A 52,653-nucleotide genomic window follows, 5' to 3' on the forward strand; every position below is an offset into this window, starting at 1 on the left:
ATCGCACCCACGAACCAAGAACGTCCCGATCACCGTCATGCAACACCAACGCCGCAGCAGGAGGATGAGCCATACCAGCATCCTCCCAGGAACAACCGTCCAATCATTAACGCCACGCCGTACTAGGCGCACACGGATCGCCCCACCCCATTTCGCCACCTCACGAATCCGTTCACATCCGCGACAAGGAATCAGCCATGCCCAGATACATCCTCACTGGCACGCCGGGCGCAGGAAAAACCGCGCTACTGCGCGGGCTGGAGGTCAACGGACAGGCCGTAGTCGAAGAAGCGGCAACGGACGTCATGGCCCTACGGCAGTCACTCGGCGACGACGAGCCATCGAAGGACCCAAGCTTCATCGATGCGATCGTTGGCCTGCAACGCCAAAGGGAAAGCCGTGCGCGAGCCGCGGAAGCGGACGTCATCTACTTTGACCGCTCACCCATCTGCACGCTGGCGCTGAGCCGTTACCTACGGTTCCCGACGTCGCCCCTTCTGGCTGCTGAGATCGACCGGATTGTTCAACACGCCGTCTATTCAGCAACCGTCTTCTTCGTCCGGAACCAGGGCAGCATCCAGGCGACAGCAGCCAGACGGATCACCTTCGAGGACTCCTTGACCTTCGAGCAGCTGCATGAGGACACCTATCGCCAGTGGGGGTTCGAACTCGTCGAGGTACCTGCCGGCCCGTTGGTCCAGCGCATCGCACTCGTTCAGCAAACCGTGGAGCAACTCCAACGCAATAGCTCCAGCGCACAAGCAGGACTCCGTGAGGCCAGTGGAGAAGGCAGCTGACCCGGCATGCGCGTCATGGCCGTGGCACCGCTGTCAGCGTCGGCTCGTGACCCGCCAGCGTGCTCCGATGCTGTGGTCACGCCGCTCTTGGCGGGCAGGATGCGGCCGGAACCGAGCGAGGTGCAGCTGGTGGGGTGCCGCCGCGGCGCTGGCCGCGCATCGCAGAAGGTGCTCAGGTCCTGCGACTACGAAGGCGGGCACACCGTCACCGTCTATCAGGGCCGCTGCCAGGTCGACGTCTACGTCGTACGTACCGGTCGCTTGGTGGCCTCGTTGACCATCAACGGTGGTCCTGATGCGGGCTCCTGCTCGGACTGGATTCTCGTCGACTCCGACGAGCCCACGGGCAGGAGTTACGAGACTGGTCTCGACCAGGAGGACTAGGTGCAGGTCGGCTTGGTGTTCGATGTCTGGGTGGGTCATGGACCTTTGGAGCTTCTGCGTGCTGCCGTGGAGCGTGCCCGAGCGCTGACCTGTGCTCGGCCGGCCACGGGACGGACCCACGACGACGCGGACGAGATCCTGGGCACCTTTGCTACGGACAGTGCGCTCGGTTTCGACCCCTTTCCCCTCCTGCGAGCACTGAACCGGGCCGGGGCACGGACCGTGATGATCGGACAGGTCGCGGGGATTCTGCACGGGTCGGTCGAGCTGACCGGAGATCTCGACCTGTTGTGGGACGGGGATCCGTCGCAGGCTGAAGCTCTGTCGGCTGCCTTTGACGCCGCGGGCTGCCACCTGCTTGACGATGACGGAGTGCCTATCGCGCTCGGGCCGGAAGCCTTCCTCCAACCCAAGGTCCAGTTCGAGTCGCCGCAGGCGAGCGGTGACTGCTGCACTCCGGCTCTGCCCTGGGGTGCGCTGCCGGTCAGGGACTTCCTCGGCCGTGCGTTGACCGCGTCCGGCCCGGACGGCCTCGAGGTCTGCTACCTGCGCCGGGAGGATCTCGTTCTCATGCGCCGGGCCGTCGGACGTCCGAAGGACATGCGCCGGGCGGACGAACTCGAGCGCCTGCGAGACAGGTAGGGCTCGAAGCATGAGTACGCGTGGAACGCCGTCACCGGTCGCGGCCGTTCGCGGAAGACCCGCTGGCGCGTACGTCACGCCTGGGGGATCGTGACTGAGCGGCCGTGCCTCCCGGCCGGTACACCTGCAGTGAACGGAGCATCGAACACATGTTGAATCCCGAGGTCGCACCAGGGCCGTTCACCGACCTTGATCGGTTTGTGTTCGAGTCGTGGGGATACCTGGTGATCCCCGACGTACTGTCCGCCGACGAGGCCGCAGAGTGCTACGACGCCTCACAGCGGCTTCACGCCGCACGGGACCGGGAGTTCGGGCAGATCGGGCGCGGATACGAGACCGAGTCGTGTCTGGAGCGGCTGATCGACCATCCGGCGGTCCTGCCGAAGGTCCGCGGGCTGTTCGGCGACCGGTTCATCCTGCAGGCCAGCTGGAACACGATGCAGCCGGCACACGGTGGAGTGGGTGGCTGGCACCAGGACGGGTCGAGTGCGTACAACTTCAATCAGGTCGGATACCCGGTACCGCTGATCCAGTTGCGGGCATCGTTCCTGCTGACCGACCAGACCGAGCCGGGCACCGGCAACATGGAGCTGATCCCGGGCAGCCACCGCAGCCAGGTGCCGTTGCCGCCCGACATCCGGACGAACCGGGGTGACGTCCCGATCGGCCACGTGATCTGCGCGCCGATCGGTTCGGTGCTGTTGTTCCACAACGGGGTGTGGCACCGCACCTACCGCCACGACGGTGAGCGCGACCGCTACACGGCGCACTACGTCTACAGCCCGCCGTGGGTCCGGCCCGCCGACCGGTTCACCAACTCCGAGGCGTTCCTGGAACGTACGACCCCGATGTGCCGCGCCCTGATGGGCGAGTTCGATCGACCGGATGCCCCCTACGGCGCCAGCTACGAACCACTCCCGTTCGAATAGTTCGTACGAGGCGGCCGACGCCGCCCGCCGTCGCCGAGGCGAAATACCTCGGCACCTGACTCATCGCAGCGCCTCCGCTGCCAGGTGAGCCGATGTTGTCCAGCCGGCGGGATCCTCCATTCCGGGACGAACGAATCCCAGGGTGCCCGACAGCACGAGTGCGCCCAGCCAGGCTTCCTCGGTTTCGGAGAGTCGGCGTCGGGACTGGTAGCCAGCAATGAATGCCTGGTGGGTCTCCGGCGACACCGGGCCCCAGTTCCTGAACCGGGTGCCGAGCATGACGGCGCCATGAGCGAGGTCGACGACGGGATGGTCGAGCGTGACCTCCTCGAAGTCGAGCACCGCCCTGATCGTCGATCCCGCGCACAGGATGTTGGCGGACCGGATGTCGTTGTGAACGAGGTGAACGGGGAGATCGTGGTCGGGTGGCGCGGTGTCGAGCCAGTCGCGAAGCGCGTCCGTGGCCGGGACGGCTCGACCGCAACTCTCGATCGTACGACTCATCAGTACCCGAAGGGGCTGCCGTTCACGCCGGGCGCTCACCGCGACGACAGGTGTGACATCGGGATAGTGGGCGAGCGCCAGGTGGAGATCTGCCAGGACGCCGCCGGCTGCATACACCTGGTCCTGGTCGGTCACGTCGAGATGGGCACCGTCCACCACTTCCTGGAGTCCGAGCGATACACCGTCGATCTTGACCTGGTGGCTTCCGTCCAGCGCCGGAACGGGCCCGGACACCGGGAGACCTCGGCGTGCCAGCCAGTCGGTGAGCCGAGCCAGTTCGGCCAGTCGAGGAAAGAGGCTCGCCACGACCGACCACTTCGCGACCAGCCGGTGCGCGTCCGTCGTCAGCCACGCCAACGCGTTGCCCGCGCTGATCACGAGACGCTCGCAGGAGTTCACCTGGAAACCCCAGTGTTTCGCCAGTACGACGCCAAGCCACTGGCAGGCCTCTTCCGCATCGGTGAACCCGAAGCGCTGGCGAAGGGCATCGTGAGGATCGCTGGCTTCCCACAGCATCGCCAGCTCTGGCGGTTTCGTCGCGGACATGCCCAAGAGTCCACCACAGGTCGGTGGCGATCCGCAGTGGAGGTCGCGTGCCGCGCGGGCCGCGCTGCCGAGTTCTGCTGTCCGCCAACGGTCAGAGCGTTGCGTGGATGGGCACAGCCATGGCGGGACTCTCAGGGAGTCATTCGTTCGGCCGGTTGTCGGCTCGAGGGTCGGTGTGGGGCTTGTCGTGGCTCTCTTCTGGGCTCTTGGCTGGGTGCTTGCCTCCGCTCGCCTGCTCCCAGGCTGACAGTAACGCCGAGTAGGCGATCGGCACGAGAAACATCCACCAGCCGACGTCAGTCATCACGAACACCGCGATGCAGACGCACCACACGAGCGGCGTCAGCCCGGCGGCGAACGTGCGCATTGCTGCGGCTTTGCGAGAACGAACGGCCAGCCTGGCATCCGCCGGGCTCGGCTGGCCGGATGCGACGCCGCGACCGGTGCCCGGGGCCGGCGAGCGGCCGAGAAGGGGATGCGGCTCGGGGAGATCGACGAACACCTTCCTGATCTCACCCCTGGTGCGTGCCGAGATGATCTGTGAGGAGCGCTCGCTGTGCTCGTCGATGTCGAGGCGCCCGGCTGCCAGATGCTCGGCGAGCATGCGCAGCGCGTCGTCACGCTCGGCATCGCCGACACGCAACTCGTCCATCGACACCAATTGAGTGTGCCAGATGGTACGCCGAATCGTGGACCTGTTGACCAGGACGCTTCTCGGTGCGCGGTCACGCCAGGTCCGGAAAGGCACCGGGGTGGTTCACCGCGGTGCCTCCCCGATGCCCCGAGTGCGGTTTCGCGCCCGTACACGAGTACGGCAGTGCACGATTCCACCGGATGTCCCATCCAGTGGGGCGTGTGGCTGGGATGGGGCCAGAGGATCTGGACAGGAGTCGGCCGCCGCTGTCACTCTCCGTCCATGACCGTGCTGTGGGTGTCTGCGGGGATTCTGGTCGTCCTGGCTGTGCTGGGCTATCTCAACATGCGCCAGCGCAGGAAGCGCGAAATGCTGACCTGGGACTCCGGCAGCGAGCGGCTGCAGTCCAGGGGAGATTCGGAGTCGCGGTATCCCCGGCCGCAGTACGGGTCATTCCCTTACTCCGGCGGTGGCGGCGGAGGCGACGGCGGTGGCGGAGGTGGGGGAGGTGGCGGAGGCGACGGCTGAGCGCCGAAGCCCCGGCCTGGCTATCCCGCGTCGCGCCGTGGGTCTTCACGGGCAAGTGTTCTGACCCACTCGGCGAGAGATGCTGCCGATCCTGTCAGTAGCGGTCCGGCATAGCCTCCCGACCTTCATCGCCTCGCTGCCTGCTCATCACGACGGTCGCGACGATGGCGATGATGCCCGCCACCATGAGAATCGCGCCCATCGCGTAGTCCTCGATGTAGGGCAGGTCGACGTGAACCGCCCAGGCAAGGACGGCGCCGACGGCGAAGAGCAGGATTCCAGTTCCCACGCCAGCTTCCGGACGTTCCGCTTTGAGAATCACCGACACGACGACAGAGGCGATTCCAGCGAGTACGAGGACGAGCCCGAGCGCGTCATCGCTGACGTACGGAAGGTCGATGTTGACCGCCCATGTCAAAGCGGCGCCGACAGCGATCAAGAAGATGCCTGTCCCGATTCCCATGGATCTCCTCCTGGTTGAATGGGTGAACCGATGCGAACTCCCCGTCACGCTGTAATTGCCGGAGTCGCCTTCCTACCGACCTTTTCGATGCCTGCCGCGTCCCGCGCGCACGACGGCGGGCTGTGCTTCCTCGGCCTGCATCTCCAGCCTGGCACGTCGTACGAACTCATCCTCGGTACAGGCTTCCACCTCCGTGATGTGGCCGCCGAGTTGGTGCCGTGCCAAGTGCGTCGTGACCGTTTCGGCCGCTGCCATGACAGCACCCGGGAGACTGTTCGCATCCATGTGGACACTGACGGAGAGGTCCCCGGGCGGAGTGGTGTTCCCCACTGTCGCTCCGTATCCGATCTCCTTCTGCAACTGCTGGCAGATCTCGGGTGGAACGATCGGGTGACCGGTTTGAATGCTCAGGTCAATCCACCATGTGGTCACTGGTTTCCCTCCCCTGGAAAACAGCAAAAAGGGGCCCCACCTTCGGGACCCCGTTCGCGCGTGACGCACCATTGCGCCCGGTCGCTCACCGCGACGCTCCGCTTTGTGGTTTCGCGGTCGCACGGCGTACATCGCTTGTTGTGCTGGTGCTCTGTGCAGCAGGTAAGCGACCCTAGGTGAAGTAACGCACGACGATAGAGCAGGTTACGCGATCCGGCCGCATTCAACGCGTGATTGACGAAGTCGCGACGAAGGGCGTCCAGTGCCTCCACGCGGTCACGCGACTGCGGCGGGTCGTCGATCCAGCCGTAAGCTCTCGTCGGCGTCCAAGGCGGCCCCTGGCGACAGTCAGTCGTTCCTAGCCGTCGGTCAGAGGGCTGGTGGCAGCCCAATCGTTCCCGTCAAGGTCGGCCACCACTCAACGCCCGCGCGGCAGCGCCTGGCCGAGCTCTGCGAGGAGAAGCTCGAGGGCCTGCCGTTCCCGGTCGGACGTACGACGTCGATCGTGGGTTACGGTCGAGCAATGTGGGCGTACCAGCTTGACGGGCCAGGCAGGATACGTGACGTCGACGTCGACCCGCCGCGACCGGCGGACCTGCGGCCGGGTGACCTCCTGCTCCGCTTCCTCGTCGGCGGCATCTGCGGCAGCGACGTACCCAAGTTCACCGGCGCGGCCCCGGCGGACGGCCACGACCAGCCGGGCCCGGGCTATCCGCTCCACGAGATCGTCGCGGAGGTGGTCGCGAGCGCGAGCGCGCGGTTTCGAGCCGGCGATCGCGTGGTGGGCGTCGCGCGGGGAGTACAGGGCCTGCGGGAGTACTCCGTCACGTCGGACTTCCTGGTGTGCGCCGTACCTGACCAGTTGCCCGGTCAGTTGCCCGACCGGTTGCCTGACCTGCAGGCGATCGCGGCACAGCCCCTCGCCACGGTCCTCAGCGCGGTCGACCGGGCACCCGACGTCGCCGGTCGTACCGTCGCGGTGCTCGGCCTCGGGCCGATCGGCCTGCTGTTCGCCCACGTACTGAAGGCCCGGGGGGCGCGGTCCGTCGTCGGCGTCGACCCGGTTGACCGGACCGAGGTGGCGGCCGACTACGGCCTGGACGAGTCGGTCGCGTCCACCGCGTCGGCATGGGTTGGCGGGCTCGCCGACGACGACCGGGTGGATCTGTGTGTGGAGGCGGTCGGCCACCAGACCGCGACCCTCGCCGACGCCGTGCGCGCGGCGGCACCCGGCGGGCACGTGCTGGCGTTCGGGGTGGTCGACACCGAGGACCACGTGGTGCCGTTCAGGACGTTCTTCCGCAAGAACCTCTCGATGACAGCGGGTACGACGCCGCACGATCATTGGGTGCCCTACCTCGGCCGGGCGCTCGAGCTGCTCGCCGCGCGACCGCTGCCGGCGTACGTGACGCATGCCCTGCCGGTCACCGAGGCGCAGAAGGCGTACGACCTCGCCGCCACGCCGGCTCCCGGGCGGCTCAAGGTCGCCATGACCGCATGAGCCCACCATCCTCGGTGCTCATGGCGGCCAGTCTCACAGACATCTCGGGACCGAAGGGTGGTCAGGCTTCCGGCGGGATGATCCACACGTCGTCGGGGATCCGCTTCTCGAGCGCCTTGACCCGGGTGCCCAGCGCGCGGTCCTTGCCATCCCACACGACCAGCGCGCAGTCGGCCTGGGCGACGAGCCAGTCGTTGCGGCGGGCGATGACGCGGGCCGCCACCTGCGTGGACGTCGGCTTGTCCGGGGAGAAGGTCAGGCTGGCCGACGCCGCGTCCACCAGCTTCCGGAAGCTCGCCCGGCGGGCCTGCGGCCACACCTCGTCGGGGTTGGGAAACGCGAGCACCGGGACGTACGGCACCTTCGCCCGCGCCGCCGCCTGCGCTCCGAGCTGCTCCGCGCCGAGACCGAGACCGGTGAGCACCACGAGGTCGGGATGTACGGCACGGAGCCCCGCGAGGATTTCGGTCAGCTTGCGGCAGACCTGGGCGGCGACGGGATTGTCGTCGTACCCACCGAGTTGTGGCGGCCGAGGCCCGAAGACGACCACCCGGTAGCCGGCCGGTGCGGCGAGACCGCTGACCGCCTTACCGGACGCGGCGGTGCTGCGCTTGCGTTCGGGCTTGTCGGGCGGTCCCAGCTCCGCCGGCGGGCGTGAACCCGACCGTCCCGTCTGGGTACGTGCCGCCTCGGCGGCGAGCCGGTCGACGAGGTCGTTCATCGCATCGCCGCTGTGGCCTCGTACCCACTGGAATGTGAGTTTCCCGTTGCGGGCATGGAACAGCTCGACCAGTGGCCGCCACAGGTCCTGGTTCGCGACCGGCTGGCGGGCGGCGTTCGTCCAGCCCTTGCGTTCCCAGGAGGCGTACCAGCGCTTGTTGAAGCAGTTCACGACGTACAGCGAGTCACTGACAACGGTCAGCGGGCCGTCCAGCGCGCGTACCGCCGACAACGCGGCCATGAGTTCCATCCGCTGGTTGGTGGTCTTCGGGTCGGCACCGCTCGCATGTGCGCCGCCGGGCACGGCCCATGCCCAACCACCCGGGCCGTCCGGGTTCTGGAGACAGGCGCCATCTGTGTAGACGGTCGTGGGCATCCACCCAGCATCTCGTACCGCCGCCGACACAGATCAGCGGGTACGCGTGTCGGTGGGATGAGCCACCGGGTCGCCGAGGGGTTGGGTGGGCCGGCGCAGTGGGTGCCGTGTTGGGGGTCAGAACGTGGGTTTCGCCAACAGGATAAGGGATTTCGACTTCCACGCGTGCGGATCCGCTGGTTGCCGCAATGATCATTCTGGGCTATAGTCGAACGCATGAGCGACACGGGGGTGCGCGTCTCACCACTGCCGGAGGGGTTCACCGAGATGGTGCCCGGTCCCGGCTTGGCGGCTGCGTCGGCGCGGGTTGATCGTGATGCGTGTAACGGCTACGAGCTGGAGGAGCTGATCCGCGCGCGGCGGAAGCTGATCTCCTCCCTGGAGGCGGCCTGTCTGGCCGACGCGGCCGCACTCGCCTATTGTCCGGCCGGTCTGGTCGATGGTCCGGCGGACCGATCAGCGGTGCCGGAGCCCCATGGTTCGGCCTTGTTGGAGCAGTTGTTGGGGTGGTCGGCCTATCACGCCGACTGGTACCCCGACCTCGCCCTGCTCCTGAGAACCATGCCCCGGACCCGTGCGGCTCTGGCTGCCGGTCAGCTCGAGCTCGCCGACGCTCGCGCGATCGCCGAACGGATCCGCGTTCTGGAAACCGCGCAGGAGCGGCGTGCGGTGGAGGACGCCCTGTTCCCGGACGTGTTGGGGCTGCGGGCGGGATTGTTGCGAATCCGGGTCGAAGCCGAAGTGCTCAAGATCAACCCGGAAGCAGCCGTACTCAGGCACAAGCGGGCTCGGGCCAACCGTGGTGTCGACGTGTATCCATCGATCGACGGGGTGGCCGACCTGCGGCTGCACGGGATACCTGCGGACCAGGCGGTCGAGGCGCACACCTACCTGGACGCCATGGCACGATCGATGAAGTCTGCCGGCGACGAACGCACCCTGCCCCAGCTTCGCGCCGACATCGCCGCCAGCCTGCTGTCCGGCCGCGCCGACATCACCACCTGCGGCAGTGGCGACGCCAGCCGGGCGGCCGCTGACGGTTCGAGTCCCGCCGGGCGCGACGCCACCGACACCGATCCGGGCTGCTCGCACACCGGCTGCGACCACGAGCATCACGACCGGTACTGCCCTTGCCCCGACTGCAAACCCGCCACGTACCGTCCCGATCCAGCCGGTTCGAGCGGCCCAGCCGGTTCGAGCGGCGCAGCCGGTTCGAGCGGCCCGCCCGGCCGCGACGACCAGGAAGATGGCGGCGATGCCTGTTCCGGGCGTGACGAGGGCGTCTCCGACGGCCAGCCGGATGGGCAGGAACACGCGGACCGGCAGTCTGCGGGGTTCCAGCGGCCGCTGGTGCGGACCAGGGCGAAGATTCAACTCGCCATCCCGCTCCTCGCCCTGCTCAACCTGTCCAGGCAGCCCGCCGTGCTCGGCGGCTACGGGCCGATCCTGCTCGAAACCGCCCGCCGGATCATGGCCAACCACCTGGACAACCCTGATGCCCTGTTCACCGTGGGCGTGACGCATCCGGTCACCGGGCGATTACTGTCCCTGCACCCCATCCCACGCAGGTTCCTCCGCGGACTCGCCGCAGAGTTGGTCGAAGCGCTCAATCAACGCTGCGTCTGGTCAACGTGTCGCCGTCCGGCGAACACGTGCCAGCTCGATCACACCACCGACCATGCCGACGGCGGCGAGACCTCCGTCGACAACAGCGGCCCGCTCTGCCCGCGCCACCACACCCTCAAGAGCGAAGCCGAGTGGAAGCTCCAGCAGCCGACACCGGGGCATTTCACCTTCACCGACCCACACGGACGCACCTACCGGACCGAACCACCACGCCTCACCGACCCCGACCCCCTCGCCGACGGCGACCCGCCACCGTTCTGACGAGCCGACCCAGCTGAGAGTCGGCTCGGACGATCGACGGACGCCGGTGCGAGCTCCGCGAGCGCACCGGGCCAGGTCGGCGCGGTCTCCGGGCACCTGCCGCGACGTACGCCGAGTGCGGCGGTCCGCGGGTTACTCCTCAGGGCCGGCCAGCAGGAACCTGGCAAGTACGAACACCAGCCAGAGCACCAGCGCGACCGCGGGCGTGGCCTGCACGGGCCCCGGCCAGCCGCGCGCTCCCATCCTCCGGATGAGGACGATGACACCCCAGCTCAGCACGAGGACGACGACCGCGGCCGGGACGATGATCAGAAGGGAGATCGCGAAATACCAGCCACCGGCGCGGACCGGGTCGGTTCCAGGGACCGAGAAGAATCCCCACGCCACCAGGCCCAGGACTCCGGCAAGGACAACGCCGACCAGGCCCGCCGCCCACAGGTAGCCGCGTCCACCCGGAGCGGGATCGGGCAGGGGATTCAGGACTGTCGCATCGGATGTGGACGTCGACGTGGTTTCTCCGGCCATCGCGACCTCCTCGTCGGGCGGGTCTCGACCGACAGGTGTACCTGGTGCGCGGACGATAACCCCGGAACGGCCTGGCCGCCATAAGGCTGACCGCTGTTGGCATCCGAAGTGCAAGCGGGGGCCATGGTGCGTCCCGTGGCGGGTTGTCTCTTGTGCATGTGGAGGTCGAGTACCAATGCCAATGCCGCGTCGCAGTCGCCGCCCACCCAGAAGGCGTCGCGGTTCCTCCTGCAGATGGCGGGCAAGAGCGACGCCGGCAAGAGCACCATCGCTGGACCGCTGGCCCGCACATCCGGCGCGGTCACGCTCGACATCGACGTACTCAAGTCGACGGCGTTGGATATCGGGCTCGCATGGCACGACGCCGGAAGGATCGGGTACGAAGGCACCTGGTCACTCGCGGAATCCCTGCTCTGTCAGGGGATCAGCGTCATCATCGACAGCCCGTGCCGGTTCGAACGCATCGTGACCGAGGGCATGGCAATCTCACGCGCGTTCTCGGTGAACCCGCGGCGGGCGAAGGGTAGCCTCGCAGGCATGGCCACGGCGCTTGTCAGCGGCGATGGCCAGGTGTTGCCGCTCGCTGGCTGGGCGACCGCCGGGTCGGATACGTTGAAAAATCGAATGAGGTAAGGGGAACCGGCTGCCGCTGTCGTCTCGCGCGTCGGCTCGGTGTGCCTGCAGCCAGGCGGGTACGGTGAGAGGAGCAGGCTCGTGAAGATCACCGACGTGTCGGCATATCCGATCGCGGGAGAGCGCCGGTCGTCCCTGATCGTCGTCGTCGACACCGACGAGGGGATCTACGGCGTCGGTGAGGCTGGCGTGTCGGGCCACGAGGCGGCAGAGGCCGCGGCCTGCGTAGCCTTCCGGGACCTGATCGTCGGACAGGATCCGTTCCGGATCGAGCACCTGTGGCAGGTCATGTCGCGCGGACGGTTCTTTCCAGCCCGCGGCGCCATCGCGGCAGCGCTCTCCGCGGTCGACATCGCGTTGTGGGACATCAAAGGCAAGGCGCTCGACCAACCGGTCTACAACCTCCTCGGGGGTCGGGTCCGCGACTCCGTACCCTGCTACACCCACCTGCGGGCCACTCGTGGCGGTGACAGCGGGCTCGGCGATGCGAGTGACTGGTTGGCCCCGGCGCGCGCGGCTGTCGATGCCGGCTGGAAACACCTGCGCTACAGCCCCAATGACGAGAACGGAATACTCGAACCACGGCGTTCCGCGCGTCAGGCGGTGGAATTCACCCGTGCCCTGCGGGAGGAGTTCGGGCCGGACATCGAACTGTTGATCGACATCCATACCAGGTTGGGACTTCCCGAGGCACAGTACTTCTGCGACGCCGTCACCGAACTGCACCCGTTCTTCGTCGAGGACCCGTTGAGGTCGGAGTACGTCGAGGGTTACCGGCAGTTGAGGCGTTCGATCAGGGTGCCCCTCGCCGCCGGCGAACAGCTGGATTCGAAGGTCGCGTTCCGGCCGCTGATCGAAGAGGACCTGATTGACTACGCACGGATCGATCTGTGCATCGTCGGTGGCCTCACCGAGGCGGTGAAAGTCGCCGCGAGCTGTGAGACGCACGGAATTCGTACTGCGGTCCACAATCCGTTGGGCGTGGTGAGCACCGCCGCGTGCCTGCACTTCAACCTCGCGATGACGCCGTTCGGTATCCAGGAGCAGGCGTACCCACCGGGCATCGACACCGAGATCTTCCCCGTCCAGGCGTTCGAGCTCAGGCGTGGTTCACTGTTTCCTCATGACGCACCGGGTCTTGGCGTGGAGTTCGACCGGGAGGCGGCGCGGGCGCGGGAGTTCCGCGGCAGCGCCAAACTGCCGTTGCTGCGGCGGGCCGACGGTTCGTTCACGAACTGGTAGGCCGCCTGGCCGCGGAGCGTCACGTGCGTCGCATCACTTGGAGGAACGTTGACAGATCCGGTACGCATCGGCGTGGTCGGCGCGGGAACCCTTGCCCAGCGAGGGATTCTGCCCCACCTCAGCCAGGACGACGTGCAGGGCCGCGTACGTGTTCAGGCCGTCTGTGACCCGGCCGAAGGCCGGGCAGCCGAGGTGGCCGCCCGGTTCGGGATTCCCCAGGCGTTCACCGACTATTCCGATCTCCTCGAACGCGGCGAGGTCGACGCGCTGACCATTGCCTCACCTATCGGGCTGCACTACGAGCAGTGTCGGGAGGCGCTCGACGCGGGCAAGCACCTCCACGTCAACAAGTCCTTGACGACGACCGTGGCCGAGGCGACCGACCTCATCGACCGCGCCCACGCCGGCGGGCTGAGAATCGTCGCTTCGCCCGGAGAGATCCTCCGGCCCCAGCATGCTCACGTGCGGGAACTGATCGCCGGCGGCGCGATCGGGACTCTGTGCTGGGCGACGTGCGGTGCCGCTTTCGGCACCTACCATGAACAGGAGCCTGAGCGCACCAAACCCAGTGGTGCCTCGACGATCGATCCGTCGTGGTACTTCCGCCGGCCAGGAGGTGGCCCGCTCTATGACATGACGGTGTACTCCCTGCACGCGCTGACGTCCGTCCTCGGGCCGGCGCGTCGGATCACCGCGATGTCGGCCACCCGGATTCCGGAGCGGATGTTCCAGGGCAGGGCGGTCCAGTGCGACGCCCACGACAACACCGTGATGCTGCTCGACTTCGGCGACGGACTGTTCGCGATGGCCTACGGCACGGCGGCCGGTTCGATCAACAAGGGCTTCTACGGCAGCTTTTTCGGCACCGAGGGCTCGATCATCGGTATGGAGCGCAACGGCGAGGCGCTGGAGTTCCCCGGCAAGGAGATCGTCGACCAGGCCTCGGCGGAATGGATCGGTCGGCAGTGGGTGCTTCCGCACGTGGTGGGCCCGCATCGCGAACTCGACGAGGCACATGTCTTCGAGGACATCATGCAGCTCGTCGACTGGGTACGCGACGACCGGCCGTCCCCGGTCTCGGCCGAGCATGCCCGGCACGTCATCGACATCATCTCCTCGGCATACCGCTCCGCCGAGACGGGTCAGGCCTGCGACCTCACGACGACGTTCTGAGGCTCGTAGGACGGAACGCTGGTCACACGATCGGAGGCCGGCCGAGCCTGGTCATGTGCCACACCGTGCGCCAGCGGATCGGCCGGCGCCGGCCACAGCGCGACGTCCACCCCTCGACGAACCCACCCCACCAGGCACGCAGGCCGGCGAGCGGCGGGCGGCGGATGACCGTGATCACGATCCACATGCTGAGGTAGATCGGCACCAGGATCGCCGGCAGGTGGCGGCGGGCGAGCCAGACCCGGTTGCGGGCGTTGAACCGGTAGTAGATCGCGTGCCGGCTCGGGTGCGTACGCGGATGTCGGAGCTCGATGTCAGGTCGGTACTCGATCCGCCACCCAGCATCGAGTGCGCGCCAGGCGAGGTCGGTCTCCTCGTGGGCGTAGAAGTACTCGGTCGGCCAGTCACCGATCTGGTCGAGCACCGCCATGCGTACGGCGGCGCCTCCGCCGAGGAACGTCGTGACCTGGGAGGCCCGGAACGGATCGTTGGCTCGCAGGCGGGGAATGTGGCGCCGCTGCGTGACGCCTTGTTCGTCAGCGATGCGGAAGCTGACGATGCCGAGGCTCGGATCGGTGGCGAACGCGGTACGCACCCGAGAGGCCGAGGTCGGATCGGGCAGCAGCCCGTCGTCGTCGAGGTACATCACGACGTCGACACCGCCACGGGACCGCAGCGCCGACAGCGCGGCGTTGCGCCCACCCGACACGCCCAGGTTTCGCGGTAGGTCGATGCCCTCGACGCCGGGGGGAAGGGCGGGGAGGACAGTGCCATTGCCGATGACGACGATCCGCATCGGTGGTCCGGCCTGAGCTGCGACAGAACGCAACAGGGCAGCGAGTTCGGCGGGCCGGTCGCCGAGCGTGAGAATGACCACGCCGAGCCGGACTGCCGTGGCGGCGTCCGCCGTCCGCGCGGTCTGAAGCTGGCCGGATGTCCTCACGATCCCCCCGCCGGCGCAAGCCGACAACAATGACATGCGGGTGAAATACCCAGCAACGGATCGTAACGAACCCATAGGAGAACTCGCTGGGCCATTCCGGCATGAGAGCTGAATCGTTAGCTTCTCCGTCGCGCGGACACGAGTGCCTGCGGGGGTGCGCGATCTGGCCCGTTTTCGATGGGGTACGAGTACGGGCTGTCAACGACGGATTGACAACGTCGTGAACGAAAGAAGGGGCTGCGCGGAGGTGCGCAGCGATGGGTAGCTCCACACCCCCGCGTAGAGGCTGTTTCCCCGTCGCAGGTCCCGCCAATCTTCCCGATTTCTCGTGCGTACTGGTCCAGGCCGGACCGCGTTGGTGATCTCGCGAACCGATCTACGCCGATGCTGATTTGTGCAGGGCGCCGGCGTGATCGGCCAGGCCCTGGGCGCATGCCCTGACAAAGCCGCCGAGGATCCGGCGATAGAACCAGCCGGTTCCCGGCACCTTGGCATCGAAAGTCGAATGCCAACGAATGGTCGTACCGTCGTCGCTCTGTTCGAGATCGACATCCGCGCGGTAGTCGCGGACCGGTATCCCGCTCAGCAGGGTGTAGGAGAGCCGGCGATCCGGCCGTAGTTCCACGACTCGTTCCCGCGAAACTGCCCACCTGCTGCGGAAGACCCGGATGGCGCCCACCTCCTCGCCGCCGCCGTCGCCGGGCTGTTCCAGTCCGAACGTCACCATGGGCGACCAGTGTGGCCAACTCGCACCGTCGGTGAGGAGTGCGTAGACCACGGCGGGCGGGGCGGTGGAGTGCGCGCGAACGTCGATCTCATGACGACCCATGTACCAAATGGTACATGTACCGTCTGGCTCAGCTGCCGCTCTTGCGGCGGAACGAGCGGCGCCCGGTCGTCGGACCGAAACCGTCGTGCACCTTCGAGCCGCCCTTGCCACTGCCGTCGGCGGAGCGGTGTTCGCCCTGCTGCTTCTGCTTGCGCTGCAGGCTCTCGCGGAACTTGCGGCGTACGTCGTCGCTCGGGTCCGCGGACCCCGCGTCCGCGGACCCCGCGTCGCCCGCGCCAGCAGCCGAAGCCTCCGCCGCGGAGTCGGGATCGGACTCGGCGACTGGCTCCGGGGTTGCGGAGTCCTTGGGCGCCTGCGCAGCTGCCTTGGAGGCGCTGCCACGCTTCTGATCTTGGCCGGCCATACGTACAGCCTGGCATGCTTCGGCCCGGGATGCGAACCCGATACCCCCGACCGCGTGCCCGCGCCGGGCTGTGCCTACGCCAGGGGGACTGAACCCGCTCGGTCACCTTCGCGGCCGGCTTCTCGGGGCACACTGGAAATCGTTACTTCACCCGCGTTTGGTTTTTTGCCCTGCGGGCAAGCATTCCCCCGTAATCGAAGGGCGGGGGATCTTCGGTGGCGACAGTTCGATCGCCAGCGCACGAGGCGCCAGTAACGCCTTCGGGGCGTTCGTTGGGCGCGATCGTCGTCAGCTGGATCACCTCCACCGACCACAAGGTCATCGGAAAGCTCTATCTCGCGACGTCGTTCTCGTTCTTTCTCGTCGCCGGCCTGATGGCGATGTTGATGCGGGCGGAGCTCGCGGTGCCCGGTATGCAGGTTCTCGGCACGGTCAAGGGCCCGGAGATCTACAACCAGCTCTTCACCATGCACGGCACGATCATGCTGTTGCTGTTCGCCACACCGCTGTTCGTCGGGTTCGCCAACGTCATCATGCCGCTGCAGATCGGCGCACCCGATGTGGCGTTCCCGCGACTGAACATGCTCAGCTACTGGATGTTCCTGTTCGGTGGGCTGATCGTCCTGGCAGGATTCATCACCCCGAACGGCGCAGCGAGTTTCGGGTGGACCGGCTACGCCACCCTCAACAGTGTCGTCCATTCGCCGACCATCGGCGCGGACCTGTGGGTGATGGGTCTCTATCTCGCCGGGCTCGGCACGATCCTTGGTGGCGTCAACTTCATCACGACGATCATGTGCCTGCGTGCGCCCGGCATGACGATGTTCCGAATGCCGATCTTCACCTGGAACACGTTGATCACCAGCGTGATGGTCATCATGGCGTTCCCGATCCTCGCTGGAGCGCTGCTCGAACTCGAGGCTGACCGGCGACTCGGCGCCCACGTCTTCGATGCCGCGACCGGCGGGCCGATCCTGTGGCAGCACCTGTTCTGGTTCTTCGGCCATCCCGAGGTCTACATCATCGCGTTGCCGTTCTTCGGCATCGTGACCGAAGTGATTCCGGTGTTCAGTCGCAAACCCCTCTTCGGGTACTCCGGCATGGTCGCGGCGACGATCGCCATCGCGTTGCTGTCGATGACCGTGTGGGCACATCACATGTTCGCCACGGGCAGCGTCTACCTGCCGTTCTTCTCGCTGTTGAGCTTCCTCATCGCCGTTCCGACCGGAATCAAGTTCTTCAACTGGATCGGCACGATGTGGCGTGGGTCGATGACCTTCGAGACCCCCATGCTCTGGTCGGTCGGCTTCCTGGTGACGTTCCTGTTCGGCGGGATGACCGGAGTGATCCTGGCGTCGCCGCCGATGGACTTCACCGTCACCGACACCTACTTCGTGGTCGGTCACTTCCACTATGTCGTGTTTGGCACTGTCGTGTTCGCTATGTTCGCGGGCTTCTACTTCTGGTGGCCCAAGATGACCGGCCGGATGCTCGACGAAACGCTCGGCAAGGTGCATTTCTGGACATTGTTCGTTGGCTTTCATACGACATTCCTGGTCCAGCACTGGCTGGGCGCGGAGGGAATGCCGAGAAGGTACGTCGACTACCTGCCGGGGGACGGTTTCACGACGCTCAACATCATCTCGTCGGTGGGTGCGTTCCTGCTCGGCATGTCGACTCTGCCCTTCCTGCTCAACGTCGTCCTCTCCCGGCGGAACCCGCTGGTGGGAGTCGACGACCCATGGGGCTGGGGGCGCTCGCTCGAGTGGGCGACGTCATGTCCGCCGCCACGGCACAACTTCACGTCGATGCCGCGCATCCGGTCAGATAGCCCCGCATTCGAAGTTCATCACCCGGAGATTACGCGACTCGAATTGGAGCAATACAACGGTAGGAGCACACCAGAACGAGATGCTGGCAATTCCTGGGGCCTTTCGAAGAGGGAAGAGGAGTAGCAACCGATGGAGCAGAACTACACGCTCGATGTGTCGCCTGACGTCGAATCCGCGCCGCAGGGTGCCGCCGCGGACGGTTCGGCCGCCTGCATCCCGGGCCAGCGCGCCGATGCCGACGGGCAAGCGAACGTCGTGAAGGCCGGACGGGGACGTCCGTCCTTGGGGGGACAGGGCAGGTCGCCGCAGGTAACGTTCCGGGCGCCGCCGTCGTTGCGCGCGCAGGCGGAGGAGCGCGCGGCCAGAGACGGCAAGACCGTGTCGCAGCTGGCGAGGGAAGCCTTCGAGATGTACCTCACCAGCTGACGCTGGTGAGTGCGTACGGACATCGATCCGACGCGGAGCGAACCGAACCCCGCGATCGAACGGCCCGGACCCGCCAGCAACACGCGTAGATTCCCCACGATGCACGGTGAACCCACCGTGCATCGTGGGGATATTCATGTCTGTCCGATCATTCCGCAGCCACCCGGTAGCCCTGGCGTGGGGCCGGGGCCCGGTATCACGGCTCGGCTCGGATGACTCGGATGAGAGGTCAGGACCGGATGCGCGGAGGAAGCGAGATCTGCATCGTCGCCGCGTGTTCGTTGGGCGCGTCCTTGGCGGCCGAGCGCAGCCACATGCGCCGGTAGGGCCCGCTGGCATGGATCAGATCGGTCGGGGCTCCTCGCTGGACCACCCGTCCGCCCGCCAACACGATGATCTCGTCCACCACGCTGAGCCCGGCCAGCCGGTGCGTGACCAGCAGAGTCGTCCGTCCCTGCGTGGCCACCAGCAGATCCCGCATCAGCGCGGACGCCGTGGCGTCGTCGACGTGTGCGGTGGGCTCGTCCAGCAACAGGATGGCCGGATCGGCGAGGAGCGTCCGCGCGAGGGCGAGGCGCTGGCGTTCGCCGCCGGAGAGTCGTACGCCCCGTTCACCCACCGGGGTGTCGAGGCCCAGGGGAAGCCGACCGACCCACCGCCACATCCGGGCCCGCTCCAACGCCTCCGACAGCTGCTCCTCGGTCGCGTCAGGACGGCCGAGCAGCAGGTTGTTGCGGATCGTCGCGTCGAACAGATGCGCATCCTGCGCGCACGCGGCGATCGCGTTTCGACGTGCTCCGTCGTCAAGCGCCGCCAGATCGACGCTTTCGCCACCGGCACCGACGACCTGGATGCTCCCCGTCTCTGGTGGCAGGAACCCCAGGATCGCCGTGACGAGCGTGCTCTTACCGGCGCCGCTCTCGCCGACGATCGCCACCCGTTTGCCTGGTTCGAGCGTCAGGTCGATCTCGTACAGCGTGGGCGCTGCCGCCCCCGGCCACCGCACTGCCAGGTCACGGATCTCGAGCGTCAACGATCCGACGGGCGCCGGCAGGTGGCCGTCATCCGTCGATGGCCTCGGCAGGTCGGCGAGGGCGCGGAGCCGGTCGACCGCCCGTAGTCCGCGGGCGAGCTGGTGGAACGCCATCGGCAACGGAGTTGCCACCTCGAACGCCGCGAGCGCGGTCAGCGCCAGCACGGGAAGGAGGACGCCGGACACCTCGCCGGACCGGACCGCGGGGATGCCCACCACCAGCTCGCCGAGCACCGTCAGGCCGGCGGCTGCCGTCGTCATGGCGGCAGCCGCGCTGGCCGACGCCGCCGTCCGCTTCGCCCGCAGGGTGAGCTCGCTGTCTTCGGCGTCGAGGCGTTCGAGCCAGCGATGAGCGGCACTGTGGGCGGTCAGGTCGGCCAGCCCGCTGAGGAGTTCGACGACCGAACTGGTGAGCGTTCCCCGCGCCGGCGCCACCCGCCGATCAGCGACCTTCGCGGCCCTGAGCGCCACCAGTGGCGTGACGACACCGGCGAAGAGGAGGCCGGCAGCAAGGACCGCACCGCCGGCGGGAAGGAAGTAACCGAGCCCGACCGTGGCTGCCGTACCGCTGATCACGGCCACGCCGATCGGCAGCAGGCCGCGAACCAGCAGGTCCTGGACGGCATCGACGTCGTGGACGAGCCGCCCGAGTGCGTCCCCGCTGTGCAGCCGGCCAAGGCCAGCCGGTGCGGCCAGCTCCAGGTCGTCGTACACCCGGACCCGCGTGCGGGCCATCACCCGGAACGCGGCGTCGTGGCTGATCAGACGTTCGACGTAGCGGAGTACGCCACGGCTGAGGCCGAACGCGCGTACGCAGACGATGGCCACCGTGAGGGTCACGATCGGCGGCTGCTGCGCTGCCCGGGACACCAGATAGGCCGACGTCGCCGCGAGCCCGATCGCGCAGCCCAACGCGGCCGAGCCCAGGACCGCCGCACAGCACAGGCGCAGCAGTTCCGGTCGAGCGGCGCGGACCAGCCAGCGGACGGAGCTCGGCCGCCGACCCGTCGCCCGGCGGTCGGAGCTTGCGCGGCGGCCGGCTGACCCGCGGTCGTCGGCGGCGTCAGCATCGAGGTCAGGGGCGTCAAAGTCCGCAACGCCGTCGCCCGCAGCGTCAACGCCCGCAGTGTCGTCCCCCGCAGTGTCGTCGCGCCAGTGGGTCATGCGGGCACTCCCAGCCGATCAAGGCGTACGACGTGATGGCACAACCGCAGCAGGCCGGGCCGGTGGGTGACGAGGATGACCGTACGTCCGGTGAGGACCGCGGGAAGAGCCTGGAGCAACGCGGTCTCGGTCTCGGGATCGACACCTTCGGTCGGCTCGTCGAGCAGCAGCAGGGGTGCGTCGCGCAACAACGCGCGGGCCAGCGCGACCCGGCGGCGCTGACCGGCGGACAGGCCGAGCCCGCGTTCACCGATCTCCAGCGTCATCGAGACGTCGACCGCGGCCGACCTGGCCGCCCGGGCGATGGCGTCGGCGTCGGCGTGCGGGTCGCGGAGGGCGATGTTGTCGGCGACCGTACCGGCGAACAGCACCGGATCCTGCGGGAGCCACCCGATCCGGCTTCGCCAGGCGTCGGCGTCGAGCGTCGCGAGATCGATGTCGTCGACAAGGACCCGGCCATGGTCGGGACGAACGAAGCCGAGCAGCAAAGCGAGCACGGTCGACTTGCCCGCCCCACTTGGCGCCACGAGACCGGTGACCTGGCCTGGCGCCAGCTCCACCGACAGGTCCTCGAGCGGTGGGTGCGCCCGATCGCTGCCGAGGACGGTGACGTCGTCGAGCCGGATCGCTGCGGTACGCGGATCGGGTACCGGCTGGTGGTAGTGGCCGGCGCGCGGTCGATCGGCGGTGAGGCTCGGCCCCGGGACCGGTTGTTCCAGGACGCTGAACATGTCCGCAGCGGCGCTGAGACCTTCGGCGCTGGCGTGATAGTGCGCGGCGCCTTGTCGCAGCGGCCAGTACGCCTCCGGCACCAGCAGCAGGACGAAGAGTGCCGTCCGCAGGTCGAGCTCGCCCCCGGCGACCCGCACGGCGATCGCGACCGCCACGACGACGAACGACAACGCGGCGGTGAGCTCCAGTGCCAGCGACGTCAGGAACGCCACCCTCATGGTCGAGAGGCTCGCCCGGCGCTGCTGGTCGGCGAGACGGGCGATGATCGTCGACTGCGCCCTGGACCTGCCGAAGGCCTTGAGCGTGCCCAACCCGGACAGGATGTCGAGGAAATGGTGCGCAAGTGCCTGCAGGGCGTCCCACTGCCGATTCACCCGGCGGCGGGTGGCGACGCCGACCAGCACCATGAACGCCGGGATCAGCGGCACGGTCACGATCACGACGAGCGCACTCGCCCGATCCGTACCGGCCAGCATGGCGATCACCGCGACGGGTATCAGCCCGGCCAGAACGAGCTGCGGAAGGTAGCGCGAGAAGTACGAGTCCAGCGCGTCGATCCCGCGCGTCGTAAGACTCGCCAGCTCACCGCTCCGCTCGCCTGCCAGCCAGCGCGGCCCGAGGCGTACGACATGGTGTAACAGGTGTTGGCGCAGCTCCTGCTTGACAGCGGTCGAGGTCCGGTGCGCGGCTACCTCAGCCGCCCACGCCAGCAACGCGCGGGCGCAGATCGTGAGAAGGAGAATCACGAGGGGTACGGCGAGTGCCGTGAGGTCCCGCTGCTGTTCGAACGCCAGCACGAGGACGGTCGCGAGCACGTACGCCTGCGCAAGGATGAGGCTCGCCTGGGTGATCCCGATCGCCACCATGGAGGTGAGGTAGCCACGCGTGGCGCGGGCGTAGCGCAGCAGACGTCGATCGAACGCCTGCATCAGCAGGACCGGACGTCAGGGCGCGACAAGGCAGACATGAGGGACATAAGGGTATTCCCGCGGATCGTTGATCACACGGCGGCCATGGTGGAGCCTCCCCGCGAGTCGCGCGGCGGTCAGGCTCATGCGTCGGGCACGCTCATGGTCGCGCGGTGGGGGGCCTGATCACGGACACGATCACGATCATCGGAACGGCGGTCCGTCTCGCGGTGGCTGGCGCTGGGTGGGCACCTCGTCGTCGGTGAGGCGTACACGGGAGGCGGGATGTTCGACCAGGGCGAGCACCCGGCTGGCCATGAATCGCGCGGTGCGGACGGGGGTGCCGCCTCTCGTCACCTCGCTCACCTCGATAATTCCCCGGCCGGTCGTGATCTCGACGCGCCGGCCCATCCGGGTGGCGATCACCTCGTAGGTCCGCGTCTCGCCACCGGCATCGATCACGATCTCGACCCGGTCGCCCTTCATACGTCGATCGTCGTCCATCAACCGGGCCGGCGTCTGGGAATCGTGGACGTTCCGCCGGACTCGGACGACCTGCGACCATCACCTGACTGGCGCCGTGGGCCGTCGGGCGCTGTCGCCGGTCAGAAGCTCGCGAAGAGGTACGGCGTCGCTGGGGGAAACAGCGTGCGCAGGGCCTGGGCCGCTTCGGTGTCGATCTTTCCGTAGCCCTGCAGCGCGACCTCCGCCGGATCGAGTACGCCGTAGACGAGCGCGGCCAGGCCGTGGGACGTCAGCGTCGCGGTGGGTGGCCCCGAGCCCGCGCCGGAACCCGAGCCTGCGCCGCCGGATCGGGTCGGCTCGGAGCTGACCTCCAACTCGCTTGTCGTACCGTCGAGCAGCCACGTCCCCGCGACGAACGGATCGTCGACGACCTCGACCCGCACGCGTGAGGAGCCGACCGAGATCCCGGCGAGCCCTTCGACGGACAGCACCCGGCCCATCGGTGCACTGTGGAGCGGGCTGGCGATCTTGGTCTCGTCGGTGTAGCGGATGTCGGTGTACCACAGGTCCGGCCGGCCGTCCGGCGGCAGTTCGAAGGTGAAAGCGGAGTACTGCTCGGCGTGCAGCCCCAACCACTGCAGCAGCAACACCCGACCGGCCAGACCGCGGCTGAGGAACCGGGAACCCTGCAACTCGTGGCCGAATCCGTTCGTACGGTAGAGGAGCGCGCCGACCACCTCGTCGTCCTGGCGGGCGAGGATCACCCAGTGGCTGTCCGAGTCGCGAAGCTCGGTGACGCTACGGCGAGGGGGCACCGAGAAGCCGTGGCGCTCGCCGAGCAGTTGTTCGATGAAGCGGTGGTAGTCGTCGAACGCGGCACCGATCCGGTGCAGACTCAGCTCGCCCCCCGGCACCTCCGCGTGGCGGATCCGGTGGAGTCCGTCAGGGAAGAGCCGGATGCTGCGCGGCTTGGGGAAGCCGACGTAGCCCGCGCGTTCGTAGAACGACATCCGGTACGGATAGAGGGTGCTGACCACGTGTCCGCTGTCGCGCATCTCGCCGTGCAGCCTGGTGAGCAGGCGGGCGACATGCCCCTGCCGCCGGGCCGCGGGATGCGTCGCCACACCACTCACACCGAGCATGGGGAGCGTCCGGCCGCGGACGTGCTGGCGCATCGGGATCCCCACCGCGGTGGCGGAGGCCTCGGCGCCGGTGAACGACACCAGCGTCACGTTGTCCTCGCGGTAGGCCAGAGACCGCCGCCAGCCGTCGGCCTGGGGCGCGGCGGCCACCGGGGTGGCGCCGAAGGCGTAGTCCTGCAGGGGGTACGCGGTGGCGAGCAGGTCCTCGCCCGTGACCCGCCGGATGGTCGATGAGGTGTCTGTCACGAGCCGGCACGTTACTCCGAGCTGTGGGATCGCTTCGCGCCGGGAAAACCTCCGACGACGCGCGGAGCCTCGTGGGTGTCGGTCGAGAGGGAAAGGTGGCGGCGATACGCGGTCGGGGTGAGCCCGACGAGGGACCGGAACCGGCGGGCGAAGTACGTCGGATCCGGCCAACCCACGAGGGCACCCACCCGGGCCACCGGCAGCGTTGTCCGGGCCAGCATTCCTGCCGCATTCTCCGCCCGCAGCCGCGAGAGGTACGCGATCGGTGACAGCCCGACATGTCGCCGGAAAAGCCTCGTGAGATATGTCGGATCCAGGCTCACCAGCCGGGCCAGATCCGCCACCTGCCAGGGATGCTCGGGCTCGGTGTCGAGGTGCGCGCATGCGGCGGCGACCGCGGGGTGGACCGTACCGGCGGCCCGCGCCGACGGGTCGCCGTCCGCACCGGCGTCCATGCCCGCTACACCGCCCGCGATCCGGCCGAGCACGCCGAGCAACTGTCCGAGCAGCACGATCCGGTGCGCTGGTGGGGACGTGGGAGGCGCGGCCAGCCGCTGCCGCAGGAGGTCGATCTCGGCGATCGTGTCGTCGGCGTCGGTGGCACTGATCCTCCTCCGCAGAACGCCGTGGCTCCCGGTGGCCAGCGGTCCGGTCCACAACAGGTCCCGGACGCCCGGATCGTCACGCAGGAAGCCAAGATCCGTCCGGAGCGCGGACATGGAGACGCAGGTGTTGGCGACGACGAGGTGATCGCAGGCGACGAAGCCGTGCCAGGCGCCCGGGCGCAGGACGAACACGGCTCCCCGGCGTACCTCCTCCTCTCCCTGCGCACACACGTGCCGGCCGGTCCCTCCGCCCACGACGGCGATCTCGCAGAAGTCGTGCCCGTGGATCTCGGTGCCGCCCTCGAGGTCGTAGATGCCGGCGAGCACCGGCAGGGCTGCGGCACGGAACAGGTCGTGCTCGCGGTAGACCGGTGCGGGTCCGCTGGCTGCCGACGCCATCGAGGGATCGTACGCCGCTTTCGGATGCCGACGGGACGACCGGCTCCGGTCGGCGAGGTCAGGATCGTCCGAGTGCTGGTCGGGATCGGCCTAGCCGCGTCACCGGGGAGAGGGCCAGCCTGGGGGCAGGCACCGACACCCGGTCCTGGGAGGCTCACATGACCACCGACGAGACGGACGTACGACGCGGCGACGTCGACCCGGCCACCGGCGCCATTCCCACGGCGTTGGTCGAGTCGTATCGCCAGGATGGTTTCGTCCGAGTCCGTGGAGTACTCGCACCCGCGGAGGTCGACAGGTTCCGCGCCGCGGCCGAGGCGTACCTCGAAGCCCATCGTTCGGAGAGCAATGCCGGAGGTGGGGTCTTCACCCAGCTGGTCAACGTCTGGCAACGCGATCCCACGATCCGTGAGCTGACGCTGCATCCCCGCGTGGCGGGCGTCGCCGAGCAGCTCATCGGGACATCCGTACGCATCTGGCACGACCACATGCTGGTGAAGGAACCGCACAACGACGTGGCGACGGAGTTCCACCAGGACCGGCCGTACTGGCCGCACGCCGGTGACCGGCTCTCGGTGTCGGCGTGGATCGCTCTGGTCGACGTACCACCCGAACGCGGTTGCATGACGTTCCTGCCCGGAACTCAACGGCTGACCGGGTTCCGGCCGCAGAACCTGCGCGACGAGGAGGACCTGTTCACGGTCGACCCCTCGCTGCGCTGGTCTCCCAGGGTGACGGTCCCGTTGCGGGCCGGGGACTGCACGTTCCACTCCAGCTACACCGGGCACATGGCGCTGCCCAACCGCACCGATCAGGCGAGGCTCGCGCATGTGTCCATCTACATGGACGCGGCGACGACGTACACCGGCGCACCGCACGTCGTCACCGATCCGCTGGGCCTTCGGCCGGGCGACCCGCTCGACGGCGAAACGTTCCCCCGCCCACGCAGCTGAGCCCGGCCGGGGATTCGGACGAAGTATGGGGCCGCATGAGACCCCGAGGAGGAGTCTTGACGATGCATGATCTTTCGCGCAGAAGGTTTCTCGGCGTTGTCGCGGCCGGTGTCGTGGTGGGGGGCTGCTCCGGGCAGGACGGCACGGGTTCGAACGGCGGCGGTGGTGCAGGAGGCATCCCCAAGCCGGGTCAGTACAAGGAATCGCCTGTTCTCGCGGCTCGGGTGAAGTCCGGTGACCTGCCGCCGCTTGCGGAGCGGCTGCCGAAGGAGCCGTTCGTCGTCCGGCCGGGCGTGCTGGTGGACGAGAAGTTCGTCAAGCTGGCGCAGGGCAAGTACGGCGGGACGCTCCAGCTTCCCCAGGAGTTGCCGAACTTCGACCCGCACGTCTTCCTCGGCAACATCGAGCCCATGCTCTGGGCACCCAACGGATTTGGTTATGCACAGGGCGAGACGCTCGTGGGCAACGTCGTCGCCGGTTACGAGGCGAACAACGACAACACCGTGTTCACGTTCCACATGCGGGACGGGTTGAAGTGGTCCGACGGTGAGCCGGTGACCACCGAGGATGTGCGGTTCGCGTTCGAGGATGTCCTTTATAACAAGGAGATCACGCCGATCTTCCCGGACTATCTGCAGGCGGCCCGTCGTACGAGCAATGCGCCGGCGAAGTTGGAGGTGATCGACGACTTCACGTTCAGCCTGACCTTCGACGCGGAGTACGGCACTTTTCCCGCGCAGGTCGGGATCGCCCAGTGGCGCAGTTACGGCGACATCATCAAGCCGAGGCACTACCTGGAGCAGTTCCACGAGAAGTACGCGGACAAGGCGAAGTTGCGGGAGATGCTGAAGGAGGAGTCGATTCCCGCCGACCAGTGGTTCAACCTGTTCACCGCCAAGCAGATGGGCGCCTGGCTGGATGTGTCGAACGAGCAGTTCATGGGGCATCCGACGTTGACGGCGTGGGTGATGTCGAAGGCCAGCGACGGGGTGTTCGGCTTCGAACGTAATCCGTACTACTTCAAGCTCGACTCGGCGGGGAGTCAGCTGCCCTACATCGACGAGCTTCGTTCGCAGCTGGTGCAGGACAAGGAGACGCTGACCTCGCGGGCGTTGTTCGGCGAGTTCGACTACCTGGGTGAGCGGGCGTCGCTGCGGCAGATCTCGCTGATCGCGGAGAAGGCGGACAAGGGCGAGGTCACCATGCATGTGGCGCGGATGCACCGGCTCCCGATCAGCTTCGCGCTCAACCTGACCCATCCCGACAAGGTGTGGCGCAAGGTCGTACGTGACCTGCGGTTCCGGCAGGCGCTGGACCTGGCCATCAACCGTGAGGAGATCATCGAGAACTTCTACCTCGGTGAGTTCGCCAGCATTCCCACGCAGACGAGCAACGGAAAGTACGACGTGGCGGAGGCGAACCGGCTGCTGGATGACATGGGGCTCGCCGAGAAGGACGGCGACGGATTTCGGCTGGGCCCCGACGGGACACGCTTCCGCATTCCGTTCGAAGTCCAGGACGCTTCCGAGGACCACATCCCGATGAGCGAGCTCATCGCTGAACACTGGAAGAAGATCGGCGTCTTCACCACGGTGCGCAAGCTCGATGCGACAGTTGCCGGCGAGCGCCAGGAGGCGAACCAGATCAAGGCGACTGGCCTCTGGGCTGCCCATGACATGTGGTCGAGTGCCGGGTGGGACGACTATCTTCCGGGAACCTACTGGGGTCCGCTCTGGGCCTTGTGGAACAGCACCCAGGGCGAGGACGGCGAGGAGCCCATTCCCGAGGTCAAGGAACTTTTCGAGCTGCACGGACAGTTCATGTCCGCAACGATCGGCTCGCCAGAGGGCAAGGCCGCCCTGGAGGGCATCCTCGAGAGCCATCGCGACAATGTCTGGACGTTCAACCCGGTCGAGCGCTCCTACTATCCGACGTTCTGGACCAAGCGCGTCAAGAATGTGCCGGAAGGTGTCAAGGAAGAAGTGTTCGGAATCGTCGTCAACATCAGCATGGAGCAGTGGTACATCGACGGTTGAGCACAGGAGCTCGGACGGGCTCCACCCAGCACGGTGATCAGCTGTCATCCGGTGGTCGGGCCCGACCCGCGGGCGGACCGGTACGCCGGGCGGCCAACACGTCGCCGATGAAGAAGTCGTAGACGAGTACCCCGATCACACCGCCCACGAGCGGCCCGACGATCGGGATCCAGAAGTACCAGCTGAACGCCCCCGGATCCGTACCAGGTAACGCGGTCTCACCCCAACCCGCCAGCCACGCGAAGACGCGCGGTCCGAAGTCGCGGGCGGGGTTGATGGCGTAGCCCGCGTTCGCGCCGTACGAGATGCCGATGGCGGCGACGATCAGGCCGATGATGAACGGCCCCATGTTCGCCTGAACCGCCATGTTCCGCCGGTCGATGACGGCGACGATGAGCAGGAGCAGGAGGGCAGTGCCGACTACCTGGTCGACGAACGGCCCGACCCAGCTTCCGTGGAAGTAGCCCGCTGGTACCGTCGCGAAGATCGAGAACGTACTGAGTGCTTCGCCGGACCCCCGAGGTGTGTGCGCAGCCGTGTTGTAGGCGTTGATCGCCGATTCGTACACCGCGTAGACGACCGCCGCTCCGGCGAACGCGCCGAGCACCTGGGCGACGACGTACGGACCGACCTTCGACCACGGGAACTGCCGGCGCACCGCGAACCCCAGCGTGACGGCCGGGTTGATGTGTGCCCCGCTGACCCCTCCCGCGACGTACACCCCGAACGTCACCGCGAACGCCCATCCGAACGCGATCAGCAGCCAGTCACCCGCGGCCTCGAAGATGACCGTCGGTCCACCCGTGCGGCCCGAGCCGGGCAGGCCGGCGACAGCCATCGCGACCGCGCCGTCGCCGAAGAGGATGAGGACGAACGTACCCAGGAACTCCGCCAGGGTCTCGCCCCACAGCCCGCCGACGCGCTTCAGCCCACGCGGGCTCCTTCGCAGCGCGGGGATCTCTTCACTCACCGTCCCACCCCTGGTGTCCCACCCACGCACGATCAGGCCCGCGGGTACGAAAGGGCCATACCCGCAGCGGTCCCGCGCCCTTCCGGATGCCGCCGGTCTTCGCGCCCAGGTGAGGAAAAGACATGCCTGTGCTTCAGCCTGGGCACCCGGTTCCACCGTCGATGCCCCGTTCGGGACGCGTTTCGCGTTCGGCGCGGCGTAGGTACGTAAAAGACGCAGTCAGGTGGTGTTCGTCCCAGCCTGGCCCGACCTTTTGTCCTACGCACGAAAGGAGGCGACGTCGTGGACCGGGCATCGTCACGACGCATGGGGCGCGTGGCCGCACTCGCCCTGGCGGGCGTCCTTGTCATCGGCCTACCAGCGGGAGCTGCCGCGGAACCCGGTACGGGCCCCGGATCTGGCGCGGGCTCCGGATCTGGCGCGGGCCAGGAAACGGTCCCGAGCCCCCAACTGGTCCATGACGCTCAGGTGCGCGCACGGGCCGCGGCGTCGTCGCTCGGCCAGCTCCAGGCACGCCTCGCCCGCGCGGACAACCGCCTTCGCCGGCTCGACGTCGCCGCCCAGCAGGCGGTGGAGCACTACAGCACGGCCGTCTATCGGCGGACGCAGGCCGCGGACGCGGTACGGGTGACGACGGCACAGGCCTCAGCGGCCAGGCGCACGACCGAACGGCGCCGCCAGGCGGTTGCCGAGATCGCGGCCGCGACGTACCGACTCGATCCGGGGTTGGGCCCGATGTCGACCTACCTCGATGCCGCCGGGCCGGAAGACCTGCTGGACCAGACGATCACCATGACCATGGTGTCCGCCACGGTCGCGAGCCGGTACGAAGCGCTTCGCGTCAGCCAGTCGGTGTCGGCCGTTTTCGAGGCCCAGGCACGAGACGCCCTCGACACCGGACGCAGGGCCGCCGCCGCGGCGGACACTGCCCGGCGGCAGGTGACGGCCTCGGTCGCGTCACAGTCACGGTCGGTCGACAGCCTCACCGCCCAGAAGCGCGCGTTGCTGGTCCGGCTCGCGAGGCTCGAACGCGTGTCCGTACGACTCGCGGCCGCGCGTCAGCACGCGCTCGAACGCAGGGCCCGGCAGCGTGCCGAAGAGGCGCGCAAGCGAGCGGAGGAAAGGCGGCGCGACCTGCCGCCGGACGACGGTGATGACGGTAGCGGCGGTGGCGGCGGTCCGACCACGCGGCAACGTGAGCGTGCGGTGGGGTACGCGCTCGCCCAGCTCGGTGAGCCGTACGTCTTCGGCGCCGACGGACCCGACAGCTGGGACTGTTCCGGGCTGACGATGCGGGCGTGGGAGGCGGCGGGTGTCTCGATGCCGCACTTCGCCCGCGGCCAGTACTGGCAGTCGAAGCGGATCCGGCTGGCCGCGCTCCGCCGGGGCGATCTGGTGTTCTGGGCCAGCGATCCGGAGGACTCGAACACCATCCACCATGTGGCGATGTACCTCGGGCGCGGCCGGATGGTCCATGCTCCACGACCGGGACGCGATGTCGAGCGGAGGTCCCTGTGGTACATGGGGACGCCCACCCACGTCGCGCAGGTCCGCTGAGCGTCCTGGGAGACTGTGAGCCTCATGCGCAGGCTCATCGCGTTCCTCACCGACTACGGCACCCGGGACGGGTTCGTCGCCGTGTGCCACGGAATTCTGGCCCGCTCGGCGCCCGATACCCGGGTGCTCGACGTGAGCCACGATGTCCCGCCGCAGAACGTGCGGCACGGCGCCGCGGTGCTCGCCCGGGTGGCGCCCTACCTTCCGCCGGCGATCTACGTCGGTGTCGTCGATCCTGGAGTGGGTACGTCGCGCCGGGGAGTCGCCCTGCTCGCCGGACCGAGCCTGCTCCTCGGACCCGACAACGGCCTGCTCATCCCGGCCGCCGAGATCCTCGGCGGTGTCCGTCAGGCGTACGCCCTCACCAACGTCGCGCTCTGGCTGCCCGACGTCGATCCGACCTTCCACGGAAGGGATGTCTTCGCGCCGGTTGCCGGCCATCTCGCGAGCGGCGGCGAGGTCGGGCGGGTCGGCGAACCGCTGCCGCCGGCAGAGTTGGTCCGGCTGCCGGCGCCACGCTGCGAGCTCGCCGGCGACGCGCTGACGGCGGAGGTCACCTACCTCGACCGGTTCGGCAATGTCCAGCTTGCCGGTGGGCCGGCCGAGCTCGCCGCCGTCGGCGCGCTGGGTACGCAAGGCACGGTTGACGTCCAGGTCGGTGACCTGGTGGACCATGCCCAGGTGGGGCGGACCTTCGCCGACGTCGCGGTGGGCGAGCTGGTCGTCTACCTCGACTCCGACGGCCGGCTCGCGCTCGCGGTCAACTGCGGTGACGCGGGTGTACGCCTGAACGCGAAGCTCGGCGACCTCGTACGACTGGTCCGCCCGACCTGACACCCGGCGGACCCAACGCTGACGCGTCGTTCAGAGGCTGCCCAGGTCGGAGGAGACCCAGCGCTCCGGCCGCATGAAGATGGCGACCTGCTCGCCGTGCTCGCCGAGGGCGACCTCGACGTAGGCGGCGCGCTTGTCCTCCGGCACGTATCGTCCCGCCATCTCCTGCAGATGTTCCGTCGTCCCGGGGACGATCCGGGTCACCGGACCCTCGGCGGAGACGTACCGGATGGTCGGGGTCACCCGGTCCACCATGAGCGTGAACCGCCCGGCCGCCTTGAGGAGTGCGGTCTTGCGGGAGTCGACCCCGGTGAGAATCCACGCCTCCCCGCCGGGGGTGTACTGGTACCACATCGGAACCGTCAGCGGGCCGCGATCCTGCCCGGAGACGACCGCCAGGGCAGCGATGTGCGGCTCGGCCAGGAACTGCTCGCGTTCGTCGACTGTCAGAGCCACGGTGACCCTCTCCTTCTGCCCGGCAGGGCGTTGGTAGCCGTTCCGGTACTCATGCGTGGGATTGCGGGGTATCGCGCAGACGCTGCTGCGAGGCGACGATCTCCGCTTCCGCCTCGGCCCGGCCGACCCAGGTGGCGCCCTCGACCGACTTCCCGGGCTCGAGCGCCTTGTAGACGGTGAAGAAGTGCTCGATCTCCAGCCGGTCGAACTCGGCCACCTGGTCGATCTCGCGCAGGTGGTCGAGTCTCGGATCGCCCGCGGGTACGCAGAGCACCTTGTCGTCGCGGCCCTTCTCGTCCCGCATCCGGAACATCCCGATGGGGCGGGAGAGGATCAGGCAGCCGGGAAACGTCGGCTCCTGCAGCAGGACAAGGGCGTCGAGCGGGTCGCCGTCCTGGCCGAGCGTGTGCTCGATGAAGCCGTAGTCGGCGGGATACTGCGTCGCGGTGAAGAGCGTGCGGTCGAGCCGGATCCGCCCTGTGGCGTGGTCCATCTCGTACTTGTTCCGCTGGCCCTTGGGAATCTCGATCGTCACGTCGACGTCCACGACAGCTCCTGACCGGTGTGAGATCAATGCCGGACCCAGCTTTTCACCGCACACCTCCTCGGGGTACACCGACCACACCGCGCGGTGTGGTCGGGCTGTGCCGGCGGCGGAGGGAAGAACCCCGGAGGGTACGCCCGTGTGACGCGGTGTCGGGCCCGGCACGTAAGGTCCCTCCACCGGGGTATGTGGTGCGGAAGGGCGCCGGCACGCCGGCTCCTCACCGTTCCGGGGGTGTCACGAGCGCCCGCCGGCGTTTCCTGGCCGGCGTACGCACGTGAGAACAGGGGAAGGGTCAGCCAGCGTGACCGAACAACCGAAGCGACCGCGCGGCCGGCGGGCACTGACGATGGTGGTGCTGCTCGTCCTGACGGCCGTGGGGGCAGGTGCCGGCGCGGTCTACACCGGCGGTGTGACGTTCAGCTGGGCGGGCGCGGGCCAAGGGCCCGCGACGCCGGCGACGTCGACGCCGGTCGGCAGGCCGACACCGAGTCCCACCCCGACCCGGCCACCCGCCGGTCCGGTGCTGGCTCCCCTTACCGGCCGGTCGGAAGTGCCGACCAGGGCCGGTCTGGAGCGTGCCCTCGCGGCGGCGATCGGTCCGGTCAACCTCGGCCAGCACGCCTCGGTGGCCGTGCGTGACCTCGGAACCGGCCGGTTGCTCTACGGCAAGGACCCCGCGGGTGCCTACATCCCGGCGTCCACGACCAAGATCCTCACGAGCGCGGCGGTCCTTGCGGTGCTCGGTCCGGAGCACCGCTTCAGGACGACGGTGGTGGCGGGAGCGGTGCCAGGCGAGATCGTGCTGGTCGGCGGCGGCGACCCGCTCCTCGCGACCGCGACCGCCCGGGCCCGCGCCACGGACGCGACGCGCGGCACGGGAGTGCCCGTGACGATCGAGGACCTGGCCGTACGCACCGCCCGGCAGTTGCGCGCGTCCGGCACCACCCAGGTGACGGTCCGCGTCGACGACACGCTCTTCCGCGAGCCGGTGAGCCCGACGTGGGAGAGCCAGTACGTCCCGACCGGTGTGGTCGGACCGGTCTCCGCGCTCTGGGTCGACGAGGCGAAGGTCTCGTGGCCCTCCCACCGCCCCCGCGCCGCGGATCCGGCGATGACAGCCGCCCAGGCGTACGTCCAGATGCTGCGGAAGGCGGGCATCACCGTCCGCGGCGAACTCGCCCGGTCCAAAGCCCCCGCCAAGGCCCGCGAGCTCGCCGCCGTCTCCTCGCCACCGCTCGCCGACATCGTCGAACACGTTCTGCTCGTCAGCGACAACGACGGCGCCGAGGTTCTCGCCCGCCACGTGGCGGTTGCCGAGAGGCGGCCGGCGACCTTCGCCGGAGCGGGGGAGGCGATCAAGGCCGTCCTCAGCCGGCTGGGCGTGGAGGGCCTCTCCGGCATCAAGCTGTACGACGGAAGTGGCCTGTCGCGGGACAACCGGATCAGCGCGGACGTCCTCACCCAGACACTCGCGGCGGCCGCGCGGCCGGAGTTCCCCGACCTGCGAGCCGTGGTGACCGGTCTCCCGGTGGCGGGCTACACCGGCAGCCTGGACGACCGGTTCGCCGGTGACGCGTCCGCGCCGGGTGTCGGGATCGTCCGCGCCAAGACCGGCACGTTGAGCGCGGTCTCGTCGCTCGCCGGCGTCGTGACGACGAAGGACGGTGCCCTACTGGCTTTCGCCGTCATGTCGGACCAGGCACGACAGAACGATCCGCGCCCCTCGATCGACCAGGCCGCGTCCGCACTCGCCAGCTGCGGCTGCCGTTAGCGAGTGTGTCGGGCACTTCCGGATCAGTCCGAGCCGGCGCTGCCCGACCGCGTACGGTGGAGGCCATGAGCAACCGTGCAGGACCGGGGTGGACCCCGGACCCCGACAGCCCAGGGCCCGGAGACACCCGAGACCGCAACGGTGCAGGATCCGACGGCGGCGAGATGGTCGACTGGGACGTTGCCCTCACCACCGCTCACCGCCTGCTGCGACCCGGACCCGACGTCAGCCTCGACGAGGCCCGTGAGGTCGTGGCGGATCTCCGCGAGTTCGCCCGCAAGGCAGAGGGGCATGTCCGCACCTACACCGGCCTGCACGCCAGCGGTGCCCGGGCGCCAGTCGTCGTGGTCGACCGGGTGGGCTGGGTCCAGGCGAACGTCGATGCGTTTCGGCAGATCCTCGAACCCCTGGTCGAGAAGGTCCGGGAACGCCGGAGCGATGCCACCGGCGGGATGATGGGTGCGTTCGGCTCCCGGGTGACAGGGGTCGAGGCCGGCGCCCTGCTCGCGTTCCTTTCCAGCAAGGTCCTGGGGCAGTTCGACCCGTTCTGGTCCGACGACACGGTGGGCGCGGTCCCCGCGCCGCGGACCAGCTCCGACGACGGTGCCGCGGCGCCGGGCCAACCGGGCGCCACTCCTGACGGCGGTGGCAACGGCGGTGGCAATGGTGGTCGTGGTGGTGGTGCGACGTCGAGCGGCGGCGATCTCGTACCCAGCCTGGCGCCGGCGGGACGGCTGCTGCTGGTCGCGCCCAACGTCGTCCACATCGAACGCGACCTCGGCGTCGACCCGCACGACTTCCGTCTGTGGGTGTGCCTGCACGAGGAGACGCACCGGGTGCAGTTCACCGCCGTCCCCTGGTTGCGCGACCACCTGCGAGGAGAGATCCGCGGGTTCCTCGAGCACACCGACCTCGACCCGGGCGCGATGTTCTCCCAGCTCCGCCAGGGTGTCGAACAACTCGGCCGGATCGCCCGCGGTGGCGGTGACGAGGTGTCGTTCATCGACCTCGTCCAGACGCCTGCCCAGCGGGAGATCATCGACCGGGTCACCGCGGTGATGTCGCTGCTCGAGGGCCATGCCGACGTCGTGATGGACGGTGTCGGCCCGGAGGTCATCGCGTCGGTCGCGACGATCCGTGAGCGGTTCCAGCAGCGGCGCGGTGGCGGCAACTGGCTCGACCAGTTCCTCAAGCGGGTCCTGGGTCTCGATGCCAAGCTTCGGCAGTACCGCGACGGCGCCGCGTTCGTCCGCGCGGTCGTGTCTTCGGCCGGGCAGGAAGGCTTCAACAAGGTCTGGGAATCGCCGGACCATCTGCCCAGCAAGGCGGAGATCGCCGACCCGGACGCATGGGTGAGCCGCATGCGCGGCACGTCCTAGAAACTAGGACGGCAGCGACGTGGGACGCGGCGCGGTGACCGAACGGGTCTGGGCGAGCCAGGTCCCCGGTCGGCGGTGATGGGTCCCCACCCGGCGGTGGCGGCCGTACGCCTGGCCGTCCGGCGGTCGCTCGCCGACCTCGACGCCGGCGTGCTCGTCCTGGTGGCCGGCTCGGGCGGTGCCGACTCGACCGCGCTCGCGGCCGCCGCGGCGTTCGAGGCGCGTCGGGGTGCGTGGCGGGTGGGTGGGGTGACGGTCGACCACGGCCTGCAGGACGGCTCGGCCGAACGCGCTGCCGCTGTCGCGGACCTCCTGCGTTCCCTCGGGCTGGATCCGGTCGAGATCGCGAGAGTGCGCGTCGACGGATCCGGAGGTCCGGAAGCCGCCGCCCGCCGCGCCCGCTACTCCGCGCTCGACGAGGCCGCCGCGCGGCTGGGTGCCGTCGCCGTGCTGCTGGGTCATACTCGAGACGACCAGGCCGAGACCGTCCTTCTCGGGTTGGCTCGCGGATCCGGTGCCCGGTCTCTCTCCGGGATGCCGGGCCGCGCCCTCGCAGGTGGTGCGTACCGCCGTCCGCTTCTCGGCCTCGACCGCGAGACGACCCGTGCCGCCTGCACCGCCGAAGGGCTCGCCATCTGGGACGACCCGCACAACACGGATCCGACGTACACGCGGGTGCGCGTGCGGCAGCGGGTCCTTCCGGTGCTGGAACGCGAGCTGGGCCCGGGCGTCGCCTCCGCGCTCGCCCGTACCGCCGACCTGCTCCGCGACGATGCCGACGCCCTCGACGCGTGGGCGGATCGTGCGTACGCCGACTGCGTGACGGACGACACGGCGCCGAACCTCGCCCTGCACGTCGACCGGCTGGTGGCGGTGCCCGCGGCCGTCCGGCGGCGGGTCATCCACCGGGCCGCACTCCGCGCCGGCTGCCCGGGCACGGACCTGTTCGCGAGCCACGTCGCCGCCGTGGACGCGCTGGTCGTCGAGTGGCGTGGCCAGGCCTGGGTCGACCTGCCGGGTGGGGTCCGGGCGCACCGTCGTACCGACCTGCTCTGCTTCACCGCCGCGTCCCACCACCCTCGTGGCAAATGACCACGCTGAGCAGGCTCGGTGTCGCGAATGACCACGCTGAGCAGCCTGCGCGCCGCGAATGACCACGCTGAGCAGCCTGCGCGCCGCGAATGACCACGCTGAGCAGCCTGCGCGCCGCGAATGACCACGCTGAGCAGCCTGCGCGCCGCGAATGACCACGCTGAGCAGGCTCGTGGTGCCAGGACAGGTGCCGACGCATGGTCCGCGTACCGAGGGCCTGCTCAGCGTGGTCATTTACGGCTCCGCCTGATCGCCCCACCAACCAGCGCGAGTCGACGGACAGGGCTGACCGTCCGAGTCCGAACCTGCTGTGGCACGCTGGCCATCGCAGTGAGGTTCGAGGCGCCCACAGGTACAGACAGCTACAGCTGTGCCTCGCCGAGTACTTCTCCTCCACCGTCCGTTCGACACTCGCCGGAGACCCCACGTGGATCCCGACCAGATCGACCACGACCTCAAGACCGTCCTGCTTCCCGAGGACCAGATCCAGGCCAAAGTTCGCGAACTCGCCGCCGCGGTCGAACGAGACTACGCAGGACAGGACCTCCTCCTGGTCGGCGTACTCAAGGGTGCCGTCATGGTGATGGCCGACTTCGCCCGCGCCCTCGGCCGCCACGTGGAGATGGACTGGGTGGCCTACTCCTCCTACGGCTCGGGTACCGAGTCCTCGGGGGTCGTACGCATTCTCAAGGACCTCGACACCGACATCACCGGCCGCAACGTGCTGATCGTCGAGGACATCATCGACACCGGCCTCACCCTGTCGTGGCTGGTCACGAACCTCCGCTCCCGCGGTCCGGCGTCGGTCGAGATCTGCACCCTCCTGCGCAAGCCGGAGGCGGTGAAGATGTCGGTTTCAGTGAAGTACGTCGGATTCGACATACCTGACGAGTTCGTGGTCGGATATGGCCTCGATCACAACGAGAAGTACCGCAACCTGCGTTGTGTCGGTACTCTCGCGCCGCACGTCTACACCAGCGTTTGACGATGCTGGTCATCCCTCGCGATGATCATGGGCTCGAGCGCATTTGCCACGCCCGGGCCCGATCCGGGTGGCGCCAGGTATCCCAAATGGGCGTGCTCGGCCGGCCTGTCCGAAGCCGCTGGGAACACCCGACCTCGGCTGCAACGTTTCGCTGATGAGGAGGAGAACTTCGAGTACGCCGCTGCCGTACCGGCAATAAGCCCGGTGTACGGTCGTACTCTCCCCACGCCGTGGGGCGAGTGTGATGCGGTGACCACTCGAATGACCGACGTCGTTCTGGAGAACCGCAGCGCCTACTCGGCGTTTCTGGGTGGATGAGCAGGAGGGACGGGGCCGCAAGTCCCGGGAGTATGGACCTTAAGCGCTTCTTCCGTGGGCCGATCTTCTGGATCGCTGTGCTCATCATCGTGATCCTGTTCATCGGCGACCTCGTGACCCGATCGGGCGGTTTCCAACAGACCGACACCTACAAGGTGGTCGACCAGATCCGGTCGGACAAGGTCACGTCGGCGGTGATCGTCGGCGGCACCGACCAGGAGATCAGGGTGACCACCAAGGGCGGCGAGAAGATGAAGGCCGCCTGGGTCAACGGCCAGGACCTCGAGCTGCAGAAGCTGCTGCAGCAGAAGGCCGACCAGAACAAGCTCCCCGAGGGCTACGACGTCGAGATCTCCCGGCCCAGCCTGCTCGGCTCGCTCATCTCCACCCTGTTGCCGTTCATCCTCATCGCCCTGCTGTTCCTCTTCCTGATGAACCAGTTCCAGGGCGGCGGCAGCCGGGTGATGAACTTCGGCAAGTCCAAGGCCAAGCTGATCAGCAAGGACACCCCGAAGTCGACGTTTGCCGACGTCGCGGGCTGTGACGAGGCGATCGAGGAGCTCGGGGAGATCAAGGAGTTCCTCCAGGAGCCCGCGAAGTTCCAGGCGGTCGGCGCCAAGATCCCCAAGGGCGTCCTGCTCTACGGCCCGCCCGGCACCGGCAAGACCCTCCTGGCCCGTGCGGTGGCCGGCGAGGCGGGCGTGCCGTTCTACTCCATCTCCGGCTCCGACTTCGTGGAGATGTTCGTCGGTGTCGGCGCATCCCGGGTCCGCGACCTCTTCGAGCAGGCCAAGGCCAACGCGCCGGCCATCGTCTTCATCGACGAGATCGACGCCGTGGGCCGGCACCGTGGCGCCGGGCTCGGTGGCGGGCACGACGAGCGCGAGCAGACCCTCAACCAGCTGCTGGTCGAGATGGACGGTTTCGACGTCCGCGGCGGTGTGATTCTCATCGCGGCCACCAACCGGCCCGACATCCTCGACCCGGCGCTGCTGCGCCCGGGCCGGTTCGACCGGCAGATCAGCGTCGAGGCGCCCGACCTCATCGGCCGCCACAAGATTCTCCAGGTCCACGCCCGTGGCAAGCCCGTCGAGCCAAACGTCGACCTGCTCGCCGTGGCGCGTCGTACTCCCGGATTCTCCGGTGCCGACCTCGCCAACGTCCTGAACGAGGCGGCCCTGCTCACCGCCCGGCAGAACAAGAAGCTCGTCGACGACGACGCCCTCGACGAGGCGATCGACCGGGTCATCGCCGGACCGCAGAAGCGGACCCGGTTGATGAGCGACAAGGAGAAGAAGATCACCGCCTACCACGAAGGCGGACACGCCCTGGTCGCCACGGCCCTGCCCGGCAACGACCCGGTGCACAAGGTCACGATCCTGCCGCGCGGGCGGGCCCTCGGTTACACGATGGCGCTGCCCGACGAGGACAAGTACAGCACCACGCGCTCGGAGATGCTCGACAAGCTCGCCTACATGATGGGTGGCCGGGCCGCCGAGGAGTTGGTCTTCCACGACCCGACAACCGGTGCGGCCAACGACATCGAGAAGGCGACCGGACTGGCCCGGGCGATGGTCACGCAGTACGGCATGACCGAACGCCTCGGCGCGATCAAGTTCGGCGACAGCAACTCCGAGCCGTTCCTCGGCCGCGAGCTGGGCCACCAGCGCAACTACTCCGAGGAAGTGGCCGCGCTCGTCGACGAGGAGGTCCGCCGGCTGGTCGACGCGGCGCACCAGGAGGCCTTCGACGTCCTGGTCGAGAACCGTGACGTCCTCGACAACCTCGTCCTGGAGCTCCTCGAGCACGAGACCCTCGACAAGGCAGAGCTCGCCACGGTCTTCGAGCCGGTGCGGCGCCGGGAGATCCGGCCGGCCTGGACCGGCTCGCCGACCCGGCGGCCGTCGGAGATCCCACCGGTCGAGACGCCGAAGGCGGCGCTGTCGCCCAACGGCCAGGGCCCGGAAGGTGGTCTCGTGATCGGCCCGGCGCCGGATGGCGAGCCTGACGTCCAGGAGGGCCGTACGGGCGCACCTCCGGGCGAGCCTGGCCCGGCAGCCGGACCCGCGTGAGCCCAGCGGCAGCGTGAGCCCACCAGGTGCGGATGTGCCGGACGAGAGCACGGCAGCGGTGAACGCGACGGATGGGAGCCCGGCCGACGTACCGCCGTTCGACCACGAACGCGCCGAGCGGGCGGTCCGTGAGCTGTTGCTCGCCATCGGCGAGAATCCCGATCGTGACGGGTTGAAGGACACACCGGCCCGGGTGGCCCGGACCTACGCGGAGATGTTCGCCGGGCTGCGGATGACCGCGGCGGGAGTCCTCACCACGACGTTCGACATCGGGCACGACGAGATGGTGCTCGTCAAGGACATCGAGGTCTGGTCGGTGTGTGAGCATCATTTGGTGCCGTTCACCGGATCGGCGCACGTCGGCTACATTCCCAATACCCAGGGACAGATCACCGGGCTCTCGAAGCTCGCCCGGCTCGTGGACGTGTTTGCCAAGCGCCCACAGGTGCAGGAGCGGTTGACGAGCCAGATCGCCGACGCGCTGGAGGGGATCCTTCGGCCTCGAGGCGTGATCGTCGTGATCGAGTGTGAGCACTTGTGCATGACCATGCGGGGAGTACGCAAGCCAGGGGCGAAGACGGTCACCTCTGCCGTGCGGGGACAGTTGCGCGATGCGGCGACCCGGGCGGAGGCGATGAGCCTCATCATCGGCGGCTGAGGCTCACCCGCCGGTGGACGCCGTCTGCCGGCTGACCGGGCAGCGCCGACACTGCTTCGCGGCAAACGGATCGGCGACGTTCTCCGATGCCGCGAGAACGTCGCCGAGGCGTCTGCCTCAGCTGCGTTGGAGGGTGGTGCGGGTCCCGACCTGCGCAGCCCTCGAACTGGTTGTCCGACTGCTCAGAGGCCGACCGGAACGTTCGGCATGTGGACCCAGAGCTGACGCTGGTGGACGTACTGACGGTCGGGCAGTTCCTCGAGCAGTGCGACAAGCTCTGCGCGAGCGCCCTGTGCTCGTGCGGCGTTCACCAGCTGTCCACGCGACGCCGGGCCAACGGCGAAGGCGTCATCGAGGACATCAAGGATTTCGACGCGAGTGACGGGCTCAGCGGGCGCGACAACGACCGTGGGGGAATCGGCGATGTCGACGGCAGCGGTGCTCATGACGCTCCTTTCAGCGGCCGGCGGTCCAACCGGTCGGGTAGAGCCGGCGGCCTGGATGAGCTGTGTGGTCCCATCCCCACAGTGGTCAACGGATGACCCCACGCCAAGGCTACGGCTCTTCTCACCTGATTGCGGGAACTTGGGGTGAACCAGCAACGAAAGCCGCGGGATGCGTCAATGCCGCAAACTCATGCCCAGCGCTTCCTCGTGGGTGAGGGGGCCCTTCATGGGGAAGGTTCGTAGGAAGGGCCTCCTCATCCCACAGCGCCGCCTGACCGCACTCGGCGTCAGCGCAGGGCTTCGAGCAGGAGCGGTAGGGACAAGCGGAGCTCGCGTTCCCAGTACGCCCACGCGTGCGTTCCTGGACCGTAGAAGTGCGTCACCACGTGTAGTGCGCCGACCTCCTCGAGCCGATCGGCCAGGAGCAGGTTCTCCTGTTCCAGCAGGACCTCGATCCCGCCCGAGACGTCGGGCGGGTCCAGCGGTCCGTTCTCGCCGTTTCCGCACGACAGGTAGACGGGAATGTTGCGCAGCCGGTGGGCCAGGTCGACGGGGTTGTGTGCGGCCCAGATGTCAGCCTGCGTACCCGAATCGCCCCACAGGGCAAGGGGATCCAGGTTGTATCGGCGGACGAAACCCAGGATCGTCCCGGCTGCACCGGGGGTGTGCCGGTTGTCGACGACGCCGCTGTACGAGGCGGCAGCACGGAAGAACCCGGGATTGCGTGCCGCATAGGACAGCGCGCCGAAGCCACCCATCGACAGGCCCGCGACGACGCGATGGTCACCGGCGCCGTAGCCGCCTTCGACGATCTTGCGTACCTCCCGCAGGTGGAAGGTCTCCCATGCTGGCGCGCCGCCCTCGCCGTAGTTCCACCAGTCGCTGTACCAGCCGGTGACGCCCGCCTCGGGCATGACGACGAGGACGTCACGCAACTCGGGGAACTCCTCGACGTCGGTTGCCCCGGTCCAACTCGTGTAGTCGCCGCAGCAGCCGTGCAGGAGATAGAGAACCGGCCACTCCTGACCGGGCCGGCGGTCCTCCCAGCCGTCCGGTGTGAGGAGCCGGACCTTCGCCTCCGTCGCGAGGGCCGGCGAGGAGATCGTGAGGTCGACCTGGCGGGGTGCGACCTGTTCCTCGTCGACGACGACGGCCTTCTCGCGCTGCACCGCGGTCGCCTGGGCCGGGTTGGCGGCACCGAGCAGTCCGGCCAGCAGAAGAAGGGCAAGAACGAGAAGTACGCCGGTACGCGGTGATGACGAGCCGCGCCCTACGATCGCTGGAAGCGGCCCGGGAACTGCCAGTGCGCGGCGCCCGCGGTCGGCACGACTGGTCGATGCACGCATGAGCGACCTCCTGATCGAACGACACCTGAGCGAGGACTGGGATCGAGAACCGGAAGGGTCGAGCGGCGGGAGACCCGCCTACGCCGTCCGGCCCCGAACGTCGCGGAACCGGCATCACCCGTCAAGGTGTGGCACGCGACCTTGGCCGCGGTCAGCCAGCTGACCCGCCGAACGTCCGTAGGGGCGGGACAACGCGGGGTCGGAAGAGGCGGAGAGGAGAGGGCGTGGGCGGTGTACCGGTCCGCTATCTCGCGGGTCTGCCGAAGCCCGGGAGGGCGCTGGTCATGGGTGTGCTCAACGTCACGCCTGACTCTTTCTCCGACGGTGGCCGGTGGCTGGAGCCCGACCGCGCGATCGCCCACGGCCACGAACTGCTCGCCGAGGGCGCCGATGTCGTCGACGTAGGTGGCGAGTCGACCCGGCCGGGAGCGCCGCGCCCCACGGAGGAGGAGGAACTGCGCCGAGTCCTGCCGGTGGTCCGAGCGCTCGCCAGCGACGGGGCACTCGTGTCGATCGACACGATGCGGGCCGGTGTCGCGCGGGCCGCCGTCGAAGCCGGCGCCGTCGTCGTCAACGACGTGTCCGGTGGCCTCGCCGATCCGGCGATGTTGCCGTTCGTCGCCACGGCAGGGACGTCGTACATCTGCATGCACTGGCGCGGGCACTCCGACCAGATGCAGACTCGGGCGAGCTATCGTGACGTCGTTCCCGACGTAGTGGCCGAGATCCGCGGCAGGCTGTACGCGGCGCTGGCGGCCGGGATCCCGGCGGACCGCGTGGCGATCGACCCGGGCATCGGGTACGCCAAGAGCGCCGACCACAACTGGGCTGTCCTCGCCGCCCTCGACGACCTGGTCCACCTCGGTCATCCTGTGTTGGTCGGGGCGTCCCGGAAACGGTTTCTCGGAGCCCTCCTCGCCGACCCGGTGACCGGAGAGCCTCGACCCGAGGGCGACCGCGATGACGCGAGTGCGGCGGTGTCCGCACTGGCGGCCGCGGCGGGCGTCTGGTGCGTCCGTGTCCACACCGTCCGGCCGACCCTGGACGCCGTCCGGGTGGCAGCTCGATGGGGCGCGGGCCGGGGGGAATAGCGGTTCGACCGGGAACGGTTGTGTCTCGCGGTTGACCGTCTGGGCTTCGTCCTGGGCGGTTTGCCACGTTGACATACGCCTGACCGGATCTCGGGCGGCGCCCGCTCGGCAAAGACGGGGTGGCCCAGGGACGGGACGGACCCGAGACTGGGCGTACCCGAAAGTCTCGGTCGGAATGGAAGAATCGGGTACCTCTGGTTTTCGCCTGACATATCCACGCCGGTACTGTCGGGCACCTGGAGTTCGCGGCGAGGGAAGGAGGGATGTCGTGGTCGATCGGATAGCGCTTCGGGGGCTCCGGATATTCGGGCACCACGGGGTCCATCCCGAGGAGCGGGCACAGGGGCAGCTTTTCATCGTCGACGTCGTCCTCGGCGTCGACACCCGGCCCGCGGCAAAGACGGACGAACTGACCGAAACCGTTGACTACTCCCGGCTCGCCACAGATGTGGCCGACGCGGTGGGGAGGGATCCTGTGGATCTCCTCGAAACGGTGGCACAGCGTGTCGCTGATCTGTGCCTTGACCAGCCGCTCGTCGCGGAGGTCGAGGTCACCATTCACAAGCCAGAGGCGCCTGTCGGCGTAGAGCTCGACGACGTCGCCGTCACCATTCACCGGAGCCGTACGTGACAGAGACGCCCAACCCCTGGATCATCGACGCCGATACCTTGACCGGAGGCCTGCGCCCCATCCGGCGCGTCGTCATCGCCCTGGGCAGCAACCTGGGCGACCGGGCGGCCAACCTGCAGGGTGCGCTCAACGCCCTGGCGGACACCCCTGATGTCGAAGTCGTCGAGGTCTCACCGGTCTACGAGACGGCGCCGGTCGGCGCCCCCGAAGGATCTCCGTACTTCCTCAACGCGGTCGTCGTGGTCGACTCCACGCTGCACGCCAGGACCCTGCTGGAGCGGGCGCTGGCGATCGAGGACGCGTTCGGGCGAGTACGCACCGAGCCCGGTGCGCCGCGCACACTCGACGTCGACCTGCTGGTCGTGGGCGACAAGGTGGTCGACGAGGACGACTTCGTTCTTCCGCATCCGCGGGCGCATGAGCGGCCCTTCGTCCTCGTCCCGTGGGCGGCCGTCGACCGCGAAGGCGAGATCCCTGGCCAGGGCCGGGTCGGTGACCTCGTGCGCGTCATCGACACGACGACCATCACCCGGGTCGACGGCCTCGAGCTCAAGATCGAATGACGCCGGTACGCAGCACACGTATCGGCCTGCTCGTCCTGCTCCTCCTTCTCGGCGGAGCGCTGGGCTGGAGCGGCGTCGCGGTTCTCGAGGCGACCGGCATGATCGTTGCGAGGACTCCGTGGTCGGCGGCGGGCGGCCTCGCGTTCTTCGCGGCCCTGCTCCTGGCCGGTGCGTGGTACATGTACGACCGGGTGCATCGCAAGCAGCGCAGGGTCGACGGTCTGACAGCCGTCCGGTTGCTCGCACTGGCGAAGGCGAGCGCGCTGGTCGGTGCGCTCGTCGCGGGGATCTATACGGGGGTCGCGGTCCACTTCGTACCCGCCTTCGACACACCGGACGGACGCGAGCGGGTGGTCCGGGGGATCATCACCGCGGTCGCGGCGCTCGTCGTCGTGGTGGGTGGACTGCTGCTCGAACGCGCGTGCAAGGTTCCGAAGAGTCCTGACGACGCCGAGGGCCAGTCGAGCGCCGGTCGAGGCGGCGAGGTCCGCTGAGCCGGCCGGGGCGAACACCAGGGCGTACACCTACGGCTTCACTGTGTGATGACGTGAGTACAAGAAGTACCAGACTCTCCGGAAATATGGGGATGTCTGGCGTTAGTACGGTCACGAACCGTAGCCTCTCCGCATGGCACGTAGCGGCGATCACCGTATCCGTCACCTCGCCCGGTGGGTGGCCACGCCAACCCTGCTGCTAGCCGCGGCTGCAGTTCTCTACGCTGCCTATCAACGCGATGTGACGATCCTCATCGGTGCCGCCGTCGTTGCCCTCGTGGCTGGCGTCATTGCGGTAGTGGTTTTCGACGTCGAACTCATCCGGAGCCGGCGTGCCCACGGTGCCGACCGGGTGGCACAGGCCCGTGCCTACGCCGCCATGTACGCCGCACATGTCCGTGTCATGGCCGAGGGTTTCGCCCTCGCCAACCCCCAGGTCCAGGCGCAGCGGGCCCGGGAAGCCGTCGCGGCGGCGGAGCGGAAGGTAGGCCCGGACGACGCGTTGTCCGGTACGCAGGGCGTCACGGACGCACCGCGGAGTTCAGCCACCACCGTCGAGCAGGTGGGTGAGGCTGCACCTACTGATACGCCGCCCGCGACGATTGCGGCCACCGCCAACGGCCAGCTGGTCGATGCCGCGGCGCACGCCGGGCGCGTCGTGGCCGAGCCCGCCCAGTCGCAGGACTCCGTGGTCCAGGTCGCCGAGGGTCAGGACGCCAGGGCTCAGGAGACCAAGGCTCAGGACACCCAGGACGGCAGGGCTCAGGACACCCAGGACGGCAAGGACGCCCCCGCAGACGTACCCACCCCAGCCGCAACAGCCGAGCCGGTCGACGCCGTTCCAGCGGATCCCGACCGAGCGGAGATGTGGGACAACCGCGAGGCGCCGACCGTCGTCGACCTCAAGGCGTGGGAGATCCGTGCGCGGGTGGCCGCCGAAGAGGAGCGTGAGGAGCGCGAACGTCAGGTTCGCGCGGCCGCCGTCGGAGAAGAAGGCGACGGCGTGGGCGGCGATTCCGACCAGCACGCGACCGCCCGCCATCCCAAGCGGACCCGGTTCCGCCGGGCCAAGGCGAAGGCGCGCCGCAAAGGCGCCTGAGCCGCCAGCCTCGCTGTCGTCTGTCTGGCCTCGTTGTCGTCTGGCCTCGCTGTCGACCGGCAGACCCGGGGTATGCGACCGATCCCACGCTCGGACGGTGCGACCGGTCCAGTCACCAGCGTGGCCGATCCGATGCCGTGGGCGCGCTACTTGTCGATGTCGCCGACCACGAAGAACATCGAACCGAGGATCGCGACCAGATCAGCGACCACGCACCCGGGCACGAGTTCGGGAAGCACGGCGATGTTGTTGAACGACGCCGACCGCAGCTTCATCCGCCACGGCGTCTTCTCCCCGCGCGAGACGAGGTAGTAGCCGTTGAGTCCGAGGGGGTTCTCGGTCCAGGCGTACGTCGAACCCTCCGGCGCCTTGAGAATCTTCGGCAGGCGCACGTTGACGGGCCCGGCAGCCAGCGACCGCAGCCGATCGATGCAGGCCTCGGCGAGGTCGAGGGAGACATGAACCTGGTCGCGGAGTACGGAGAACCGCGCGAAGCAGTCGCCCTCAGAACCCGTGACCACCCGCCCCGGACCGCCGGCGGCGAAGAGCTCGTCGTACGCGAGGTAGGGCTCGTCGCGGCGCAGGTCCACATCGACTCCGGAGGCCCGCGCGATGGGGCCGGAGATGCCGTACGCATGCACGAGTTCGGGCGAGACGACCCCGACACCGCGGGTACGGGCGGCGAAGATCTCGTTGCCGAAGACGAGGTTCTCCAATTCCGGCAGCCGCCCACGCACCGCGGCGACTGCGGCGGCCGCGCGGTCCAGCCAGCCGGCCGGCAGGTCCTCCTTCAGCCCGCCGACCCGGTTGAACATGTAGTGCATCCGACCGCCGGCGATCTCCTCCATCACCTGCTGCAGCGTCTCCCGCTCCCGGAACGCGTAGAACACCGGCGTGATCGCGCCCACCTCGAGCGGGTAGCTGCCGAGGAACATCAGGTGGTTGAGGACGCGGTTGAGTTCGGCCAGCAGCATGCGCGCCCAGACCGCCCGGACCGGGACCTCCATGCCGAGCATCCGTTCGACGGCCAACACCACACCCAGCTCGCTGGAGAACGCCGACAACCAGTCGTGCCGGTTGGCCAGCATGATGATCTGGCGGTAGTCGCGGACCTCGAACAGCTTCTCTGCGCCCCGGTGCATGTAGCCGATCACGGGTTCGCAGGTGACGATGCGTTCGCCGTCGAGGGTGAGGCGTAGCCGGAGTACGCCGTGGGTGGCCGGGTGCTGCGGCCCGATGTTCAGCACCATGTCCTGGGTGGCGAGCTCGTCGCCGCCACCACGCTCGTACAAGTCACCGTCGTAGGACTCGCGTTCGTACGACGACAGTGGTGTGGGGAGGCCGGCGGCACCCGCGCCGAGACTCACTATCCGCTCGGTCGTCACGGCGTCCATGCTTGCACAGCGCACTCCGGATAGCCTCACTTGCTATGGACACCTTGTTCGCGCCGCCGGGCGAGCGCTGGCAGGCCGTGTCGCCGCGACTGCGGACAGTACGGCGGACACTCCTGACATTCTGGCTGGGCTTCGGCGGCCTGGCCGCCGCGATCGCCGTGGGGATCGTCGTCGACTGGCGGCTGGCCGCAGGGGTGATCGTGGTGGCCGCGGCGCTCTTCGGCTGGGCGTGGTGGTTGATCGACCGCAACTGGCGTTCGTGGGGGTACGCGGAGCGCGGTGACGATCTGCTCGTCACCCACGGAGTGCTGTTCAAGACGCTGGTCGTGGTGCCGTACGGACGGATGCAGTTCGTCGACGTGACCGCCGGTCCGGTGGAGCGGAAGTTCGGCATCGCGAAGGTCCAGCTGCACACGGCCACACCTGCGACCGACGCGGAGATTCCAGGGCTGACGCCGGACGAGGCGGAGCGGCTGCGCGACCGGTTGGCCGCACTCGGCGAGGCGCGGGCGACTGGACTGTGAGCTTGACGGACGCGAGGAACGCGATGCCCGAGTGGGAGCCGGGTCGACCCGCCGGCGAGCCGGGGGCTGCCGACGTGCCGACGACCCCTGGTGCGCAGGGTGCCGCCGATGGTCCGGGTGCGGCAGATGGTCCGGGTGCGGCCGATCGTCCACGGCCGGCCGATGGTCCAGGGCCGGCCGATGGTCCAGGGTCGGCCGACGGGGAGCGGACGCAGGTGGGACCGCGGGAGGCCGACGGGGTGCGTTCGGAACCCGCGTTGGAGCTCGAGCCCGACCTCAGCGCGACGGTGACCGAGCTCCGCCGGCTGCATCCAGCGACGCCGGTACTCAACGGCTGGAAGTACTTCGCCATCGCCGTGGCGGTCATCGGCCAGGACGCCGTACGCCAGCTGGAGTTCGGGCTCTTCGGCATCCAGCTCGCGGCGGCGTTGGTTCTCGGCGTGGTGCTGGGGTCGTTCTCGTGGTGGTTCACGAAGTACCGGATCGAGGGCGACGAGCTCCGGATCGAGAGCGGCTTTCTGTTCCGGCGTTCGCGGAGAATCCGGATCGACCGGTTGCAGGCCGTCGACATCGTGCGGCCCGTGCTGGCCCGCCTGCTCGGGGTCGCAGAACTTCGGCTCGAGGTGGCCGGCGGCGGCAAGACGGAGGCGCCGCTCGCCTACCTGACGGAGCCGGGTGCGCAACTGCTGCGGGCCGAGCTGCTCGCCCGGGCCGCCGGCCTCGACGCTGACACCCCCGAGGCGCCCGAACGCCGACTGGTCGCCGTACCCCCTGGCGTGCTCCTCGCGTCCACGGTCGTGAGTGCGCCGTTCCTCACCGCGGCGCTCGGCTTCGTCGCCGTCGCCATCACGTCCACCGTCCTGGGCGAGGTCGTCGGGCTCGCGTTCCTCCTCCCATGGGCGCTGGGAGGCCTCGGTGTGGTGTGGCGGCAGTTCATCAGCGAGTTCGGGTTCACCGTGAGCGAGTCGCCGGACGGTCTGCGGATCCGTAAGGGCATGCTCGACACCTGGGCGCAGACCGTGCCGCCGGGGCGGGTGCAAGGAGTCGAGATCGAGCAGCAGCTGCTGTGGCGGCCCAAGACGTGGGTGAAACTCTCGGTCGACGTGGCGGGCTACGGCGGCAAGGGCTCGAACGGGAACCAGACGTCCTCGACGTTGCTGCCAGTCGCGCCGTGGCCGGTGGCCCGCGCGCTCCTGCAGCGGGTACTGCCGGGAGTCGATACCGACGAGGTCGAACGCATGGTGGCGCCGCGGTCGGCCCGCTGGCTACGTCCCATCGGGTGGCGCTACCTTCGCCACGGCACCGACGAGCGGGTCTTCGTCACCGATGCCGGCTGGCTGACCAGGCGTACCGCCGTCGTGCCCCACGCCAAGATGCAGAGCGTCCGGGTGACGCAGGGTCCGCTCCAGCGCCGGCTGGGGCTCGCGAACGTCCATGTCGACACCCCGGTGGGTCCGGTCAACGCGGTCGCGATCCATCGCTCGAGCGCCGTCGCTCGGGAGCTCGCCGAGAAGCAGCCCGAACGTTCGCGCCAGGCCCGCCAGATCGCCGGCCCCGAACGCTGGATGCAGTCAACCCGTGATCATGATCGTGATCATGAAGGTTTTGCGGGTGTATGAGCCGGTTTTCCTTCACGATCGTGGTCGGCGGCCACGGTCACGGATCAGGGCGGGAGTTCACGAAGCCGGGTGGGAGTTCTGCGTCACCCTTCGCCTGCAGCAGCCACCAGAAGCCGCCGAGACCTGCGGGGTCGACCAACTCGCCCGCTTCGCTCGCCTGTGACAAGGCGGCGAGGTACGCCCGAGGATCGGTGTGGGCCATTGTCAGCGGCGGACGGCCACCGTGGACGCCGAGCACACCCAGCGCCGCTCGCTGGCTGGTCAGCGCCGTTCCTCGTCCCGCGCCGCCCGAATGCTCCCCTGCGTAGGCCACCGCGTCGACCGCCACGTGCGCGGTGATGTCGCATGACCCGTCGGGTACCGGAGCCACCATCCGCCCCGCGCGATAGGCGGTGAGCGTCCCGACCGCGGACCGGCTCTCGCGCAGATGCCCGTAGTCGATGGCGAGTGCAAGCCCTGACCGCAACCGGCGTACGACGTCCGCCCACGCGGAGTCCCGCGGCGCCCCGATCTCCGCCCTCGTGCCCGGCGGTGCGCCGGCAAGTGGCCACCACCCGCGTAGCCAGCCGGCCTGCGTGGGGGAAACGGGTGAGCCGAACCGTTCCTCACCGGTTTCGACGTTCACCTCGATCTGGCGTGCGACGTGATCGGGATCGACCTCGACCACGTCGAGCGGGACGTTGTCCAGCCATTCGTTCGCCACGACGAGAGCGTCGATACCGGGCGGCACCTCGTCCGTCCACGTCACCTCCGCGGGCAGATCGTCCGGCCGTTCGGCGATCTCCACGGCGACGAGGGTGAGGTCCGGCGCGAGCTCGTGCAGCGTGCGGGCCAGCTCGCCCCGCCCGGCGCCGACGTCGACGACCGTCCTGAGGCCCGCCGCATGCGCCAACCGCACCAGTGCGGCCGCGAACGCGGACGACACGTGAACCGAGGTCCGGAAGTGCCGCGCCGGTGCGTGCGTACGAAAGAAGCCGCGCGGACCGTAGAGCGCTTCCGCGGTCGCCGCCCGCCAGGTTTGCCAGCTGCCGGAGGCCGCGCACCCTGGAATTCCGGTCTCCACGGGCGCGACCCTAGTCACCTTGCTCACCCGGCCGCCCGACCTGTCCGAAGATGCTGAACGCCGGAGGGGATCCGATCCTTCGGACAAGGTGAGCTGCCTGCCTCAGCCGACGTTGAACAGAATGACCAGGATGAACCACAAAGCGACGAACGCGAGTTCCAGGTAGCCGAGGACCAGTCCCGTCACCGCGAGGCCCGCCCCGTCGTCGTTCGTACGCCGGATGCGGGCAAGCGCGAGGTGGCCCGTCACGATGGCTGGCACCGCGCTCATGCCGGACGTGCACAGGCCGAGAATGGCGCACGCGATGGAGACCTTGGCGAGCGGCTCGGTGACGCGGACAGGTGCGGGCACGTAGTTGGCCCAGGGGTTGGCCAGCGGTGCTGGTGGCGGCATCCGGGGACTCGGAAGGGCCGCTGAGCGACCGACGGTCTCATCGTGGGGCGCAGGCAACCGACCGGCGTACCCCGTGCCCTCACCCGAGGTCCCACCGGATATGCCGGGGACGCCGGGCCTTGGCGGAAGGGGGATACTCGGCGTTCCGGACCCATCGGGCGCACCGGGCGCGGGAAGCTGTGTCGGGAACGGAAGGGGCCCCACCGGCAGGTCCACGATCTGGCCGTGGAGTTCGCCGTAGGTACGGGACCTCATGACGATATCGAGGCGTTCGCTGTGTTCGTCCCAGTCGAGGCGGCCTTCGGCCACGGCTGCCTTGAGCACGTCGGCCGCACGCTCCCGATCAGCGTCGGACGCCCGCATGGACTGCCAGTCCGTGCTCATCTCACCCCCAGCCCGGGTCGAGATGGGATGCCGCGTCGAGGCGACCGCGGAACACTCCCCTCCTGCCATTGTGCAGTGCAGCGGACGAGTTGGCCGCGATCTGCGATGCCTGGCTTCTCCGGCCCACCGCAAGTCCGGCATTCGGGGTGAGCCGCCTGGGGGAGTTCGGCCACCGACCCGGGGGATGACCTGGCGGGGGTGGCAGTGCGGCGGGTGATGGAGCGCCAGGCGAGCGTCAGAAGGAGCTGAAGATGCCGACGCCGAAGAGGATCACCAACAGGGTTCCGATGACCGCGGAGTATCCGACACAGAGCCCGACGATCGCCATGCCGCGGCCGTCATCGCCACTGTCCCTGATCCGGGAGAGCGCCATGTGGCCGGTCACGATGGCGGGGACCGCCGTGAGACCGCACGTGAACGTCGAGATCACGGCCAGGATCACCGACGCCTTGGCCAGGTCGTCGGTCGGGCGGGCGGCGGGAGGGGTGTAGTGCGCCCACGGGTTCATCGCCTGCGTGGCATAACGGGGCACGTCCGGATAGGACGCCCGGGCTCCTCCTGCGGGGAACGGCAGCGGACCCGCCGGCAGGTCGGCGACAAGGCGCTGCAACTCGCCGTAGGAACGTGCCCGCATGGCAAGGTCAAGCCGGCGGCGATGCTCGGCGTCGTCGAGCCGACCTTCCGCGTACGCAGCCTTGAGGACGTCGGCGGTGCGCTCCCGGTCAGCGTGGGACGCCCGCATCGACTGCCAGTCGCCGCTCATGGGCGCCCCCCTTCGTTCACTGTCCTCATCCGAACCGCGGACCTGTACCCATTGTGACCCCCGGACGCGAGTTTCACGGCCCGGGGGGACTGTGCACTGAACGGTGTTTCCGGCTCGACACGCCGGGCTGGGTCCGGCGGGATGGGCACGGACAGTGATGACATCTGGGGCCATGGGGTCTGGACAGCAGAAGACGGATGACGGTGGGCAG

The 52,653-nt window shown here is 68.7% G+C and carries 52 protein-coding genes; 30 read left to right on the forward strand and 22 right to left on the reverse strand.

What is annotated here, in order from left to right; all coding sequences use genetic code 11:
- Window positions 1-197 precede the first annotated feature (197 nt).
- From ABN028_RS31135 to ABN028_RS31150, 4 genes are all read left to right on the forward strand, one after another.
- Complete coding sequence (locus ABN028_RS31135; protein ID WP_349699086.1) at window positions 198-797, forward strand: ATP/GTP-binding protein; 600 nt, start codon at window positions 198-200, stop codon at window positions 795-797.
- A gap of 99 nt (window positions 798-896) precedes the next feature.
- Window positions 897-1,181, forward strand: a complete 285-nt coding sequence (locus ABN028_RS31140; RefSeq protein ID WP_349699087.1) for a hypothetical protein — start codon at window positions 897-899, stop codon at window positions 1,179-1,181.
- Window positions 1,182-1,823 carry a hypothetical protein gene (locus tag ABN028_RS31145; protein WP_349699088.1) on the forward strand — a complete coding sequence of 214 codons (642 nt, stop codon included), beginning with the start codon at window positions 1,182-1,184 and terminating at the stop codon, window positions 1,821-1,823. It abuts the gene before it with no gap.
- Between the two features lie 149 nt (window positions 1,824-1,972).
- A complete protein-coding gene (locus tag ABN028_RS31150; protein WP_349699089.1) occupies window positions 1,973-2,752 on the forward strand; it encodes a phytanoyl-CoA dioxygenase family protein in 780 nt (259 codons plus the stop codon).
- Between the two features lie 60 nt (window positions 2,753-2,812).
- Here the strand turns inward: ABN028_RS31150 and ABN028_RS31155 are convergent, their stop codons facing one another.
- Window positions 2,813-3,802: a phosphotransferase gene (locus ABN028_RS31155; protein ID WP_349699090.1), complete on the reverse strand. Its 990-nt coding sequence runs from the start codon at window positions 3,800-3,802 to the stop codon at window positions 2,813-2,815.
- A gap of 139 nt (window positions 3,803-3,941) precedes the next feature.
- Window positions 3,942-4,454 (reverse strand): DUF1707 SHOCT-like domain-containing protein, encoded by a 513-nt coding sequence (locus tag ABN028_RS31160; protein WP_349330114.1) that lies wholly within the window; start codon window positions 4,452-4,454, stop codon window positions 3,942-3,944.
- 264 nt (window positions 4,455-4,718) lie between these two features.
- Between ABN028_RS31160 and ABN028_RS31165 the strand changes: the two genes are divergently transcribed.
- Complete coding sequence (locus ABN028_RS31165; RefSeq protein WP_349329959.1) at window positions 4,719-4,964, forward strand: hypothetical protein; 246 nt, start codon at window positions 4,719-4,721, stop codon at window positions 4,962-4,964.
- A gap of 94 nt (window positions 4,965-5,058) precedes the next feature.
- Here the strand turns inward: ABN028_RS31165 and ABN028_RS31170 are convergent, their stop codons facing one another.
- Window positions 5,059-5,427 carry a hypothetical protein gene (locus tag ABN028_RS31170; RefSeq protein ID WP_349329960.1) on the reverse strand — a complete coding sequence of 123 codons (369 nt, stop codon included), beginning with the start codon at window positions 5,425-5,427 and terminating at the stop codon, window positions 5,059-5,061.
- Window positions 5,428-6,382: 955 nt separating this feature from the next.
- Here ABN028_RS31170 and ABN028_RS31175 point away from each other — a divergent pair.
- Window positions 6,383-7,360 (forward strand): zinc-dependent alcohol dehydrogenase, encoded by a 978-nt coding sequence (locus tag ABN028_RS31175; protein ID WP_349699091.1) that lies wholly within the window; start codon window positions 6,383-6,385, stop codon window positions 7,358-7,360.
- Window positions 7,361-7,421: 61 nt separating this feature from the next.
- Here the strand turns inward: ABN028_RS31175 and ABN028_RS31180 are convergent, their stop codons facing one another.
- Window positions 7,422-8,456: a ribonuclease H family protein gene (locus ABN028_RS31180; RefSeq protein ID WP_349699092.1), complete on the reverse strand. Its 1,035-nt coding sequence runs from the start codon at window positions 8,454-8,456 to the stop codon at window positions 7,422-7,424.
- A gap of 216 nt (window positions 8,457-8,672) precedes the next feature.
- On the opposite strand from ABN028_RS31180, the gene ABN028_RS31185 reads away from it, so the two are divergent.
- Window positions 8,673-10,343 carry an HNH endonuclease signature motif containing protein gene (locus tag ABN028_RS31185; RefSeq protein WP_349699093.1) on the forward strand — a complete coding sequence of 557 codons (1,671 nt, stop codon included), beginning with the start codon at window positions 8,673-8,675 and terminating at the stop codon, window positions 10,341-10,343.
- Window positions 10,344-10,475: 132 nt separating this feature from the next.
- On the opposite strand, the gene ABN028_RS31190 is transcribed toward ABN028_RS31185, so the two are convergent.
- Entirely contained in the window at window positions 10,476-10,868 is a 393-nt protein-coding gene (locus ABN028_RS31190; RefSeq protein WP_349329964.1) for a hypothetical protein, read from the reverse strand.
- Between the two features lie 156 nt (window positions 10,869-11,024).
- Here ABN028_RS31190 and ABN028_RS31195 point away from each other — a divergent pair, with 156 nt between their 5' ends.
- The 3 genes from ABN028_RS31195 (at window position 11,025) to ABN028_RS31205 (ending at window position 13,916) form a co-directional block, all read left to right on the forward strand.
- Window positions 11,025-11,501 carry a P-loop nucleotide/nucleoside kinase family protein gene (locus ABN028_RS31195; protein WP_349329965.1) on the forward strand — a complete coding sequence of 159 codons (477 nt, stop codon included), beginning with the start codon at window positions 11,025-11,027 and terminating at the stop codon, window positions 11,499-11,501.
- 81 nt (window positions 11,502-11,582) lie between these two features.
- Window positions 11,583-12,743: a mandelate racemase/muconate lactonizing enzyme family protein gene (locus tag ABN028_RS31200; protein WP_349699094.1), complete on the forward strand. Its 1,161-nt coding sequence runs from the start codon at window positions 11,583-11,585 to the stop codon at window positions 12,741-12,743.
- A 48-nt stretch (window positions 12,744-12,791) separates the two neighbouring features.
- A complete protein-coding gene (locus ABN028_RS31205) occupies window positions 12,792-13,916 on the forward strand; it encodes a Gfo/Idh/MocA family protein (RefSeq protein ID WP_349699095.1) in 1,125 nt (374 codons plus the stop codon).
- Between the two features lie 22 nt (window positions 13,917-13,938).
- On the opposite strand, the gene ABN028_RS31210 is transcribed toward ABN028_RS31205, so the two are convergent.
- The 3 genes from ABN028_RS31210 to ABN028_RS31220 all read right to left on the reverse strand — a co-directional run bounded on the left by ABN028_RS31210 (window position 13,939) and on the right by ABN028_RS31220 (window position 16,052).
- The gene (locus ABN028_RS31210; RefSeq protein ID WP_349699096.1) at window positions 13,939-14,859 is read right to left on the reverse strand and encodes a glycosyltransferase family 2 protein; all 921 of its coding nucleotides are present in this window, start codon (window positions 14,857-14,859) and stop codon (window positions 13,939-13,941) included.
- Between the two features lie 376 nt (window positions 14,860-15,235).
- Window positions 15,236-15,688, reverse strand: a complete 453-nt coding sequence (locus tag ABN028_RS31215) for an SRPBCC family protein (RefSeq protein WP_349699097.1) — start codon at window positions 15,686-15,688, stop codon at window positions 15,236-15,238.
- Window positions 15,689-15,716: 28 nt separating this feature from the next.
- Complete coding sequence (locus ABN028_RS31220; protein ID WP_349699098.1) at window positions 15,717-16,052, reverse strand: DUF5302 domain-containing protein; 336 nt, start codon at window positions 16,050-16,052, stop codon at window positions 15,717-15,719.
- 215 nt (window positions 16,053-16,267) lie between these two features.
- Here ABN028_RS31220 and ctaD point away from each other — a divergent pair, with 215 nt between their 5' ends.
- The gene (gene ctaD, locus ABN028_RS31225; RefSeq protein WP_349329971.1) at window positions 16,268-18,007 is read left to right on the forward strand and encodes an aa3-type cytochrome oxidase subunit I; all 1,740 of its coding nucleotides are present in this window, start codon (window positions 16,268-16,270) and stop codon (window positions 18,005-18,007) included.
- Window positions 18,008-18,013: 6 nt separating this feature from the next.
- Window positions 18,014-18,310, forward strand: a complete 297-nt coding sequence (locus ABN028_RS31230) for a hypothetical protein (protein ID WP_349329972.1) — start codon at window positions 18,014-18,016, stop codon at window positions 18,308-18,310.
- 229 nt (window positions 18,311-18,539) lie between these two features.
- On the opposite strand, the gene cydC is transcribed toward ABN028_RS31230, so the two are convergent.
- From cydC to ABN028_RS31255, 5 genes are all read right to left on the reverse strand, one after another.
- The gene (cydC, locus tag ABN028_RS31235; RefSeq protein ID WP_349699099.1) at window positions 18,540-20,507 is read right to left on the reverse strand and encodes a thiol reductant ABC exporter subunit CydC; all 1,968 of its coding nucleotides are present in this window, start codon (window positions 20,505-20,507) and stop codon (window positions 18,540-18,542) included.
- Entirely contained in the window at window positions 20,504-22,168 is a 1,665-nt protein-coding gene (gene cydD / locus ABN028_RS31240; RefSeq protein ID WP_349329974.1) for a thiol reductant ABC exporter subunit CydD, read from the reverse strand. The genes cydC and cydD overlap by 4 nt, the downstream gene beginning before the upstream one ends.
- Before the next feature lie 183 nt (window positions 22,169-22,351).
- Window positions 22,352-22,633, reverse strand: coding sequence for a DUF8836 family protein (locus ABN028_RS31245; protein ID WP_349329975.1), 282 nt, complete (start codon window positions 22,631-22,633; stop codon window positions 22,352-22,354).
- 119 nt (window positions 22,634-22,752) lie between these two features.
- Window positions 22,753-24,000 carry a GNAT family N-acetyltransferase gene (locus ABN028_RS31250; protein ID WP_349699100.1) on the reverse strand — a complete coding sequence of 416 codons (1,248 nt, stop codon included), beginning with the start codon at window positions 23,998-24,000 and terminating at the stop codon, window positions 22,753-22,755.
- A gap of 11 nt (window positions 24,001-24,011) precedes the next feature.
- Window positions 24,012-25,004, reverse strand: coding sequence for an AraC family transcriptional regulator (locus ABN028_RS31255; protein ID WP_349329977.1), 993 nt, complete (start codon window positions 25,002-25,004; stop codon window positions 24,012-24,014).
- Between the two features lie 158 nt (window positions 25,005-25,162).
- On the opposite strand from ABN028_RS31255, the gene ABN028_RS31260 reads away from it, so the two are divergent.
- On the forward strand, window positions 25,163-25,957 hold the full coding sequence (locus ABN028_RS31260; protein WP_349329978.1) for a phytanoyl-CoA dioxygenase family protein: 795 nt from the start codon (window positions 25,163-25,165) through the stop codon (window positions 25,955-25,957).
- Between the two features lie 62 nt (window positions 25,958-26,019).
- Complete coding sequence (locus ABN028_RS31265) at window positions 26,020-27,993, forward strand: ABC transporter substrate-binding protein (protein WP_349699101.1); 1,974 nt, start codon at window positions 26,020-26,022, stop codon at window positions 27,991-27,993.
- Window positions 27,994-28,030: 37 nt separating this feature from the next.
- Here the strand turns inward: ABN028_RS31265 and ABN028_RS31270 are convergent, their stop codons facing one another.
- On the reverse strand, window positions 28,031-28,963 hold the full coding sequence (locus ABN028_RS31270; protein WP_349329980.1) for an MIP/aquaporin family protein: 933 nt from the start codon (window positions 28,961-28,963) through the stop codon (window positions 28,031-28,033).
- A gap of 282 nt (window positions 28,964-29,245) precedes the next feature.
- On the opposite strand from ABN028_RS31270, the gene ABN028_RS31275 reads away from it, so the two are divergent.
- On the forward strand, window positions 29,246-30,520 hold the full coding sequence (locus ABN028_RS31275; protein ID WP_349699102.1) for a C40 family peptidase: 1,275 nt from the start codon (window positions 29,246-29,248) through the stop codon (window positions 30,518-30,520).
- A 24-nt stretch (window positions 30,521-30,544) separates the two neighbouring features.
- Window positions 30,545-31,354: an SAM hydrolase/SAM-dependent halogenase family protein gene (locus ABN028_RS31280; protein ID WP_349329982.1), complete on the forward strand. Its 810-nt coding sequence runs from the start codon at window positions 30,545-30,547 to the stop codon at window positions 31,352-31,354.
- 30 nt (window positions 31,355-31,384) lie between these two features.
- Here ABN028_RS31280 and ABN028_RS31285 read toward each other — a convergent pair whose 3' ends face one another.
- Both ABN028_RS31285 and ABN028_RS31290 read right to left on the reverse strand, forming a co-directional pair.
- On the reverse strand, window positions 31,385-31,810 hold the full coding sequence (locus ABN028_RS31285; protein WP_349699103.1) for a pyridoxamine 5'-phosphate oxidase family protein: 426 nt from the start codon (window positions 31,808-31,810) through the stop codon (window positions 31,385-31,387).
- A 49-nt stretch (window positions 31,811-31,859) separates the two neighbouring features.
- Window positions 31,860-32,357 carry an inorganic diphosphatase gene (locus ABN028_RS31290; protein WP_349329984.1) on the reverse strand — a complete coding sequence of 166 codons (498 nt, stop codon included), beginning with the start codon at window positions 32,355-32,357 and terminating at the stop codon, window positions 31,860-31,862.
- A gap of 301 nt (window positions 32,358-32,658) precedes the next feature.
- Between ABN028_RS31290 and dacB the strand changes: the two genes are divergently transcribed.
- The 7 genes from dacB to folE all read left to right on the forward strand — a co-directional run bounded on the left by dacB (window position 32,659) and on the right by folE (window position 40,632).
- Window positions 32,659-34,128: a D-alanyl-D-alanine carboxypeptidase/D-alanyl-D-alanine endopeptidase gene (dacB, locus tag ABN028_RS31295; protein ID WP_349699104.1), complete on the forward strand. Its 1,470-nt coding sequence runs from the start codon at window positions 32,659-32,661 to the stop codon at window positions 34,126-34,128.
- Window positions 34,129-34,193: 65 nt separating this feature from the next.
- Complete coding sequence (locus ABN028_RS31300) at window positions 34,194-35,507, forward strand: Rv3626c family coenzyme F420 biosynthesis-associated protein (protein ID WP_349329986.1); 1,314 nt, start codon at window positions 34,194-34,196, stop codon at window positions 35,505-35,507.
- A 78-nt stretch (window positions 35,508-35,585) separates the two neighbouring features.
- Entirely contained in the window at window positions 35,586-36,599 is a 1,014-nt protein-coding gene (gene tilS, locus ABN028_RS31305) for a tRNA lysidine(34) synthetase TilS (protein WP_349699105.1), read from the forward strand.
- A gap of 427 nt (window positions 36,600-37,026) precedes the next feature.
- The gene (gene hpt / locus ABN028_RS31310) at window positions 37,027-37,584 is read left to right on the forward strand and encodes a hypoxanthine phosphoribosyltransferase (RefSeq protein ID WP_349329988.1); all 558 of its coding nucleotides are present in this window, start codon (window positions 37,027-37,029) and stop codon (window positions 37,582-37,584) included.
- Between the two features lie 27 nt (window positions 37,585-37,611).
- Complete coding sequence (locus ABN028_RS31315) at window positions 37,612-37,902, forward strand: hypothetical protein (RefSeq protein ID WP_349699106.1); 291 nt, start codon at window positions 37,612-37,614, stop codon at window positions 37,900-37,902.
- A 32-nt stretch (window positions 37,903-37,934) separates the two neighbouring features.
- Window positions 37,935-39,974 (forward strand): ATP-dependent zinc metalloprotease FtsH, encoded by a 2,040-nt coding sequence (ftsH, locus tag ABN028_RS31320; RefSeq protein WP_349329990.1) that lies wholly within the window; start codon window positions 37,935-37,937, stop codon window positions 39,972-39,974.
- 58 nt (window positions 39,975-40,032) lie between these two features.
- Window positions 40,033-40,632 (forward strand): GTP cyclohydrolase I FolE, encoded by a 600-nt coding sequence (gene folE / locus ABN028_RS31325; protein WP_349699112.1) that lies wholly within the window; start codon window positions 40,033-40,035, stop codon window positions 40,630-40,632.
- A 182-nt stretch (window positions 40,633-40,814) separates the two neighbouring features.
- Here folE and ABN028_RS31330 read toward each other — a convergent pair whose 3' ends face one another.
- Together ABN028_RS31330 and ABN028_RS31335 are read right to left on the reverse strand one after the other, a co-directional pair.
- Window positions 40,815-41,078, reverse strand: coding sequence for a DUF2795 domain-containing protein (locus ABN028_RS31330; protein WP_349329991.1), 264 nt, complete (start codon window positions 41,076-41,078; stop codon window positions 40,815-40,817).
- Window positions 41,079-41,365: 287 nt separating this feature from the next.
- Complete coding sequence (locus ABN028_RS31335; RefSeq protein WP_349699107.1) at window positions 41,366-42,424, reverse strand: alpha/beta hydrolase; 1,059 nt, start codon at window positions 42,422-42,424, stop codon at window positions 41,366-41,368.
- A 224-nt stretch (window positions 42,425-42,648) separates the two neighbouring features.
- Between ABN028_RS31335 and folP the strand changes: the two genes are divergently transcribed.
- The 5 genes from folP to ABN028_RS31360 all read left to right on the forward strand — a co-directional run bounded on the left by folP (window position 42,649) and on the right by ABN028_RS31360 (window position 46,302).
- A complete protein-coding gene (gene folP, locus ABN028_RS31340; RefSeq protein WP_502877602.1) occupies window positions 42,649-43,515 on the forward strand; it encodes a dihydropteroate synthase in 867 nt (288 codons plus the stop codon).
- 268 nt (window positions 43,516-43,783) lie between these two features.
- Window positions 43,784-44,146 (forward strand): dihydroneopterin aldolase, encoded by a 363-nt coding sequence (gene folB, locus ABN028_RS31345; RefSeq protein ID WP_349329993.1) that lies wholly within the window; start codon window positions 43,784-43,786, stop codon window positions 44,144-44,146.
- Window positions 44,143-44,709 carry a 2-amino-4-hydroxy-6-hydroxymethyldihydropteridine diphosphokinase gene (gene folK / locus ABN028_RS31350; protein WP_349329994.1) on the forward strand — a complete coding sequence of 189 codons (567 nt, stop codon included), beginning with the start codon at window positions 44,143-44,145 and terminating at the stop codon, window positions 44,707-44,709. The genes folB and folK overlap by 4 nt, the downstream gene beginning before the upstream one ends.
- On the forward strand, window positions 44,706-45,203 hold the full coding sequence (locus ABN028_RS31355; RefSeq protein ID WP_349329995.1) for a DUF3180 family protein: 498 nt from the start codon (window positions 44,706-44,708) through the stop codon (window positions 45,201-45,203). The genes folK and ABN028_RS31355 overlap by 4 nt, the downstream gene beginning before the upstream one ends.
- A gap of 133 nt (window positions 45,204-45,336) precedes the next feature.
- A complete protein-coding gene (locus tag ABN028_RS31360) occupies window positions 45,337-46,302 on the forward strand; it encodes a hypothetical protein (protein WP_349699108.1) in 966 nt (321 codons plus the stop codon).
- A 146-nt stretch (window positions 46,303-46,448) separates the two neighbouring features.
- Here ABN028_RS31360 and ABN028_RS31365 read toward each other — a convergent pair whose 3' ends face one another.
- Entirely contained in the window at window positions 46,449-47,687 is a 1,239-nt protein-coding gene (locus ABN028_RS31365) for an NADH-quinone oxidoreductase subunit D (protein ID WP_349699109.1), read from the reverse strand.
- A 44-nt stretch (window positions 47,688-47,731) separates the two neighbouring features.
- On the opposite strand from ABN028_RS31365, the gene ABN028_RS31370 reads away from it, so the two are divergent.
- Window positions 47,732-48,220 (forward strand): PH domain-containing protein, encoded by a 489-nt coding sequence (locus ABN028_RS31370; RefSeq protein WP_349329998.1) that lies wholly within the window; start codon window positions 47,732-47,734, stop codon window positions 48,218-48,220.
- Window positions 48,221-48,243: 23 nt separating this feature from the next.
- Window positions 48,244-49,839, forward strand: coding sequence for a PH domain-containing protein (locus tag ABN028_RS31375; RefSeq protein ID WP_349699110.1), 1,596 nt, complete (start codon window positions 48,244-48,246; stop codon window positions 49,837-49,839).
- Between the two features lie 37 nt (window positions 49,840-49,876).
- Here ABN028_RS31375 and ABN028_RS31380 read toward each other — a convergent pair whose 3' ends face one another.
- The 3 genes from ABN028_RS31380 to ABN028_RS31390 form a co-directional block, all read right to left on the reverse strand.
- Window positions 49,877-50,902, reverse strand: coding sequence for an SAM-dependent methyltransferase (locus tag ABN028_RS31380; protein WP_349330000.1), 1,026 nt, complete (start codon window positions 50,900-50,902; stop codon window positions 49,877-49,879).
- Between the two features lie 102 nt (window positions 50,903-51,004).
- On the reverse strand, window positions 51,005-51,679 hold the full coding sequence (locus ABN028_RS31385; RefSeq protein WP_349330001.1) for a DUF1707 and DUF4190 domain-containing protein: 675 nt from the start codon (window positions 51,677-51,679) through the stop codon (window positions 51,005-51,007).
- A gap of 235 nt (window positions 51,680-51,914) precedes the next feature.
- Complete coding sequence (locus ABN028_RS31390; protein WP_349699111.1) at window positions 51,915-52,442, reverse strand: DUF1707 and DUF4190 domain-containing protein; 528 nt, start codon at window positions 52,440-52,442, stop codon at window positions 51,915-51,917.
- Window positions 52,443-52,653 lie beyond the last annotated feature (211 nt).

Origin of the sequence: Actinopolymorpha sp. B17G11 (assembly GCF_040196095.1) — a bacterium.
Taxonomy (GTDB): domain Bacteria; phylum Actinomycetota; class Actinomycetes; order Propionibacteriales; family Actinopolymorphaceae; genus Thermasporomyces.

Excerpts from the sequence above, each read along its gene's own strand:
- ABN028_RS31135 (WP_349699086.1), top strand. The coding sequence starts at position 198 with ATGCCCAGATACATCCTCACTGGCACGCCGGGCGCAGGAAAAACCGCG.
- ABN028_RS31140 (WP_349699087.1), top strand. The coding sequence starts at position 897 with ATGCGGCCGGAACCGAGCGAGGTGCAGCTGGTGGGGTGCCGCCGCGGC.
- ABN028_RS31150 (WP_349699089.1), top strand. The coding sequence starts at position 1,973 with ATGTTGAATCCCGAGGTCGCACCAGGGCCGTTCACCGACCTTGATCGG.
- ABN028_RS31155 (WP_349699090.1), bottom strand. The coding sequence starts at position 3,802 with ATGTCCGCGACGAAACCGCCAGAGCTGGCGATGCTGTGGGAAGCCAGC.
- ABN028_RS31160 (WP_349330114.1), bottom strand. The coding sequence starts at position 4,454 with ATGGACGAGTTGCGTGTCGGCGATGCCGAGCGTGACGACGCGCTGCGC.
- ABN028_RS31165 (WP_349329959.1), top strand. The coding sequence starts at position 4,719 with ATGACCGTGCTGTGGGTGTCTGCGGGGATTCTGGTCGTCCTGGCTGTG.
- ABN028_RS31170 (WP_349329960.1), bottom strand. The coding sequence starts at position 5,427 with ATGGGAATCGGGACAGGCATCTTCTTGATCGCTGTCGGCGCCGCTTTG.
- ABN028_RS31175 (WP_349699091.1), top strand. The coding sequence starts at position 6,383 with ATGTGGGCGTACCAGCTTGACGGGCCAGGCAGGATACGTGACGTCGAC.
- ABN028_RS31180 (WP_349699092.1), bottom strand. The coding sequence starts at position 8,456 with ATGCCCACGACCGTCTACACAGATGGCGCCTGTCTCCAGAACCCGGAC.
- ABN028_RS31185 (WP_349699093.1), top strand. The coding sequence starts at position 8,673 with ATGAGCGACACGGGGGTGCGCGTCTCACCACTGCCGGAGGGGTTCACC.
- ABN028_RS31190 (WP_349329964.1), bottom strand. The coding sequence starts at position 10,868 with ATGGCCGGAGAAACCACGTCGACGTCCACATCCGATGCGACAGTCCTG.
- ABN028_RS31195 (WP_349329965.1), top strand. The coding sequence starts at position 11,025 with ATGTGGAGGTCGAGTACCAATGCCAATGCCGCGTCGCAGTCGCCGCCC.
- ABN028_RS31215 (WP_349699097.1), bottom strand. The coding sequence starts at position 15,688 with ATGGGTCGTCATGAGATCGACGTTCGCGCGCACTCCACCGCCCCGCCC.
- ABN028_RS31220 (WP_349699098.1), bottom strand. The coding sequence starts at position 16,052 with ATGGCCGGCCAAGATCAGAAGCGTGGCAGCGCCTCCAAGGCAGCTGCG.
- ABN028_RS31230 (WP_349329972.1), top strand. The coding sequence starts at position 18,014 with ATGGAGCAGAACTACACGCTCGATGTGTCGCCTGACGTCGAATCCGCG.
- cydC (WP_349699099.1), bottom strand. The coding sequence starts at position 20,507 with ATGACCCACTGGCGCGACGACACTGCGGGGGACGACACTGCGGGCGTT.
- cydD (WP_349329974.1), bottom strand. The coding sequence starts at position 22,168 with ATGCAGGCGTTCGATCGACGTCTGCTGCGCTACGCCCGCGCCACGCGT.
- ABN028_RS31245 (WP_349329975.1), bottom strand. The coding sequence starts at position 22,633 with ATGAAGGGCGACCGGGTCGAGATCGTGATCGATGCCGGTGGCGAGACG.
- ABN028_RS31255 (WP_349329977.1), bottom strand. The coding sequence starts at position 25,004 with ATGGCGTCGGCAGCCAGCGGACCCGCACCGGTCTACCGCGAGCACGAC.
- ABN028_RS31260 (WP_349329978.1), top strand. The coding sequence starts at position 25,163 with ATGACCACCGACGAGACGGACGTACGACGCGGCGACGTCGACCCGGCC.
- ABN028_RS31265 (WP_349699101.1), top strand. The coding sequence starts at position 26,020 with ATGCATGATCTTTCGCGCAGAAGGTTTCTCGGCGTTGTCGCGGCCGGT.
- ABN028_RS31280 (WP_349329982.1), top strand. The coding sequence starts at position 30,545 with ATGCGCAGGCTCATCGCGTTCCTCACCGACTACGGCACCCGGGACGGG.
- ABN028_RS31300 (WP_349329986.1), top strand. The coding sequence starts at position 34,194 with ATGAGCAACCGTGCAGGACCGGGGTGGACCCCGGACCCCGACAGCCCA.
- tilS (WP_349699105.1), top strand. The coding sequence starts at position 35,586 with ATGGGTCCCCACCCGGCGGTGGCGGCCGTACGCCTGGCCGTCCGGCGG.
- ABN028_RS31315 (WP_349699106.1), top strand. The coding sequence starts at position 37,612 with ATGGGCTCGAGCGCATTTGCCACGCCCGGGCCCGATCCGGGTGGCGCC.
- ftsH (WP_349329990.1), top strand. The coding sequence starts at position 37,935 with ATGGACCTTAAGCGCTTCTTCCGTGGGCCGATCTTCTGGATCGCTGTG.
- ABN028_RS31330 (WP_349329991.1), bottom strand. The coding sequence starts at position 41,078 with ATGAGCACCGCTGCCGTCGACATCGCCGATTCCCCCACGGTCGTTGTC.
- ABN028_RS31335 (WP_349699107.1), bottom strand. The coding sequence starts at position 42,424 with ATGCGTGCATCGACCAGTCGTGCCGACCGCGGGCGCCGCGCACTGGCA.
- ABN028_RS31355 (WP_349329995.1), top strand. The coding sequence starts at position 44,706 with ATGACGCCGGTACGCAGCACACGTATCGGCCTGCTCGTCCTGCTCCTC.
- ABN028_RS31360 (WP_349699108.1), top strand. The coding sequence starts at position 45,337 with ATGGCACGTAGCGGCGATCACCGTATCCGTCACCTCGCCCGGTGGGTG.
- ABN028_RS31370 (WP_349329998.1), top strand. The coding sequence starts at position 47,732 with ATGGACACCTTGTTCGCGCCGCCGGGCGAGCGCTGGCAGGCCGTGTCG.
- ABN028_RS31375 (WP_349699110.1), top strand. The coding sequence starts at position 48,244 with ATGCCCGAGTGGGAGCCGGGTCGACCCGCCGGCGAGCCGGGGGCTGCC.
- ABN028_RS31385 (WP_349330001.1), bottom strand. The coding sequence starts at position 51,679 with ATGAGCACGGACTGGCAGTCCATGCGGGCGTCCGACGCTGATCGGGAG.
- ABN028_RS31390 (WP_349699111.1), bottom strand. The coding sequence starts at position 52,442 with ATGAGCGGCGACTGGCAGTCGATGCGGGCGTCCCACGCTGACCGGGAG.